General features: G+C 62.8%; 53 protein-coding genes (1 of these 53 running past the window's edge). 33 read left to right on the top strand and 20 right to left on the bottom strand.

Going from position 1 to position 57,257, the window contains the following annotated elements; translation table 11 throughout:
- Positions 1-108: 108 nt before the first annotated feature.
- The 6 genes from pimC (at position 109) to JQ600_RS07155 (ending at position 6,420) form a co-directional block, all read left to right on the top strand.
- Entirely contained in the window at positions 109-1,299 is a 1,191-nt protein-coding gene (pimC, locus tag JQ600_RS07180) for a pimeloyl-CoA dehydrogenase large subunit (RefSeq protein WP_212390134.1), read from the top strand.
- A gap of 204 nt (positions 1,300-1,503) precedes the next feature.
- Positions 1,504-2,646, top strand: a complete 1,143-nt coding sequence (pimD, locus tag JQ600_RS07175; RefSeq protein WP_212390135.1) for a pimeloyl-CoA dehydrogenase small subunit — start codon at positions 1,504-1,506, stop codon at positions 2,644-2,646.
- Positions 2,647-2,875: 229 nt separating this feature from the next.
- Positions 2,876-3,649, top strand: a complete 774-nt coding sequence (locus JQ600_RS07170) for an SDR family NAD(P)-dependent oxidoreductase (RefSeq protein ID WP_212390136.1) — start codon at positions 2,876-2,878, stop codon at positions 3,647-3,649.
- A gap of 220 nt (positions 3,650-3,869) precedes the next feature.
- Complete coding sequence (gene glpK / locus JQ600_RS07165) at positions 3,870-5,372, top strand: glycerol kinase GlpK (RefSeq protein WP_212390137.1); 1,503 nt, start codon at positions 3,870-3,872, stop codon at positions 5,370-5,372.
- Positions 5,372-5,830 carry a lipocalin-like domain-containing protein gene (locus JQ600_RS07160; RefSeq protein WP_212489759.1) on the top strand — a complete coding sequence of 153 codons (459 nt, stop codon included), beginning with the start codon at positions 5,372-5,374 and terminating at the stop codon, positions 5,828-5,830. Before glpK ends, JQ600_RS07160 begins: the two co-directional genes overlap by 1 nt.
- On the top strand, positions 5,827-6,420 hold the full coding sequence (locus JQ600_RS07155) for a GNAT family N-acetyltransferase (protein ID WP_212390139.1): 594 nt from the start codon (positions 5,827-5,829) through the stop codon (positions 6,418-6,420). The genes JQ600_RS07160 and JQ600_RS07155 overlap by 4 nt, the downstream gene beginning before the upstream one ends.
- Before the next feature lie 131 nt (positions 6,421-6,551).
- On the opposite strand, the gene JQ600_RS07150 is transcribed toward JQ600_RS07155, so the two are convergent.
- Positions 6,552-6,965, bottom strand: a complete 414-nt coding sequence (locus JQ600_RS07150; RefSeq protein ID WP_212390140.1) for a DUF6636 domain-containing protein — start codon at positions 6,963-6,965, stop codon at positions 6,552-6,554.
- Positions 6,966-7,140: 175 nt separating this feature from the next.
- Between JQ600_RS07150 and JQ600_RS07145 the strand changes: the two genes are divergently transcribed.
- Positions 7,141-7,767, top strand: a complete 627-nt coding sequence (locus tag JQ600_RS07145) for a glutathione S-transferase family protein (RefSeq protein WP_212390166.1) — start codon at positions 7,141-7,143, stop codon at positions 7,765-7,767.
- A 1,758-nt stretch (positions 7,768-9,525) separates the two neighbouring features.
- On the opposite strand, the gene maiA is transcribed toward JQ600_RS07145, so the two are convergent.
- From maiA to metF, 3 genes are all read right to left on the bottom strand, one after another.
- A complete protein-coding gene (maiA, locus tag JQ600_RS07140; RefSeq protein ID WP_212390141.1) occupies positions 9,526-10,188 on the bottom strand; it encodes a maleylacetoacetate isomerase in 663 nt (220 codons plus the stop codon).
- Between the two features lie 158 nt (positions 10,189-10,346).
- Positions 10,347-14,201, bottom strand: coding sequence for a methionine synthase (metH, locus tag JQ600_RS07135; RefSeq protein WP_212390167.1), 3,855 nt, complete (start codon positions 14,199-14,201; stop codon positions 10,347-10,349).
- A 4-nt stretch (positions 14,202-14,205) separates the two neighbouring features.
- Positions 14,206-15,120, bottom strand: coding sequence for a methylenetetrahydrofolate reductase [NAD(P)H] (gene metF / locus JQ600_RS07130; protein ID WP_212267014.1), 915 nt, complete (start codon positions 15,118-15,120; stop codon positions 14,206-14,208).
- 390 nt (positions 15,121-15,510) lie between these two features.
- Here metF and JQ600_RS07125 point away from each other — a divergent pair, with 390 nt between their 5' ends.
- Positions 15,511-16,530 carry an LLM class flavin-dependent oxidoreductase gene (locus tag JQ600_RS07125; RefSeq protein ID WP_212390142.1) on the top strand — a complete coding sequence of 340 codons (1,020 nt, stop codon included), beginning with the start codon at positions 15,511-15,513 and terminating at the stop codon, positions 16,528-16,530.
- A gap of 140 nt (positions 16,531-16,670) precedes the next feature.
- Here the strand turns inward: JQ600_RS07125 and JQ600_RS07120 are convergent, their stop codons facing one another.
- Both JQ600_RS07120 and JQ600_RS07115 read right to left on the bottom strand, forming a co-directional pair.
- Entirely contained in the window at positions 16,671-17,531 is an 861-nt protein-coding gene (locus tag JQ600_RS07120; RefSeq protein WP_212390143.1) for a prephenate dehydratase, read from the bottom strand.
- Positions 17,532-17,562: 31 nt separating this feature from the next.
- Entirely contained in the window at positions 17,563-18,303 is a 741-nt protein-coding gene (locus JQ600_RS07115; protein ID WP_212267021.1) for a 3-deoxy-manno-octulosonate cytidylyltransferase, read from the bottom strand.
- 210 nt (positions 18,304-18,513) lie between these two features.
- On the opposite strand from JQ600_RS07115, the gene JQ600_RS07110 reads away from it, so the two are divergent.
- The 6 genes from JQ600_RS07110 (at position 18,514) to JQ600_RS07085 (ending at position 26,980) form a co-directional block, all read left to right on the top strand.
- Positions 18,514-19,062, top strand: a complete 549-nt coding sequence (locus JQ600_RS07110; RefSeq protein WP_212390144.1) for a cytochrome c family protein — start codon at positions 18,514-18,516, stop codon at positions 19,060-19,062.
- 212 nt (positions 19,063-19,274) lie between these two features.
- Positions 19,275-21,176 (top strand): extracellular solute-binding protein, encoded by a 1,902-nt coding sequence (locus JQ600_RS07105; RefSeq protein WP_212390145.1) that lies wholly within the window; start codon positions 19,275-19,277, stop codon positions 21,174-21,176.
- A gap of 8 nt (positions 21,177-21,184) precedes the next feature.
- Entirely contained in the window at positions 21,185-23,059 is a 1,875-nt protein-coding gene (locus JQ600_RS07100) for an extracellular solute-binding protein (RefSeq protein WP_212390168.1), read from the top strand.
- Between the two features lie 3 nt (positions 23,060-23,062).
- Positions 23,063-24,169 (top strand): microcin C ABC transporter permease YejB, encoded by a 1,107-nt coding sequence (locus JQ600_RS07095; RefSeq protein WP_212390146.1) that lies wholly within the window; start codon positions 23,063-23,065, stop codon positions 24,167-24,169.
- A complete protein-coding gene (locus tag JQ600_RS07090) occupies positions 24,169-25,347 on the top strand; it encodes an ABC transporter permease (protein ID WP_212267029.1) in 1,179 nt (392 codons plus the stop codon). Before JQ600_RS07095 ends, JQ600_RS07090 begins: the two co-directional genes overlap by 1 nt.
- Positions 25,348-25,354: 7 nt before the next feature.
- On the top strand, positions 25,355-26,980 hold the full coding sequence (locus tag JQ600_RS07085) for an ABC transporter ATP-binding protein (protein ID WP_212267031.1): 1,626 nt from the start codon (positions 25,355-25,357) through the stop codon (positions 26,978-26,980).
- A gap of 56 nt (positions 26,981-27,036) precedes the next feature.
- Here JQ600_RS07085 and JQ600_RS07080 read toward each other — a convergent pair whose 3' ends face one another.
- Together JQ600_RS07080 and JQ600_RS07075 are read right to left on the bottom strand one after the other, a co-directional pair.
- Entirely contained in the window at positions 27,037-27,879 is an 843-nt protein-coding gene (locus JQ600_RS07080; RefSeq protein ID WP_212390148.1) for an NlpC/P60 family protein, read from the bottom strand.
- On the bottom strand, positions 27,872-29,254 hold the full coding sequence (locus JQ600_RS07075) for a M17 family metallopeptidase (protein ID WP_212390149.1): 1,383 nt from the start codon (positions 29,252-29,254) through the stop codon (positions 27,872-27,874). Before JQ600_RS07075 ends, JQ600_RS07080 begins: the two co-directional genes overlap by 8 nt.
- 213 nt (positions 29,255-29,467) lie before the next feature.
- On the opposite strand from JQ600_RS07075, the gene JQ600_RS07070 reads away from it, so the two are divergent.
- Complete coding sequence (locus JQ600_RS07070; protein WP_212415438.1) at positions 29,468-30,295, top strand: tetratricopeptide repeat protein; 828 nt, start codon at positions 29,468-29,470, stop codon at positions 30,293-30,295.
- 230 nt (positions 30,296-30,525) lie between these two features.
- Here the strand turns inward: JQ600_RS07070 and JQ600_RS07065 are convergent, their stop codons facing one another.
- The 9 genes from JQ600_RS07065 to JQ600_RS07025 form a co-directional block, all read right to left on the bottom strand.
- On the bottom strand, positions 30,526-31,506 hold the full coding sequence (locus JQ600_RS07065; protein ID WP_212267038.1) for a type II secretion system F family protein: 981 nt from the start codon (positions 31,504-31,506) through the stop codon (positions 30,526-30,528).
- Between the two features lie 9 nt (positions 31,507-31,515).
- Positions 31,516-32,493 (bottom strand): type II secretion system F family protein, encoded by a 978-nt coding sequence (locus tag JQ600_RS07060; RefSeq protein WP_212267041.1) that lies wholly within the window; start codon positions 32,491-32,493, stop codon positions 31,516-31,518.
- On the bottom strand, positions 32,493-33,962 hold the full coding sequence (locus JQ600_RS07055) for a CpaF family protein (RefSeq protein WP_212267043.1): 1,470 nt from the start codon (positions 33,960-33,962) through the stop codon (positions 32,493-32,495). The genes JQ600_RS07060 and JQ600_RS07055 overlap by 1 nt, the downstream gene beginning before the upstream one ends.
- Positions 33,963-33,984: 22 nt before the next feature.
- Entirely contained in the window at positions 33,985-35,256 is a 1,272-nt protein-coding gene (locus JQ600_RS07050; RefSeq protein ID WP_212267045.1) for an AAA family ATPase, read from the bottom strand.
- Positions 35,253-36,002: a CpaD family pilus assembly protein gene (locus tag JQ600_RS07045; protein ID WP_212267047.1), complete on the bottom strand. Its 750-nt coding sequence runs from the start codon at positions 36,000-36,002 to the stop codon at positions 35,253-35,255. The genes JQ600_RS07050 and JQ600_RS07045 overlap by 4 nt, the downstream gene beginning before the upstream one ends.
- Positions 36,003-36,011: 9 nt before the next feature.
- Positions 36,012-37,496, bottom strand: a complete 1,485-nt coding sequence (locus JQ600_RS07040) for a type II and III secretion system protein family protein (protein ID WP_212267049.1) — start codon at positions 37,494-37,496, stop codon at positions 36,012-36,014.
- 17 nt (positions 37,497-37,513) lie between these two features.
- On the bottom strand, positions 37,514-37,852 hold the full coding sequence (locus JQ600_RS07035; RefSeq protein ID WP_212390151.1) for a hypothetical protein: 339 nt from the start codon (positions 37,850-37,852) through the stop codon (positions 37,514-37,516).
- 127 nt (positions 37,853-37,979) lie between these two features.
- The gene (locus JQ600_RS07030; protein WP_192737153.1) at positions 37,980-38,504 is read right to left on the bottom strand and encodes a prepilin peptidase; all 525 of its coding nucleotides are present in this window, start codon (positions 38,502-38,504) and stop codon (positions 37,980-37,982) included.
- Positions 38,505-38,724: 220 nt separating this feature from the next.
- Complete coding sequence (locus JQ600_RS07025; RefSeq protein ID WP_192737154.1) at positions 38,725-38,889, bottom strand: Flp family type IVb pilin; 165 nt, start codon at positions 38,887-38,889, stop codon at positions 38,725-38,727.
- A 308-nt stretch (positions 38,890-39,197) separates the two neighbouring features.
- On the opposite strand from JQ600_RS07025, the gene JQ600_RS07020 reads away from it, so the two are divergent.
- The 5 genes from JQ600_RS07020 to JQ600_RS07000 all read left to right on the top strand — a co-directional run bounded on the left by JQ600_RS07020 (position 39,198) and on the right by JQ600_RS07000 (position 43,284).
- Positions 39,198-40,025: a sterol desaturase family protein gene (locus JQ600_RS07020; RefSeq protein WP_212390152.1), complete on the top strand. Its 828-nt coding sequence runs from the start codon at positions 39,198-39,200 to the stop codon at positions 40,023-40,025.
- A 206-nt stretch (positions 40,026-40,231) separates the two neighbouring features.
- Positions 40,232-41,059 carry a sterol desaturase family protein gene (locus tag JQ600_RS07015; RefSeq protein WP_212390153.1) on the top strand — a complete coding sequence of 276 codons (828 nt, stop codon included), beginning with the start codon at positions 40,232-40,234 and terminating at the stop codon, positions 41,057-41,059.
- 156 nt (positions 41,060-41,215) lie between these two features.
- Positions 41,216-42,031 carry a Flp pilus assembly protein CpaB gene (gene cpaB, locus JQ600_RS07010; protein ID WP_212390154.1) on the top strand — a complete coding sequence of 272 codons (816 nt, stop codon included), beginning with the start codon at positions 41,216-41,218 and terminating at the stop codon, positions 42,029-42,031.
- A gap of 115 nt (positions 42,032-42,146) precedes the next feature.
- Entirely contained in the window at positions 42,147-42,680 is a 534-nt protein-coding gene (locus JQ600_RS07005) for a TadE/TadG family type IV pilus assembly protein (RefSeq protein ID WP_212390155.1), read from the top strand.
- Between the two features lie 19 nt (positions 42,681-42,699).
- Complete coding sequence (locus JQ600_RS07000; RefSeq protein ID WP_249135728.1) at positions 42,700-43,284, top strand: TadE/TadG family type IV pilus assembly protein; 585 nt, start codon at positions 42,700-42,702, stop codon at positions 43,282-43,284.
- Positions 43,285-43,402: 118 nt separating this feature from the next.
- Here JQ600_RS07000 and JQ600_RS06995 read toward each other — a convergent pair whose 3' ends face one another.
- The 3 genes from JQ600_RS06995 to JQ600_RS06985 all read right to left on the bottom strand — a co-directional run bounded on the left by JQ600_RS06995 (position 43,403) and on the right by JQ600_RS06985 (position 45,633).
- Positions 43,403-43,615: a cold-shock protein gene (locus JQ600_RS06995; RefSeq protein ID WP_002714433.1), complete on the bottom strand. Its 213-nt coding sequence runs from the start codon at positions 43,613-43,615 to the stop codon at positions 43,403-43,405.
- A gap of 267 nt (positions 43,616-43,882) precedes the next feature.
- Positions 43,883-44,167, bottom strand: a complete 285-nt coding sequence (gene infA, locus JQ600_RS06990) for a translation initiation factor IF-1 (protein ID WP_025588295.1) — start codon at positions 44,165-44,167, stop codon at positions 43,883-43,885.
- 23 nt (positions 44,168-44,190) lie between these two features.
- A complete protein-coding gene (locus tag JQ600_RS06985; RefSeq protein WP_212267063.1) occupies positions 44,191-45,633 on the bottom strand; it encodes a DEAD/DEAH box helicase in 1,443 nt (480 codons plus the stop codon).
- Between the two features lie 573 nt (positions 45,634-46,206).
- On the opposite strand from JQ600_RS06985, the gene urtA reads away from it, so the two are divergent.
- The 13 genes from urtA to ureE form a co-directional block, all read left to right on the top strand.
- Positions 46,207-47,526 carry an urea ABC transporter substrate-binding protein gene (gene urtA, locus JQ600_RS06980; protein WP_212489758.1) on the top strand — a complete coding sequence of 440 codons (1,320 nt, stop codon included), beginning with the start codon at positions 46,207-46,209 and terminating at the stop codon, positions 47,524-47,526.
- A gap of 162 nt (positions 47,527-47,688) precedes the next feature.
- Entirely contained in the window at positions 47,689-49,302 is a 1,614-nt protein-coding gene (gene urtB, locus JQ600_RS06975) for an urea ABC transporter permease subunit UrtB (RefSeq protein ID WP_212390158.1), read from the top strand.
- Positions 49,299-50,462: an urea ABC transporter permease subunit UrtC gene (gene urtC, locus JQ600_RS06970; protein WP_212267069.1), complete on the top strand. Its 1,164-nt coding sequence runs from the start codon at positions 49,299-49,301 to the stop codon at positions 50,460-50,462. Before urtB ends, urtC begins: the two co-directional genes overlap by 4 nt.
- Before the next feature lie 4 nt (positions 50,463-50,466).
- Positions 50,467-51,228, top strand: coding sequence for an urea ABC transporter ATP-binding protein UrtD (urtD, locus tag JQ600_RS06965; protein WP_192737164.1), 762 nt, complete (start codon positions 50,467-50,469; stop codon positions 51,226-51,228).
- 3 nt (positions 51,229-51,231) lie between these two features.
- Positions 51,232-51,927, top strand: coding sequence for an urea ABC transporter ATP-binding subunit UrtE (gene urtE / locus JQ600_RS06960; protein ID WP_192737165.1), 696 nt, complete (start codon positions 51,232-51,234; stop codon positions 51,925-51,927).
- Between the two features lie 43 nt (positions 51,928-51,970).
- Positions 51,971-52,807 (top strand): urease accessory protein UreD, encoded by an 837-nt coding sequence (locus JQ600_RS06955; RefSeq protein WP_212390159.1) that lies wholly within the window; start codon positions 51,971-51,973, stop codon positions 52,805-52,807.
- Between the two features lie 37 nt (positions 52,808-52,844).
- Positions 52,845-53,147 (top strand): urease subunit gamma, encoded by a 303-nt coding sequence (locus JQ600_RS06950; RefSeq protein ID WP_192737167.1) that lies wholly within the window; start codon positions 52,845-52,847, stop codon positions 53,145-53,147.
- A gap of 128 nt (positions 53,148-53,275) precedes the next feature.
- On the top strand, positions 53,276-53,581 hold the full coding sequence (locus tag JQ600_RS06945; protein ID WP_212206313.1) for an urease subunit beta: 306 nt from the start codon (positions 53,276-53,278) through the stop codon (positions 53,579-53,581).
- A gap of 11 nt (positions 53,582-53,592) precedes the next feature.
- Positions 53,593-54,720 carry a patatin-like phospholipase family protein gene (locus tag JQ600_RS06940; RefSeq protein WP_212390160.1) on the top strand — a complete coding sequence of 376 codons (1,128 nt, stop codon included), beginning with the start codon at positions 53,593-53,595 and terminating at the stop codon, positions 54,718-54,720.
- A 13-nt stretch (positions 54,721-54,733) separates the two neighbouring features.
- Positions 54,734-56,446: an urease subunit alpha gene (gene ureC / locus JQ600_RS06935; protein WP_212390161.1), complete on the top strand. Its 1,713-nt coding sequence runs from the start codon at positions 54,734-54,736 to the stop codon at positions 56,444-56,446.
- Between the two features lie 50 nt (positions 56,447-56,496).
- Positions 56,497-56,796 carry a putative quinol monooxygenase gene (locus JQ600_RS06930; RefSeq protein WP_192737171.1) on the top strand — a complete coding sequence of 100 codons (300 nt, stop codon included), beginning with the start codon at positions 56,497-56,499 and terminating at the stop codon, positions 56,794-56,796.
- 25 nt (positions 56,797-56,821) lie between these two features.
- Positions 56,822-57,121 (top strand): putative quinol monooxygenase, encoded by a 300-nt coding sequence (locus JQ600_RS06925; RefSeq protein ID WP_212390162.1) that lies wholly within the window; start codon positions 56,822-56,824, stop codon positions 57,119-57,121.
- 4 nt (positions 57,122-57,125) lie between these two features.
- On the top strand, positions 57,126-57,257 hold the 5' end (the start) of the coding sequence (gene ureE / locus JQ600_RS06920) for an urease accessory protein UreE (protein ID WP_212390163.1). The gene runs 453 nt beyond the window's last position; only the first 132 of its 585 coding nucleotides appear in the window; it begins with the start codon at positions 57,126-57,128; its stop codon lies beyond the right edge, outside the window.

Raw genomic sequence — 57,257 nt, 5'->3', positions numbered from 1 at the left:
CAATGGGAGACGGCTTTCGCAATATCAGAGTTCGGTGGTTATGGGTCCCGGCCTTCGCCGGGACGACGATGAGAGATAAGTAAGTCAATTCGCTCACAGGAGGATCCGATGGATCTCGCTTTCAGCAAGGAAGAAATAGCGTTTCGTGAGGAAGTGCGGGTCTTCTTCAAAGACAACGTACCGCCGGATACACGGCGCAAGCTGCAGGAAGGCCGCCACCTGTCCAAGGACGAGATGGTTACCTGGTGGCGCATCCTGAACAAGAAGGGCTGGGGCGTCTCGCACTGGCCGAAGGAATATGGCGGCACCGGCTGGAGCTCCGTGCAGCACTACATCTTCAACGAAGAGCTGCAGATGCACCCGGCGCCGGCGCCGCTCGCCTTCGGCGTCAGCATGGTCGGCCCGGTCATCTACACCTTCGGAAATGAAGCGCAGAAGAAGCAGTATCTGCCGCGCATCGCCAATGTCGACGACTGGTGGTGCCAGGGCTTTTCGGAGCCGGGCTCCGGATCGGACCTCGCCTCGCTGAAGACCAAGGCCGAGCGCCGTGGCGACAAATACATCATCAACGGCCAGAAGACCTGGACCACGCTGGCGCAGCACGCCGACATGATCTTCTGTCTCTGCCGCACCGACAACAACGCCAAGAAGCAGATGGGCATCTCCTTCATCGTGTTCGACATGAAGTCGAAGGGCATCACGGTGCGCCCGATCGAGACCATCGACGGCGGCCACGAGGTCAACGAAGTGTTTTTCGACGACGTCGAGGTGCCCGTCGAGAATCTGATCGGCGAGGAGAACAAGGGCTGGGATTACGCCAAATTCCTGCTCGGCAATGAGCGCACCGGCATCGCCCGGGTCGGCGTTTCCAAGGAGCGGCTGCGCCGCATCAAGGAGCTCGCCTCCAAGGTCGAGTCCAACGGCAAGCCCGTGCTCGAGGACCAGGGTTTCCGCGAGAAGCTGGCCGCCTGCGAGATCGAGCTGAAGGCGCTCGAACTGACGCAGCTCCGCGTCGTCGCCGATGAAGGCAAGCACGGCAAGGGCAAGCCCAATCCGGCGTCCTCGGTCTTGAAGATCAAGGGCTCGGAAATCCAACAGACCACCACCGAACTCCTGATGGAAGTGATCGGCCCGTTCGCCGCGCCCTATGACGAGCATGGCGACGACGGCTCCAACGAGGCGATGGACTGGACCGCGCAGATCGCGCCGAGCTACTTCAACAACCGCAAGGTCTCGATCTACGGCGGCTCCAACGAGATCCAGCGCAACATCATCACCAAGGCGGTGCTGGGGCTGTGATTTCTTCTCCCTCGCCCCGCGCTTGCGGGGTCGAGACGAGCGAAAGCTCGCTCTTAGAGGGTCGGGGTGAGGGGCTCTCACCGCGAGCGCTGAACTAACGGTGAGTGCGGTACCCCCTCACCCGGATCGCAAGGGCGATCCGACCTCTCCCCGCAAGCGGGGAGAGGTTAAGAAACGAGCGATCGGTTAAAGGAACGAAACAACATGGATTTTGATTTGTCCGAGGAGCAGCGGCTTCTCAAGGAAAGCGTCGACGGTCTCCTCAACGATTCCTACGACTTCGAGGCGCGCAAGAAGTACCGCACCGAGAAGGGCGGCTGGAGCAAGACCGTCTGGGGCAAGCTTGCCGAACAGGGGCTGCTCGGCCTTCCGTTCTCGGAAGAAGACGGCGGCTTCGGCGCCGGCGCGGTGGAAACCGCGATCGTGATGGAGGCGATGGGCAAGGCGCTGGTGCTGGAGCCTTATCTGGCCACGGTCGTGATCGCCGGCGGCTTCCTGCGCCATGGCGGCTCGGCCGAGCAGAAGGCCGCGCATATTCCGGGGATTATCGACGGCAGCAAGACCTTTGCGTTCGCGCAGCTCGAGAAGAACTCGCGCTATGATCTCTCCGACGTCGCCACGACCGCGAAGAAAAAGGGTGCGGGCTGGGTGATCGACGGCGAAAAATTCGTCGTGATCAACGGCGAGAACGCCGACACCCTGATCGTCACCGCGCGCACCTCAGGCGCACGGCGGGACAAGTCCGGCATCGGCGTATTCCTGGTGCCGGCCAATGCCAAGGGCATCGGCCGCAAGGGCTATCCGACCCAGGACGGCCTGCACGCCGCCGACATCACGCTGACCGGCGTCGAGGTTGGCGCCGAGGCTGCGATCGGCGACCCCGAGAACGCGCTTGAACTGATCGAGCGCGTGGTCGACGACGCCCGCACCGCGATGTGCGCCGAAGCGGTCGGGGCGATGGATGAATCGCTGAAATCCACGGTCGAGTACCTGAAAACGCGAAAACAGTTCGGCGTCGCGATCGGCACCTTCCAGACCCTGCAGCACCGCGCCGCCGACATGTTCGTCGCCGTCGAACAGGCCCGCAGCATGTCGATGTTCGCGACCATGGCGGCCGATTTCGACAACGCCAAGGAGCGTGCGACAGCTGTGGCTGCCGCGAAAGTGCAAATTGGAAAATCGCTGAAGTTCGTCGGCCAGCAGTCGATCCAGCTCCATGGCGGCATCGGCATGACGCAGGAAGCCAAGATCGGCCACTACTTCAAGCGCCTGACCATGATCGAGAACAGCTTTGGCGACACGGATTATCATCTGCGCCGCGTCACGGATGCGGGCGGGTTGATCTGACTCCGTCATTCCGGGGCACGACGCAGTCGTGAACCCGGAATGACGAGATTCCGGGTCTGGTCCGTCGGACCATCCCGGAATGACGAATATAATTTGTCGTCATGGCCGGGCTTGTCCCGGCCATCCACGTCTTAGCGGCAAAGAAAGTAAGTCGTGGATGCCCGGCACAAGGCCGGGCATGACGGATAGAGAACGGCAACGACAACGAACAAATAAAAGGGAGCGTATCGTGAAGGGAACCCCGTTCGATCTCACCGGCAAGGTCGCCGTGATCACCGGCTCGAGCCGCGGCATCGGTCGCTCCTCGGCGGAACTGCTGGCAAAGCTCGGCGCCAAGGTCGTGATCTCCAGCCGCAAGGCGGATGCCTGCGTGGAGGTCGCCGAAGGCATCAAGAAGGCCGGCGGCGACGCCCATGTCATTCCCTGCAACATCTCGCGCCGCGAGGAAGTCGACGCGCTGATTTCGGGCACCACAAAGCATTACGGCAAGGTCGACATCCTGGTCTGCAATGCGGCCGTGAATCCGTATTACGGTCCGCTGCTCGACATCAAGGACGAGGCCTTCGACAAGATCATGGGCTCCAACGTCAAGAGCAACATCTGGCTGTGCGCGCAGGCGATCCCGCAGATGGCCGAGCGCGGCAACGGCTCGGTGGTCATCATCTCCTCGATCGGCGGGTTTCGCGGCTCCACCGTGATCGGCGCCTACGGCATCTCCAAGGCCGCGGATTTCTCGCTGTGCCGCAGCCTCGCCGGCGAATGGGGCCCGAAAGGCGTCCGCGTCAATTGCGTGGCGCCGGGCCTCGTGAAAACCGATTTCGCCAAGGCGTTGTGGGAAGATCCTGAAAACCTCAAGCGCCGCACGGCCTCCACGCCGCTGCGCCGCATCGGCGAACCCGACGAAATCGCGGGCGCGGTGGCGTATTTGGCGTCGGATGCATCGACGTTCATGACCGGCCAGACGATTGTGGTCGATGGCGGCGTGACCACGGCGGCGACGTAAGTATATCCGTCGTCCCGGCGAACGCCGGGACCCATACCGCGTTGTGCTATCGATCGAAAAAAGGTCGCTGACGCCGTGCCGTAATCGATGGGCCGCGGCGTATGGGTCCCGGCCCCCGTGCGCAATCGCGCACTAGGCCGGGACGACGTTGAGATATTGACCTTCGCCTCTCAATCGGATTGCCTCTCGGCCACCACCAACCTTTCCGGGAAGCACCATCATGTCCTTTGTGCTGGCGATCGATCAGGGCACCACATCCTCGCGCGCCATCGTGTTTCGATCGGACATTTCGATCGCAGCCACGGCGCAGCAGGAATTCCCGCAGCATTTCCCGGCCTCGGGCTGGGTCGAGCACGAGCCGGAGGATATCTGGACCTCGACGGTGATGGTCTGCCGCGACGCGCTGGAGAAGGCGGGCCTGAAGGCGAAAGACATCGCCGCGATCGGCATCACCAACCAGCGCGAGACCACGGTCGTGTGGGACCGCGCCACCGGCCAGGCCGTGCACCGCGCCATCGTCTGGCAGGACCGCCGCACCGCCGACATTTGTGCCAAATTGAAGAGTGAAGGCCATGAGCCTGCGATCTCGGCCAAGACCGGCCTGATCATCGATCCCTATTTCTCGGGCACCAAAGTCGCATGGATCCTCGACCACGTGCCCGGCGCGCGCGAACGCGCCTCGCGCGGCGAGCTGATGTTCGGCACCGTCGATTGCTATCTGCTGTGGCGTCTGTCAGGCGGCAAGGTGCATGCCACCGACGCCACCAACGCCTCGCGCACGCTGCTGTTCAACATCCACACCGGCGAATGGGACGACGAGCTGCTGAAACTGCTGCGCGTGCCGCGCTCGATGCTGCCCGAGGTGAAGGATTCCTCCGCCAGGTTCGGCGAGAGCGAACCAGATTTGTTCGGCGGTGCGATCGCGATATCAGGCATCGCCGGCGACCAGCAGGCTGCCACTATCGGCCAGGCCTGCTTCACGCCCGGGATGATCAAATCGACCTACGGCACCGGCTGTTTTGCCCTGCTCAACACCGGCACCACGCCGGTGGCCTCGAAGAACAAGCTGCTCACCACCATCGCCTATCAATTGAACGGCAAGCGCACCTACGCGCTCGAAGGCTCGATCTTCGTCGCCGGAAGCGCGGTGCAATGGCTGCGCGACGGCCTCGGCATCATCAAGCAGGCGTCGGAGACCGGCCCGCTCGCCGACAAATCCGATTCCATGCAGAGCGTCTATCTGGTGCCGGCCTTTGTCGGCTTGGGGGCGCCCTACTGGAATCCGCGCGTGCGCGGCGCGCTGTTCGGCCTCACCCGCAACACCGGCCCGGCCGAACTGGCGCACGCCGCGCTGGAGAGCGTCTGCTACCAGACCTACGATCTGCGCGAGGCGATGCGCGCCGACTGGCCGGGCGAAAAGGCCGCCAACGTGCTCCGTGTCGACGGCGGCATGACCGCCTCCGACTGGACCATGCAGCGCCTCGCCGACCTGCTCGACGCGCCGGTCGATCGCCCGATGATTCAGGAAACAACGGCGCTCGGCGCCGCCTATCTCGCGGGGTTGCAGGCCGGCGTCTATCCCGAGCCCGCAAAGTTCGCCGACAATTGGCGGCTGGAGCACAGGTTCAAGCCGGCGATGAGTGCGGCGACGCGGGAGCGGAAATTGGCGGGGTGGGGGAGAGCAGTGAAGGGGTTGCTGGCGAGCGACGAGGGGGAAGGCTGATGGCGCAAGGTGCCGCCGGAAGACCGCTCAACGAGCAGCTTGCCGGCGCCTGGACCCTTGTCTCATGGAAGCAGACCAACGGTGATGGAACCAAACTGGAGCAATTCGGCGAGAATCCCCAAGGCCTGGCCTTTTTCGATACGGCCGGCCACTACATGATTTCGGTCATGCGCTCGGATCGCGTCAACTACCAGATCGAGAACTTCGGCCAGATCGCGCAGATATCGGCGGAAGAGGCAAAAAAGACCGCGCTTGGAACCATCACCTATTTCGGCACCTACGTCATCGACGGACCCCGCCGGGTTCTTGCTATCCACGTTGAAGCCAGCTCCTTTCCGAATTGGAACGGGACTGATCAGGAGCGGTTCTTCGAACTTTCTCAGGATCGACTGACATTGACTGTCCGCCTCCCGCGTGGCGGGCAGGTCGATGTCCTCTGGCAGCGAGCGAACGCATGATCCTTCCCGACGGCGACTTCGACGTTCCTCCCGGCAAGATCGCCACCGTCGTCACGCATCTGGAGATGACCGAACTCCCCGCGATCCCGTCCGATCCCAAGGGCGCATGGACGCTGCGCCGCGCGGAGGCCCCTGGCCTCGACTGGTATCGCGAACTGTTCCGCCGTGTCGGCGAGGAGTGGCTGTGGATTTCGCGGACGCGGATGCCGGATGCCAGGCTCGCGGCAAACATCCATTCACCGCTGGTGGAGGTCTATGCGCTGGAGCATGAGGGGCGCGACGAAGGCCTGCTTGAACTGGACTTTCGCGAGGCCGGGCAATGCGAGCTTGGTTTCTTCGGCGTCACCGCAAAACTGATCGGCAGCGGCGCCGGCCGCTGGATGATGAACCGCGCGCTGGAGCTGTCATGGTCGCGGCCGATCGAGCGGTTCTGGGTGCACACCTGCACGCACGATCATCCATCAGCGGTGGCGTTCTATCAGCGCTCCGGCTTTCGCGCCTTCCGGCGGCAGATCGAGATCGAGGACGATCCGCGGCTTGATGGCACTGCGCCGCGTGATGCGGCGAGGCATGTGCCGGTGATTGAGTGATGGTGCGAACGCTCTCGCAACTCGTCATCACCGGGCTTGTCCCGGTGATCCACGTCTTGCTTACCTCTGCGCAACCAAAGACGTGGATGGCCGGGTCAAGCCCGGCCATGACGATGGAGTGATGCTTGGAGTCAAAACAAATCCTGCTTCGCCCGCGAAAGCGAAAACCCGCGCCTGTCCGCGTTGAAACACGTCACGCCCGTCTGCTCCGACGTGCAGGTGAATCCGCCGCGCTGCCAGATCTCGCCATAGGCCAGCATCGGCATCTTGGGGTCCATCACTGTATCGCCGTAGCAGAGGCGCACGGCGCTGCCCCTGGATCGCATCTCGAACGCCTTGCCCCATTCGAGATCGCAATCGGCCGGCCGGTGCGCCGTCACGGTGGCTTCCATGATGTCGCAGCGGAGCGTGTTCTGCTTGTCATAGTCGAAATAGGCGCAGGCGATGTTTTTCGATGGCGACTGGAAGCCGACGGGGCCGCTTTGGGCGTTGGCTGCGCCAGTGAATAGTACTGACAGTGTGAGGACGGCGAGGGATGGTCGCATGTCGTTCCTTCGGTCTCGAATGTCATGCCCGGACTTGATCCGGGCATCCACGTCTTTAAGGTCTGGCAGTAAGAAAGACGTGGATGGCCGGGAGCGCAGACAAGTGTACGCAGTCTGCGCAAGGCAGACTACTATGCCCGGCCATGACGAACAGCGGAAAGGACGCAACGGCAACATGTTCCTGATCGGCCAATACGACTCCCCCTTTGTCCGCCGCGTCGCGATTGCGCTGCGGCTGTATGGCTTGCCGTTCGAGCACCGGCCGTGGTCGACCTTCGGCGATGCCGACAAGATCGCGCCGTATAATCCGTTGCGCCGGGTGCCGACTTTGGTGCTCGCCAGCGGCGAGGCTGTCATCGAGAGCACCGCGATCCTGGATGCGCTCGATGAGCTGGTCGGCCCGGAAGCGGCGATGATGGCCGGGCGCGGCGAGACGCGCCGTCGGCAGTTGCGGATATGCGCGCTCGGCAGTGGCCTCGCCGACAAGGCGGTCAGCCTGATCTATGAGCGGGTGCTGCGCAAGGAACAGCTCGCACTCTGGGTCGAGCGCTGCCAGACGCAGATCGGCGGCGTGCTCGAGATGCTGGAGAAAGAGCGCGAGCCGATACCGACGCCATACTGGTTCGGGGAACGCATCGGCCACGCCGATATCATGGTGGCCTGCGCGTTGCGCTTCATCAGCGAAGCGCATCCCGCGCTGTTCGATGCGCGCTATCCGGCGCTGCAAGCCCATGCCGCGCGCTGCGAAGCGCTGCCGCCGTTCCAGGAAATTCTGCAGCGGCTCGATCCGCCGAAGGGGTGAAGCTCGCTGCCCATCCGGGCGCCATTATTTGCAGTCGCGGCAGATCGTCAGTTTGCGCCTGAGTTGCACATCTTCCGCGGAATCGGCCCACGGTTGACCCGCGATGCTATCGGGCTCTTTCATGGGCTTCGACCGTTTGGCTGCGCGTGGGCTGACGGGTAACGTTGGAGCCGGTTCGTCTTCGATGCTGGTGGTGAAGCCATCGTGATCGGCGGCCGGTTTCGACAGAGGTGTGTCCCTCGCGACCGGCGGCGCCGTGCGCTTGGCGGTCGCCCTCGGTGGAGGAGCGTCCTCGGTTGCCGCTGGCGGTGACGCGTCCCTGGCCACCGGCGGCGGCGCGCGCTTGGCCGTTGGCTTTGGTGGAGGAGCTTCGTCGGTTGCCGCTGGCGGGAACGCGTCGCTGGCGACCGGCGACGCCGCGCGTTTGGCGGTCGCCCTCGGTGGAGGAGCGTCCTCGGCTGCCGCTGGCGGTGACGCGTCCCTGGCCACCGGCGGCGGCGCGCGCTTGGCCGTTGGCTTTGGTGGAGGAGCGTCCTCGGTTGCCGCTGGCGGGAACACGTCCCTGGCCACCGGCGGTGGCGTGCGCTTGGCGGTTGGCTTTGGTGGAGGAGCGTCCTCGGTTGCCGTTGGCGGGAACACGTCCCTGGCGACCGGCGGCGGCGCTCGCTTGGCGGTTGCCCTCGGTAGAGGCGCGTCCTCGGCTGCCGCTGGCGGCGAAGCCAGGATGACAGCCGGAGGCGGCGGCACAGCCTCGTCCGGCGATGGTGCCGGCCGGGCAAGCGAAAGCGGTGGAGCAAGCGAGGTTTGGCATCTCGCGCTGTCTGGCAGCCAAAAACTGACGGACAAAAATCCGATGGCAAACAGTGCCGCGGCGTTTTTTATTCGCATACCGAAAACCGCCGATCTGAAATCAATGATCGCGGGCCTCCGAGGGCACGCTTCGTATAAACTACCGATCCTATCATGGCGGTCAAAAATGACGGAAGTTCGATCCGTACTGCGAGGTCTTACCACCGTTCCCGGAGATCTTGCAGAAGGGATGAGCTTCTTTCTTACCCTCCCCTGGAGGGGTCCTCCCCCTCCAGGGGAGGGTAAGTGATCGCGCTGCGACAAATTAACCCGACGGGCAAAATTCCGCTTCCCTCGTCGGGCAAATCAGCGGTTTGAATCGTCGCGTCCCGCCCGACAAGAGGGGCGTGCGCACGTCACGAACGCGCGGCGGGATGCGGTGGACGCTTGTTCACGTCTGACGACGGCGTGGATTAGGCGTACGGCAAAACCGTGTGGTCCTGGCGCCCGTTGCCGGCGTCAAGCTGTCGGAGAAGCGTGAGCGGAAACGATAGCGACGGAGTCAACCTAGAACTCGTCTCCGGGGAGATCACGGCATAAGCCGTAAAGCCATTGCGCAGGGAAGGCCGGGTGTTCACCGCTGCCCTGTATGCTCGTGTGCACACTTTTCTGTGCTAACCGCACACGAGACCGCGGGTGCAGCGCGCACCCGGTCTTCCCTGCGCCCTCTCATTGGAGGGTAAGGAAGTTTCTGGCAAAGCTCGGGCGTCGCAGGCCGCGAGATCGCGAAGGTGTGTTCAGTGCAGCAACAACAATGCTGTCGTCCCGGCCTTGAGCCGGGACCCATACGCCGCGGCCCATCGATTAGAGCGCTGGCGTTAGAGACCTTCTGCAAACAACAGCCGCTGCGGCGTATGGGTCCCGGCGTTCGCCGGGACGACGAGTGGTGGTGATGAGACAGTGTGCCCGCTACCCCTTCTTCCGCATCGCCTCCGGCGTATCGGGCTGCATCGATGGATGCGCGCTTGCAAATTCCGGCAGTGCCATCGCGGTCTCGAAGATGCGCTTCGCGGCCGGATAGGGCGCAAGGTCGATCTGCTGATTGACCGCGGCGGTGACGTGGGTGACCAGGCAGATGTCGGCCATGCCAGCCGCATCGCCATGACAAAAGCGACCGGTCTCCTTGTGGCCGGCGAGATGGCCTTCCAACGCCGCCAGCGTCTCGACCGTCCAGTGCCGCCGCCATGCGGCCTGCTGGGTGTCGCGCAAGTTCAGTTCGTGATCGAGATAGCGGCGCACCCGCGGCGTCAGCAGCGGATGGCCTTCGCAGGCGACCATTTGCGCGAGCCCGCGCACCCGGGCGCGGCCGCGCGGATCGGATGGCAGCAGTGGCGGGGCGGGGTGCGTCTCCTCGAGATATTCGAGGATCGCGAGCGACTGGAACAGCACGGTGCCGTCATCCAGCACCAGCGACGGCAGCGCCATCTGCGGATTGACGCGGCGATATTCTTCGCCGCGCTGCGCGTTGGCGTCGAGATCGACGAACACGACTTCGGCGGGGAGGTTCTTCAGATTGAGCGCGATGCGAACGCGAAAGCTCGCCAGCGATCGCCAGAAGGAGAAGAATTTCATGGGGCCTCGGCACACTCTGTCATGCCCGGACTTGATCCGGGCATCCATCAACCTTCGCAAGAGTCTCCTGAAGATGGATCACCGGGTCAAGCCCGGTGATGACGACGATGGTGAGGAGCTTTCTTACCCTCCCCCTCCAGGGGAGGGTGAATAAACCGCTACGCCCCCACCGCCTTCTTGCGATACGCCAGATGCACCGCGCAGGTGCAGCCGGGCGGATGCGAGGCGACGTCGTTGGCGGGAACGGCTGCGATCGGCGCCGGCGCCGGTGCCGCCGGCTGGTCCTGCGACGGAATGTAATTCAACACCGGGGCCAGCCAGCGCTCGGTCTCGGCGACGCTCATGCCCTTGCGCGCGGCATAGTCCTCGACCTGGTCGCGCTCGATCTTGCCGACGCCGAAGTAAAAACTCTCGGCGTGGCTGAAATAAAGCCCGGACACCGACGAGCCCGGCCACATCGCATAACTCTCGGTGAGCTTCACGCCCGCGGTATTCTCAGCGTCCAAGAGCCGGAACAGCGTCGCCTTCTCGGTGTGATCGGGCTGCGCGGGATAGCCGGGCGCCGGGCGAATGCCGGCATATTGTTCAAGGATCAGCTGATCCGGCGCCAGCGTCTCGTCCGGCGCATAGCCCCAGAATTCCCGGCGCACGCGCGCATGCATGCGTTCGGCGAAGGCCTCGGCCAGACGATCGGCCAGCGCCTTGCACAGGATCGAGGAGTAGTCGTCATTGGCGTTCTTGAAGCGGTCGGCAACGACGTCCTCGCCGATCCCGGCGGTGACCACGAAGGCGCCGATATAATCAGGCACGCCGGAGGAGACCGGCGCGATGAAATCCGACAGCGCCGAATTGAAGCGGCCTTCGCGCTTCTCCAGCTGCTGGCGCAGCGTGTGGAAGGTCGCGATCTCGGTCTTGCGGGCATCGTCGGCGTACACCTTGATGTCGTCGCCGACAGCGTTGGCCGGCCAGAAGCCGATGGTGGCGCGCGCCGTGAACCATTTCTCCTTGACGATGAGATCGAGCATCTTGCGCGCGTCGTCATAGAGCGAGCGGGCGACTTCGCCGATCTTGGGATCGTCGAGAATAGCCGGAAAACGCCCGGTCAATTCCCAGGTCTGGAAGAACGGCGTCCAGTCGATGTATTCGGCGAGCTCCGCAAGGTCGTAAGCGTCAAAGCTACGGATGCCCAGGAACGCCGGCTTCTTCGGTGGCGTCTTGGCGAAGTCGATATTCACGGCGTTGGCGCGCGCATCCGCCAGCTTCAGCCGCTTCTTGTCGGCCTGGGCGCGGAAATGCGCCGCGGAAATCTTGGCGTATTCGGTCCTGATGTCGGCGGCATAGGCCTCGCGGCGGTCCGGCGACAGCAGCGACGACGCCACGCCGACAGCGCGGCTGGCGTCGTTGACATGTACCACCGGGCCGCCCTTGTAGTTCGGGTCGATCTTGACGGCGGTGTGAACACGGCTGGTGGTGGCGCCGCCGATCAACAGCGGCATGTTCATGCCCTGCCGCTGCATCTCGCCGGCGAGGAAGCTCATCTCGTCCAGCGAGGGCGTGATCAGGCCGGAGAGCCCGATAATGTCGGCGCCCTCGGCCTTGGCGGTCTCGATGATCTTGGATGCGGGCACCATGACGCCGAGGTCGATCACCTCGAAATTGTTACATTGCAGCACGATGCCGACGATGTTCTTGCCGATGTCGTGGACGTCGCCCTTCACGGTTGCGAGCACGATCTTGCCCGCGGCGTTGCGGCCGCCGTTGCTGGTGACGCCATTAGCGAGGTTGCGCGCCTTCTCCTCTTCCATGAATGGCATCAGATAGGCCACCGCCTGCTTCATCACGCGGGCGGACTTCACCACCTGCGGCAGGAACATCTTGCCGTCGCCAAAGAGGTCGCCGACGATGTTCATACCGTCCATCAGCGGGCCTTCGATCACGTTGAGCGGCCGCTCGACGGTCTGCCGCACCGCTTCGGTGTCGGCCTCGATATATTCGGTGATGCCGTGCACCAGGGCGTGGGAAAGCCGCTTCTCGACCGGCCATTCGCGCCACGCCAGATCCTGCTCCTTGGTCTGCTTCTCCTTGCCGCGGAATTTCTCCGCCAGCGCCAGCAGCCGCTCGGAAGAACCGGGGTCGCGGTTGAGGATGACGTCTTCGCAGACCTGGCGCAGCTCGGGGTCGATATCGTCATAGACGATCATCTGCCCGGCATTGACGATGCCCATGTCCATGCCGGCCTTGATGGCGTGATACAGGAACACCGAATGCATCGCCTCGCGCACCGGCTCATTGCCGCGGAACGAGAACGACAGGTTGGAGACGCCGCCGGAAATATGCGCATGCGGCAGGTTCTTGCGGATCCAGCGCGTCGCCTCGATGAAGTCGACGCCGTAATTATTGTGCTCCTCGAGCCCGGTTGCGATCGCGAAGATGTTCGGGTCGAAGATGATGTCCTCGGGCGGGAAGCCGAGCTGATCGACCAGGATGTCATAGGCGCGTTTGCAGATCTCGGTCTTGCGCGCAAACGTATCGGCCTGTCCCACCTCGTCGAACGCCATCACCACGACGGCGGCGCCATGGCGCTGCGCGATGCGGGCCTCGTGGATGAATTTCTCCACGCCCTCCTTCATCGAGATCGAATTCACCACCGGCTTGCCCTGAACGCATTTCAGGCCGGCTTCGATCACGCTGAATTTCGAGGAGTCCACCATCACAGGAACGCGGGCGATATCGGGCTCGGCGGCGACGAGGTTGAGGAACGTCACCATCGCGGCTTCGGAATCCAGCAAGCCTTCGTCCATGTTGACGTCGATGATCTGGGCGCCGTTCTCGACCTGGTCGCGCGCGACCTGAAGCGCGGCGGTGTAGTCACCGGCGGTGATCAGCTTGCGAAATTTCGCCGAACCCGTGACGTTGGTGCGCTCGCCGACGTTTACAAACGGGATCGCGGGCGTGAGCTCAAACGGCTCCAGGCCGGACAACCGCAGACGCGGCTCGATCTCGGGAACGATTCGGGGCTTGTGCGGGGCGACGGCCGCCGCAATCGCCGCGATGTGGGCGGGCGTGGTGCCGCAGCAGCCGCCGACGATATTGACGAGACCGGCAGCTGCGAACTCGCCGATCAGTCCGGCCATGAATTCCGGGCTCTCGTCATACTGGCCGAACTCATTGGGCAGGCCGGCGTTGGGATAGGCGCACACCAGCGTATCTGCGACGCGGCCGATATCGGCGATATGGGCGCGCAGATCCTCGGCGCCGAGCGCGCAGTTGAAGCCGATCGTGATCGGCTTGACGTGCCGCACCGAATTCCAGAACGCTTCCGGCAATTGCCCGGAGAGGAGACGGCCGGATTTGTCGGTGATGGTGCCCGAGATCATCACGGGCACGTCGATGCCGCGTTGCTCGCAGATTTCCGAGATCGCGTAGAGCGCCGCCTTGGCGTTCAGTGTGTCAAAAATGGTTTCGACCAGCAGCAGGTCGGCGCCGCCGTCGAGCAAGCCGTTGATCTGTTCGCCATAGGACTTGCGCAGATCGTCAAAGGTGACGGCGCGGTAGCCGGGGTTGGACACGTCAGGCGAGATCGAGGCGGTGCGGTTGGTCGGCCCCAGCGCGCCGGCGACGAAGCGCGGTTTGCCGTCCTCGGCGGTGACGCGTTCGGCCGCATTGCGGCAGAGCCGCGCGCCATCGCGGTTGAGTTCGTAGGCCAGATCCGACATGTCGTAATCGGCCTGCGCGATCGAGGTCGAGGAGAAGGTGTTGGTCGCGACGATGTCGGCGCCGGCGCGCAAATAATCGGCGTGGATGTCCTCGATCGCCTGCGGCTGGGTCAGGATCAGCAAATCGTTGTTGCCGCGGACGTCGCGGTGGAAATCCTTGAAGCGTTCGCCGCGGAACGCCGCCTCGTCATATTGCAGGCCCTGGATCATGGTGCCCATGGCGCCGTCGAGCACCAGGATGCGTTCGCGGGCAGCCGCGAGCAGGGCGGTTCGCTTCGGGGACACAGCTACGGTCATCGGATCAGGCAGCTTTCTGTGCGCCATGGGGACGGATGCCCAGCAAATGGCTGATCGCGAACACAAGGTCCGCGCGGTTCATGGTGTAGAAGTGAAAGGTGTCGACGCCCTGTTTTGCCAGCTTCTGCACCTGCCCGGCGGCAACGGTGGCCGCGACGAGCTTTCGCGTCTCGGCGTCGTCGTCGAGCCCTTCGAATTTGTCCGCCAGCCAGGACGGCACGGTGGTGCCGGCGCGGGTCACGAAGTTGCGCGCCTGCTTGAAATTGTGCATCGGCATGATGCCGGGCACTACGGGGATGTTGATGCCGCGGGCGCGGACGCGATCGAGGTAACGCAGATAAAGGTCGTTATCGAAGAACACCTGGGTGATGGCGCGCGCCGCACCGGCATCGACCTTGGCCTGAAGCGTATCGATGTCGGCGTCGAGATCAGGGCTCTCCGGATGCTTCTCCGGATAGGCCGAGACCGAGATTTCAAAATCGGGGTAGCGCTTCTTGATGCCGGCGATCAGGTCGGGCGAGCTTTGATAGCCGTCGGGATGCGCGTTGTAGGCGGTGCCGATGCCGGTCGTGGGGTCGCCGCGCAGCGCCACGATGTGGCGAACGCCGATCTCGTGATAGCGCGCGACCACGTCGTCGATCTCGCCCTTCGGCGCGCCGACGCAGGTCAGATGCGCGGCCGGCGTCAAATTGGTCTCTTTCAGGATGCGGGCGATGGTCGCGTGGGTGCGCTCGCGCGTCGACCCGCCGGCGCCATAGGTCACCGAGACGAAATTGGGGGCAAGCGGCGCCAGCCGGTTGATGGTTTCCCAGAGCGAGCGCTCCATCTCCTCGGTTTTCGGCGGGAAGAACTCAAAGGAGATTTTTGGCGATTGCAGCGCGCGGTGACTGTTGGACGCGGCGGACGTAACTTCGGTCATGGCACTCACAGGCTCCACAGGCGGACGGGCATCAGGCCTAGCGGCCATCAGCTAAAATAGGCCAAACGAGGCCGTCCCAATAGCCCATCAGAGATGGGAATTTGCCCAATTATTACATTAATATCGAAATTTAAGGTCGTTACAACAGGGTGATGGGCAGCAGGATTCTCAGAGATGTTGTAAAAAATAGTAGATAATACAATGGCATGCGCCCGTGGAGCTCCTGCCCGTCGCTGAACCAGTTTGTGGGCAGGATGGATAGCGATCCGATGTATTGTATCGTGTCCCACCAAACAACCGTCGAGTCCTGATCTCCGTCCCCGGAAGCGCGGGCCTGATCTGCGCGCGCCGGGCCTTTGTCGCTTCCACCTGCCGCACTAGCTTAGCGCCATGATCCCGCTTTCAGTCCTCGACCTCTCCGTTGTCACCACAGGCACCAAACCCGCAGCGGCCTTGCGCAACAGCATCGATCTGGCACGCCATGTCGACGGGCTCGGCTATGTCAGGTACTGGCTCGCCGAGCATCACAACCTCGCCTCGGTCGCGAGCCCCGCGCCCGATCTGATGATCGGACAGATCGCGGCGGTGACGAAAAACATCCGCGTCGGCTCCGGCGGCGTGATGCTGCCCAATCACGCCCCGCTGGTGGTCGCCGAACGCTTCAAGATGCTGGAGGCGCTGTTCCCCGGCCGCATCGATCTCGGCCTTGGCCGCGCGCCGGGCACCGACGGCGCGACGGCGTATGCGCTGCGCAGCCGGCTCGATAAACGCGAGGGCGACGATTTCCTCGAACGGCTGCAGGAGCTGATCCTGTGGGAGACCCGCGATTTCCCGGCCGGCCATCCCTACAACAACGTGGTGGCGATGCCGGACGACTCGCCGCTGCCGCCGATCTGGCTGCTTGGCTCCAGCGATTACAGTTCGGAACTCGCCGCCCAGGTCGGCATGGGCTTCGCGTTCGCACATCACTTCGCTTCCTATGACGCGATCGAGGCGATGACGCATTACCGCGCGCGCTTCAAGCCATCGGGCTGGCGCCCGGCGCCGCACGGCATTCTGGCGATCGCAGCCGTTGCCGCCGAAACCGACGCGGAGGCCGAAAAGCTCGCCTCCTCGATGGATCTCAATCGCCTGCGCCGCGACCGCGGCCAGTATCTGCCACTGCCGAGCGTCGAGGAGGCGCTCGCCTATCCCTATTCGGACGCGGAGCGGGCCTCGATCACGCGCAACCGCTCGCGGCTGTTCGTCGGCAGCCCGGCGACGCTGATGGCCAAGCTGCAGCCGATGATCACGGCAAGCCAGCCGGACGAACTGATGATCATCACCGCGGTCTACGACCACGGCGCGCGCAAGAAATCGTATAGCCTGCTCGCGGATGCGTTCGGGCTCAGCAGCAAAGAGGCGGCGTAACGCCTGTCGTCCCGGCCTTGAGCCGGGACCCATACGCCGCAGCGGTCGTGTCGAAGAACCGCGGGTAGACATCTACTTCAAACAACCACACCCTGTGGTTATGGGTCCCGGCTCAAGGCCGGGACGACATGGTGAGAACCTCAATCCGCCGCCTCACTAAACGTCAGGCGGAACGGTTGCGCCGGGTAGACGCCGACGATGCGGAATTCGCGCGAGAAGAATTTCAGCTCCTCCAGCGCGAATGCGAGGCCCTTGTCCTCGGGATGGCCGTCGACATCAGCGTAGAATTGCGTGGCGGAGAATTCGCCGTCGACCATGTAGCTTTCCAGCTTGGTCATGTTGACGCCGTTGGTGGCAAAGCCGCCGAGCGCCTTGTAGAGCGCGGCGGGCAAATTGCGCACCCGGAAAACAAAAGTGGTGACCAGCGGCCCCGATCCCGCTTCAGCCCATTTGGCCTCGCGTGCCAGCACCACGAAGCGCGTGGTGTTATGGGTTTCGTCCTCGACGTCCTCGGCGAGGATATCGAGGCCGTAGATCTCGGCGGCGAGCCGGGACGCGATCGACGCGCAGCTCTTGTCGCCGCGTTCGGCGACGATGCGGGCTGAGCCTGCGGTGTCGCCCGAGACGATCGGCTTGATGCCGAGCTTGCGGATGATGCGCCGGCACTGGCCGAGTGCGTGGACGTGGCTCTCGACGGTCTTGATATCCGCGAGCTTGGCGCCGCGCGGCGCCATCATTTGGTGATGGATCGGCAAGAACCATTCGCCGACGATGACCAGTCCGGACTGCGGCAAGAGATGATGGACGTCAGCGACGCGGCCGGCGACCGAATTCTCGATCGGGATCATCCCCAGATCCGCATCCCCCGAGGCGATCGCGGCCAGCGCGTCCTCGAAGGTGGGGCACGGCAACGGCTCGGCGTCCGGATAGGCCTCGACAATGGCGATATGGGAGTTGGCCCCTGGTTCGCCCTGGAACGCGATTTTCAGCTTGCTTGTCATGTCGTCTTTCTGGGGGCCTTGTATCAGCCGTTCAGGTTTTGGCCAGTATCTGGCGGGCGGTTTCGAGGTCGGCCGGGGTATCGACGCCCCGCGGGACCGTGTCCACGATCATGACGTCGATCCGCATGCCGGCTTCCAGCGCCCGGAGCTGCTCGAGTTTCTCCTGCTGTTCGAGCGGCGAGGGCGGCAGCGCCACAAAACGCTCCAGCGCAGCGCGGCGGTAGGCGTAGAGGCCGATATGATGGTAGCGCGGCCCGACGCCGGTGGGCGCCGTTGCCCGTGTAAAATAAAGCGCGCGCAACCTTCGCGGGGCGATCGGCGAGCCGACCGCCTTCACCACATTCGGATTGTTGGCTTCTTCCTCGGTGTGAATCTCGGCCGCCAGCGTTGCGATATCGACCGCGGGGTCGGCAAGCGGCGGCAGCACGTCGCGGATGTTGTCGGTCGAAATGGTTGGAAAATCGCCCTGCAGATTGACCACGATCTCGACCTTGCCCTCGGGATCGAGGGTTCTCAGTGCCTCGTAAATCCGGTCCGATCCCGAAGGGTGTTCGGGGCGGGTCATGACGGCCAGGCCGCCATGGGACGTCACGGCGGCGGCGATTTCCGCCGTGTCGGTGGCGACCGCGACCCGGCCGATGTTGGCGGCTTCCGCCCGCCGCAGCACATGGACGATCATCGGCACCCCGCCGATATCCAATAGCGGCTTGCCGGGCAGCCTTGTGGCGGCCATGCGGGCGGGAATCAGCACCAGGTTGCGGGTTTCGGTCATCGGGCGCGAGGTCACGGGCTAGCGAAAACAGGCCGGAAATAATGGGGATTGGCGGAAAGTCGGGGCGTTTATACGGGTTGCCAGAGCCCGGGCAAACCGATATCTCAACCCTGCTGAGGGTGCGGCGCGAAAGCCTGATTCCTGAGGCTAAACCGCGGCCGTTTTGCCGGCCTTTAAGTCGATCCTTTAAGGCCTGGAGCCTGAGCCACTATGGACTCCTTCGAACTCAACAAGATCATCGGCGCCATTCTCGCCACCTGCATTCTCGTCCTGGTGACGAGCTTTGCCGCCAACGCGATTTTCGCGCCCCATCTGCCGGAAAAGCCGGGCTTCGAGATTGCCGTGAAGGAAGCCGCGTCCGGCGGAGCCAAGGAAGCGGCGGCGCCGTCCGAGCCGATCGAGAAATTGCTGCAGACCGCTTCGGTTGAAAAGGGCCTCGGCGCCGCCAAGAAGTGCGCGGCCTGCCACACCTTCGAAAAGGGTGGCCCCAACCGTGTCGGTCCGAACCTGTTCGGCGTCATCAACGAGAAGAAGGGCGAGGGCAAAGCCGGCTTCAACTTCTCGGCCGCGATGAAGGGCAAGGGTGGCACCTGGACCTTTGACGACCTCAACAAGTTCCTCGCCAATCCGAAGGGCTTTATTCCCGGCACCGCGATGGGCTTTGCCGGTATCACCAAGGACAGCGAGCGCGCCGACGTGATTGCTTATCTGGCCACGCTGGCGGACAAGCCGGTCCCGCTGCCGACGGCGGCGAAATAACGTTTCGACAGTCCTGCACGGACTTCTGCGGCACGACGGCCAGGCATTGCCTGGCCGTTTGCGTATGATGATCGCGTTGTTGTTATCGGGACGTTTCGCCGCACCGGCGTTGTTCCACGGTTGATATCATGAGGAAAAAGCAACGTAATTTGCCGAACCCTTGCCTTATATTGGGTCCTCAGTAGCGCTTCTCAGCAACAGGAATTCTGCCTTTGGCGATCACCCGACGACATCTCCTGCAAGGCGGCGCGGTCGCCGCGATGGCTCCGGCGCTGGGGCTCAACACAAATGTTTCCGCGATCGGAACGGCGCATGCGCAATCCGCGCCGGACGGACTGAAATGGCGGCACGGCGTATCGACCTTTGGCGACATCAAATACCCCGCCGATTTCAAACGTTACGACTACGTCAATCCCGACGCGCCCAAGGGCGGCGTCGTCCGCATGTTCGAACTCGGCACCTTCGACAACTTCAATCTTGTGGTCGATGGGCTGAAGGGATCACTGGCTGACGGGGTCAGGCTGATCTCCGAGACACTGACGACCCGGTCGCTCGATGAACCGTCGACCGCCTACGGATTGCTCGCGGAGGCTGCCGCCTACCCCGACGATTTTTCGTATGTCATCTACCGATTGCGCGCGGCCGCGCGCTGGCACGATGGCAAGCCCGTGACGTCGGATGATGTCATCTACTCGTTCGAGGTGATGAAAAAGAACAGTCCGATGTACAGCACGTACTACCAGCATATCGTCAAGGCCGAGCAGGTCGGCGACCGTGAGATCAAGTTTACCTTCGATGGTCCCGGGAATCGCGAGCTGCCAAGCATTGCCGGCGAACTTCCCGTGCTGCCCAAGCACTGGTGGGAAGGAAATGACCCCCAGGGACGCAAGCGTGACGTGACCGCGACCACGCTGGAGATTCCCCTGGGGTCGGGACCCTATCGCGTCAAGGAATTTGTCGCGAGCCGATCGGTCGTGCTGGAGCGCGTCCCCGACTATTGGGGCAAGGACGTTCCGGTATCGGTCGGAAAGAACAATTTCGAACAGATCCGGTATGAATTCTTTCGCGACGATACCGTCGGACGCGAGGCTTTCAAGGGCGACCAGCTGGACTGGTTTACAGAGCGTAGCGGCAAACAATGGTCGACCGCCTACGATTTTCCCGCGGTGAGCGACAAGCGGGTCATCAAGGAAAAATTCGTCAATTCGAGTTCGGGGGGGATGCAGGGTTACGCGTTCAACCTTCGCCGGCCGCTATTTGCCGATGTCAGGCTGCGCCGTGCTTTCAATTTTGCCTACGATTGGGAGACGTCGGACCGACTGCTCTCGAACGGGGAATACCACCGCGACAACAGCTATTTCGACGGTATCGCCGAATTCATGGCCACTGGTCTCCCGGAAGGCGCGGAACTGAAAATTCTCGAATCGCTGCGCGACAAGGTGCCTGCCGAACTGTTCACGACGCCGTACAAGAATCCGGTTGGCGGTAATGACGACGCGGCTCGCAACAATCTTCGTGAAGCCACGCGCCTCCTCAAGGAAGCAGGGTTTGAAACGCGCGATCGCAAGCTGGTCGATGCGGCAGGTCAGCCCGTCAGCGTCGAGTTCCTGAGCCAGGCCCAGGGTGACGAGCGCAGTATCCTCTTCTACAAGCCCTACCTTGAGCGGCTCGGCATCACCGTGAACATCCGCACGGTCGACAGCGTGCAATACCAGAACCGCTTGCGCAGTTTCGACTTCGACATCGTGACGACCGTTTGGGGACAGTCGCTGTCACCGGGCAACGAGCAGCGCGATTTCTTCGGGTCGGAATCCGCGGACCGGCCCGGTTCGCGCAATATTCCCGGCATCAAGAATCCCGCGGTCGATGCCCTGATCGAGCGCATTATCTTTGCAAAGGACCGCGCCGACCTGGTCGCGAGTTGCAAGGCGCTGGATCGGGTCTTGCTCTGGAACGCCTACGTCGTCCCGCAATTCGCCGGCGGATTTCAACGCGCCGCACGCTGGGACCGTTTCAGTCGTCCGGAGCCTTTGCCCAAATACGGGGTCACGGGCTTTCCTACGCTGTGGTGGTGGGACACAGCCAAGGCGGCCAAGACGGGTGGTCGATCTTGAACCGAATCATGCGCGGGCCGCTGTTGTCTCGCCGCCGGGCGCTCGGCCTCGGCGTTCTAGCCCTGAGTGCAGCACAATTTCGTCCCGTGTCCGCCGACAATGGTGGCACCGAGATGCACGGCATGTCGGTCTTCGGCGACCTGAAATACCCGGCTGACTTCAAGCATTTCGACTACGTCAATCCGGATGCGCCGAAGGGTGGCTTGTTTTCCACGATCCCGTCCACCCGCGCCTACAATCAGTCCTTCCAGACGTTCAATTCGTTCAACGCCTTCGTCCTCAAGGGCGAAGGCGCCAAGGGCATGGAGCTGACCTTTGACGCGCTGATGGCGCGCGCCAATGATGAGCCCGACGCGATGTATGGCCTTGCGGCGAAGTCGGTGTGGATTTCGTCCGACAAGCTCACCTACCGCTTCACCATGCGTCCCGAGGCTCGCTTTCGCGATGGCTCGAAGCTGACGGCGCATGACGTCGCCTTCTCGCTCAACACGCTGAAGGAAAAAGGCCACCCGCTGATTGTGGTCCAACTGCGCGACATGGTGAAGGCCGAGGCGCTCGACGATGCGACGGTGGCCGTGATGTTTGCACCAAACCGCGCGCGCGACGTACCGCTCTATGTCGCGAGCCTGCCGATCTTCTCCAAGGCCTATTACGCGACGCGGTCATTCGAGGAATCGACCACCGATATCCCGCTCGGCTCGGGACCGTACAAGGTCGGCAAATACGAGATCAACCGGTTCGTCGAGTACGAGCGCGTCAAGGATTGGTGGGCGGCCGATCTGGCCGTCAACCGCGGCAGCTACAATTTCGACGCCGTGCGCTATGAATTCTATCGCGACCGCGATGTCGCGTTCGAAGGCTTTACCGGCAAGAATTATCTCTACCGCGAGGAATTCACGGCGCGCATCTGGGCCACCCGTTACGATTTTCCCGCGATCAAGGACGGTCGGGTCAAGCGCGAGACCCTGCCGGATGAACTGCCCTCGGGTGGACAGGGCTGGTTCTTCAACACCCGTCGCGACAAGCTCAGGGATCCCAGGGTACGCGAAGCGGTCATCAACGCATTCGATTTCGAATGGACCAACAAGACCGTGATGTACGGCGCCTATGCGCGCACGGTTTCGCCGTTCCAGAATTCGGACATGGTGGCGACCGGGCTGCCGTCGCCTGAAGAGCTGAAGCTCCTCGAGCCGTTCCGCGGGCAGGTGCCCGACGAAGTGTTCGGTGAGCCGTTCGTGCCGCCGGTGTCGGATGGCTCCGGCCAGGACCGCACCTTGCTGCGCAAGGCCGGGCAGTTGCTGCAGGACGCGGGACTTGTAGTGAAGGACCGCAAGCGCCTGCTGCCGAACGGCGAGGTCTTGAAGATCGAGTTTCTGCTCGACGAGCCCTCGTTCAAGCCGCATCACGCGACCTTCATCAAGAACCTGGAACTGCTCGGGATCGAGGCAGAAATCCGGCTGATCGATGCCGTGCAGTATCGCGCTCGCGTGGAATCGTTCGACTTCGACATGACGACGATGCGCCTGAGCATGTCGCCGACGCCGGGCGACAGCCTGCGGCCTTACTTCACATCGCATGCGGCGGCCACCAAGGGATCGTACAATCTGGCCGGAGTAGCCAATCCTGCAATCGACGCGCTGGTCGACAAGGCCATCGGCGCCGAAACGCGTGCCGATCTGACGATCGCGTGCCGTGCGCTCGATCGGGTGTTTCGGGCCGGCCGCTATTGGGTGCCGCAGTGGTTTCGCACCAACCACCCGATCGCCTATTGGGATCAATTTGACCACCCGCTCAAGCCGGCACGCTACGCGCAAGGCACCGGGGCGCCGGAGAACTGGTGGTACGACCCCAACAAGGCTTTGAAACTCGAGCAGGCGAAATAATACATGGCCGCTTATATCGCCCGCCGCATTTTCCTGATGCTCCCGACGCTGCTCGGCATCCTGTTTGTGTCGTTCATCGTCGTGCAGTTCGCCCCCGGCGGTCCGGTCGAGCGCGTACTGGCGCAGCTCTCCGGAGCCGATACCGGCGGCACCTCCAGAATATCGGGCGGCGGCGGCGATATGGGCCCGCGCGGCCAGGTCGGCGCGTCGGCGGATGCCGTCGGCTCGAAATACCGTGGCGCGCAGGGGCTCGATCCGGAATTCATCAAGAAGCTGGAAGTGCAGTTCGGCTTCGACAAGCCGGCGTATGAGCGCTTCGCTCTGATGGTGTGGAATTTCGCGCGGTTCGATTTCGGCAAGAGCTATTTTCGCGATGTCAGCGTGATCCAGCTGATCAAGGAGAAACTGCCGGTCTCGATGTCGCTCGGTATCTGGATGATGCTGCTCACCTACCTGATCTCGATCCCGCTCGGCATCCGCAAGGCGGTGCAGGACGGTTCACGATTCGACACCTGGACCTCGGCGATCATCATCATAGGCTTTGCGATTCCCGGCTTCCTGTTCGCGATCCTGCTTATCATCCTGTTTGCCGGCGGCTCGTTCTTCAACATCTTCCCGCTGCGCGGCCTGACCTCGGACGGCTGGGCGCAGTTCCCCTGGTACTGGAAGATCATCGATTATTTCTGGCACATCACGCTGCCGTTGATCGCGATGGCACTCGGCGCCTTCGCCACCATGACGCTGCTGACCAAGAACTCGTTCCTCGACGAAATCCGCAAGCAATATGTGATGACGGCGCGCGCCAAGGGCTGCGGTGAACGGCAGGTGCTGTACAATCATATCTTCCGCAACGCCATGCTTATCGTGATCGCGGGTTTTCCGAGCGCGTTCATTCACGCCTTCTTCTCCGGCTCGCTGTTGATCGAGACCATTTTCTCGCTCGACGGGCTCGGCTTGCTCGGTTTCGAGAGCGTGCTGAACCGCGACTATCCCGTTGTGTTCGGTACGCTGTTCATCTTTTCGTTGGTCGGCCTCGTGGTCAACCTGATCTCCGACCTCGCCTATATGTGGGTCGACCCACGGATCGACTTCGAGGCGCGTGAAGTCTGATGACGATCACCGCGCCCCAGCCGGTCGAAGCCACGACGCAATCGCCGCTCGGCGAAGCCGTGCCGATGACGCGCCATGCCTTCACGCCGTCGCCGCTCAACCGCCGCCGCTGGCAGAATTTCAAGGCCAATCGCAGGGGTTACTGGTCGTTCTGGATCTTCATGGTCCTGTTCGTGATCTCGCTGTTTGCGGAGCTGATCGCCAACGACCGGCCGTTCCTGATCAAATATGAAGGCCATCTCTATTGGCCCGCCTTCTTCAGCTATTCGGAGACCACCTTTGGCGGCGATTTCGAGACCGCCGCCGACTACCGCGATCCGTACTTGCAGAAGCAGATCGCCGACAAGGGCGGCACCATCGTCTGGCCACTGATCCGCTACTCCTACACCACGCATAATCTCGACCTGCCGACGCCGGCGCCGTCGAAGCCGACCTGGATGCTTACCGAGGCCCAGTGCGCGGAGGTGGTGAAGAAGAAAGGCCTCAACGGCTGCAGCGACCTCGAATACAACTGGCTCGGCACCGACGACCAGGGCCGCGACGTGGTCGCACGTCTGATCTACGGCTTTCGCATCTCTGTCTTGTTCGGCCTGACCTTGACGATCTTCTCCTCGATCATCGGCATCGCCGCCGGCGGCGTGCAGGGTTATTTCGGCGGCATGACGGATCTGCTGTTTCAGCGCTTCATCGAGATCTGGAATGCGATTCCCTCGCTCTATCTGCTCCTGATCATCTCGGCGGTGCTGCCGCCGGGCTTCTTCATCCTGCTCGGCATTCTCCTGCTGTTCTCCTGGGTGTCGCTGGTGGGGCTGGTGCGCGCGGAGTTTTTGCGCGGCCGCAATTTCGAATACATCCAGGCCGCAAGGGCGCTCGGCGTCTCCAATGCCAGGATCATGTTCCGCCATCTGTTGCCGAATGCGATGGTGGCGACCATGACGTTCCTGCCGTTCATCGTGTCGTCGTCGGTGATGACGCTGACGGCGCTGGACTTTCTGGGCTTCGGCCTGCCGCCGGGCTCGGCGTCGCTGGGTGAAATGCTGTCGCAGGCAAAAGCCAATGTGCAGGCGCCCTGGCTCGGCCTCACCGGATTCTTTTCGGTCGCGATCATGCTGACGCTGTTGATCTTCATCGGCGAGGCCGCACGCGACGCCTTCGATCCGCGCAAGACGTTCAGGTAAGGGCAGCATGGACGCCATCAACCAGCCTCTGCTCGATGTCCGCGATCTCTCGGTGGCGTTCGGCGACACCCTTGCGGTGGATCATGTCTCGTTTTCGATTCGGCGCGGCGAGTGCGTGGCCCTCGTCGGCGAGTCCGGCTCCGGAAAATCCGTCAGTGCATTGTCGATCCTGAGGCTGCTGCCATACCCGACGGCCTCGCATCCTTCCGGCAGCATTCGCTTTCGCGGCCAGGATCTGTTGACGGCGCCCGAGAACGAGATGCGCGGAATCCGGGGCAACGACATCTCGATCATCTTCCAGGAGCCGATGACCTCGCTCAATCCGCTCCATACGATCGAGGCGCAGATCGGCGAGATACTGTCTCTCCACAACGGCGTCCGCGGCGCGATGGCGCGGGCGCGCACGCTCGAACTCCTGACCCAGGTCGGCATTCCCGATCCGGACCGGCGGCTGCAAAGCTATCCGCACCAATTGTCCGGCGGCCAGCGCCAGCGCGTCATGATCGCGATGGCGCTCGCCAACGAGCCGGACCTGTTGATCGCGGACGAACCGACCACGGCGCTGGATGTCACGGTGCAGGCCCAGATCCTGGCGCTGCTGGCCGAAATCCGCACGCGGCTCGGCATGAGCATGCTGTTCATCACCCACGATCTTGGCATCGTCCGCCGCATCGCCGACGTCGTCTGCGTCATGAATGGCGGCAAGATCGTCGAGCAGGGGCCGGTGGAACAGGTTTTTACGGCGCCGAAGCATTCATACACACGAGACTTGCTCGCGGCCGAACCAAAGCCCGACCCGGCGCCGCCGCGGCCCGATTCGCCGGTGGTGATGTCGGCGGATAATTTGAAGGTCTGGTTTCCGGTCAAGCGCGGCCTGCTGCGCCGAACGGTCGACCATATCAAGGCGGTGGATGGCGTCAGCCTTGCGGTGCGCAAGGGCGAGACGCTCGGCGTTGTCGGTGAGTCCGGTTCCGGCAAGACCACGCTCGGCCTCGCGCTGCTGCGGCTGATCTCGTCGGACGGGCCGATCGTGTTCCTCGGCAACAACATCCAGAGCCTGCGTTTCAAGGCGATGCTGCCGTTCCGCCGCGACATGCAGATCGTGTTTCAGGATCCGTTCGGCGCGCTCTCACCGCGCATGTCGGTCGGCGATATCGTCGCCGAGGGTTTGAGCGTGCATCAGCCCAAGCTGACATATGAGGAGCGCGAGGCGCGCGTCATCAAGGCGCTCAGGGATGTCGGCCTCGACCCCAAGACCCGGTTTCGCTACCCGCATGAATTTTCCGGCGGGCAGCGCCAGCGCATTTCCATCGCGCGCGCGGTGGTGCTGGAGCCGGATTTCGTCGTGCTGGACGAGCCGACCAGCGCGCTCGACATGCTGTTCCAGGCCCAGATGGTGGACCTCTTGCGCGAGCTGCAGCGCAAGCGCGACCTCACCTACATGTTCATCTCGCATGATCTGCGCGTGGTCGCCTCACTGGCGAGCCATCTGATCGTGATGCGTCATGGCAAGGTGGTGGAAGAAGGGCCGGCGGCCGAGCTGTTCAAGAATCCGCAGAGCGACTACACCCGCGCGCTGTTCGCCGCCGCGTTCCGGATCGAAGCCGTGCCTGACGGGACGGTGGATATTTAGATAGCGTTTTCGAGCGAAGTGGACACCGGTTCGCGTAAAGAAAACGCGTCAAAGAACTAAAGCCGCTTGATCGCCGTGACTTCGCTGCCTGCCGCCTTGATGCGGGCGATGGCCTCCAGCGTATTTTCGATCGCCGTGGCCATGTGATGTGCATTGGCGTGCACCATGGTGTCGGCGTCGCGCACGATCGCGACATGGCCCTTCCAGAAGATCAGGTCGCCGCGTTGCAGCTTTTTGGTCTCGGAAGGATTCAAGGCGCGGCCGAGGCCGTCTTGCTGCATGTCGCTGTCGCGCGGGCAGCCGGTGCCGGCGGCGGTCAGCGCTATCTGCACCAGGCCGGAGCAATCGATGCCGAGACTGCTCTTGCCGCCCCACAGATAGGGCGTGCCGACGAATTTTTCCGCGACCGCAACGAAATCCTTCTCCATCGTCTCCAGGCCGCCGACGTGGCGGCGCGGCAGGTACCAGCCTTCGCGCGTCACGGCGAACGCGCCGTCTTCGCGCGCCACCGTAAGCAGCGCGCCCATCGACAGCGTATCCACCGGCGGCAGCTTGATCGACGCAGCCGGAAACGCAAAGGTCCGCAACGCCGTGACCTTGTGGGTCGGTGCAGCGGATGGTTTGCCGAGCGCGGCGTCGGGAATCCAGCCGACATAGCCGTCGCTGCCCAGTTGGCCCCAGGCAAAACCTTCGCCATTGCGGTCGTAGATCGTGACGCGTTCGCCTTTCAGCGCCTGCGTCAGCAACGGGGCATCGGCGGCCGGCGCCTCGCGCAGCGGGGCGATTGCATCGACCACACCGAATTCTTCGCCGGTCACAAAACGCGCCGCCTTGACCTTGCCTTCGAGATATTTGGCGGCGAGATCAGGGCGTGCCGGGGTCAGGCGTGGATCATCCATAGCGTTCACTCAGCAATTTGTAGATCGCGCGCGCGGCCTGGCATTCGCCGCCCTCGGGGCGCGCGGGTTTGGCTGAGGGGGTCCAGCCGTAGATATCGACATGCAGCCAGCTTTTGGCGTCGGAGACGAAGCGCTGCAGGAACAGCGCGCATGTGATCGAACCGGCGAAACCGCCCGACGGCGCGTTGTTGATGTCGGCGACTTTCGAATCCAGCCATGAGTCATAAGCCGGCCACAGCGGCATGCGCCACAACGGATCCCGCTCCCCGGTTGCGAAACGCGCAACGTCCTGCGCCAGCGTCTCATCATTGGTGTAAAAGGGCGGTAAATCCGGCCCCAATGCAACACGTGCCGCACCGGTCAGGGTTCCCAGATCGACCAGCAGATCCGGCTTCTCTTCGCAGGCAAAGGCCAGCGCGTCGGCGAGCACCAGCCGGCCCTCGGCGTCGGTGTTGCCGATCTCGACGTTAAGCCCCTTGCGCGACCTGAAGATGTCGAGCGGACGGAAGGCGTTGCCGGCGACCGCGTTTTCGACCGCGGGGATCAGCACCCGCAACCGGACTTTCAGCTTGGCGTCCATCACCATCTGGGCCAGCGCCAGCACGTTGGCCGCACCTCCCATGTCCTTCTTCATGATCAACATGCCGCTGGAAGGCTTCAGGTCGAGCCCGCCGGTGTCGAAGCACACGCCCTTGCCGACCAGCGTCACCTTGGGATGCGCAGGATCGCCCCAGCTCATATCGATCAGCCGCGGCGCGCGCGTCGAGGCCATGCCGACGGCGTGGATCAGCGGGAAATTCTGTTGGATCAGTTCGTCGCCGACGATGGCCTTGAAGCTGGCGCCGAAGCGAGCCGCGAGGTGCTCGGCGGCTGCCGCCAGCTCCTCCGGTCCCATGTCGTTCGATGGCGTATTGATGAGGTCGCGCGCCAGCGAGGCCGCTTCTGCCATCCGCGCGATGTCTGATATGTCGACGCCATCGGGCGGCACCAGCCGAACATCGGGGCGGTCCGCCTTGCGATAGCGGCCGAAGCGATAGCTTCCGAGCGCGAAAGCGAGCGTGGCGAGGCGCGTGTCGTGCGGCGCATTGGCGAAGTGATAGACGCCCGGTGGCAGCAGGCCGGGCAGCGCGCCGGGCCGGAAAAGGTCACGGGATTTGCTTGCCTCCTCTTCGAGACCGAAGATGACCTGCGCAATCTGTCCGTCGGGCGAGGGGAGCGTCAGGCACTTGCCGGGCTTGGCGGAAAAATCGTTGGCGAGAGCAAATTGCTGGGCGTGTGGAGGAAGCTCCTTGCTGACCGTTGCCCATGTCGCCTTGGTGGCAAAATAAATCGGAATGCTGGAGGCGGCGGGCGCGGTCTCGAACGGGGATTGCATGCTTGTCTCGCGGAATGGAGCGGGCTCGGTCAGCTGCCGAGGTTGCAGGATATTCGTGTGACTTCAATGGCGAAGCTGCAAAATTGTGGGGTCAAAAGCCGTCGGGGGCCCAACGCAGAGCCGCAGCTCCCGCCTGCCGATTAACCAGCCGTTAGGGTTAACAGTCTATTGCTGGCGTGTTCGGCTCCACCCGAAATCGTGAGTTGAAGTGCCATGCGTCCATCATCCAGCCTTGTCCGGCCCAATCTTGCCCGGTTTCTCGCTTCTGCGGCCGTGACGGCGATCCTGGCCGCAGGCCTTGGCGGTTGCCAGACCATGTCCGATGTGACGGGCGCGCTGACCCAGAAGTCCAGCAGCGCCGCCGCTCCCGCCATTCCCGACGATCCACGTCGTGCCGTCGAAGTCTATGGCGAGCGCTATCGCGCCAATCCCAAGGATGCCAACGCCGCCCTGGCCTATGGCCAGGCGCTGCGTGCCTCAGGCCAGCGTTCGCAGGCCGCCGCCGTTCTCGAACAGGCAACCATCGCCCATCCCGGCAACAAGGCGCTGCTCGCCGGCTATGGCCGCGCGCTCGCCGACAACGGCAATTCGCAAGCCGCCTTCGACGTTCTCAGCCGCGCCCATTCGCCCGACAATCCCGACTGGCGGATCCTCTCGGTGCAGGGCACCGTGCTCGACAAGCTGGCCAAGCACGACGAAGCCCGCCGCTATTACGCCAGCGCGCTGAAGATCGCGCCGGAAGAACCGTCGGTGCTGTCCAATCTCGGCCTGTCCTACATGCTGACGCGCGAATTGCCCGACGCCGAGGCGACGCTGCGGCGGGCCTATGGCAATCCGCGGGCGGACGCGCGGGTGCGGCAGAATCTGGCGCTGGTGGTCGGCCTGCAGGGTCGCTTCGCCGAGGCCGAGACCATCGCCAAGGGCGATCTGCCGTCCGAGGAGGCCGCGGCGAACGTGGCCTATTTGCGGGAAATGCTGAGCCGCAAGGATCCGCGCGGCGGCAAGACCGTCCCGGTGGCCGCGCTCAATCGGCCCGACTGACAGCCGCACGGCGGACCGATCGGCCCGGACCGCTCAATCCAGAGCCGGACTAATCCCGATTTAGAACGCTTTCGAGCGGAGCATGCTCCCCGGACTTGATCCGGGGGTGGCTGCCGGTTCGCACCGCAATCGAGTTTACGCCGCTTGCGTAGGCTCATCTGCGGTAGAAAGCGCGCCAAAGCAGCCATCGGTTCTGATTCAATCAGAACCGATGATGCTTTAGAGAATCGTCAGAGGATCGTCGTCGTCTGCAGCTTGATGTAGGTCGGCCCGAGAATGACGATGAACAGGCACGGCAGGAAGAACAGGATCATCGGCACGGTCAGCTTCGGCGGCAAGGCGGCCGCCTTCTTCTCGGCCTCGTTCATGCGCATGTCGCGGTTTTCCTGCGCCATCACGCGCAAGCTCTGGCCGAGCGGCGTTCCGTAGCGTTCGGACTGCTGCAAGGCCAGACAGACCGATTTGACGCCGTCGAGGCCGGTACGCTTCGCCAGGTTCTCGTAGGCCACCTTGCGGTCCTGCAGATAGGACAGTTCGGCCGTGGTCAGCGCGAATTCTTCCGACAGCGCCACCGATTGCGAGACGATTTCGGTGGAGACCTTGCGAAAGGCGACTTCGACCGACATGCCGGACTCGATGCAGATCAACAGCAGGTCGAGCGCGTCGGGGAACGCGCGCTTGACGGAAAGCTGGCGCTTGGTGATCGCGTTCTGCAGGAACAGCATCGGCGCCTGCAGTCCGAAATAGGCCGCGCCGACGCAGATGCCGATCTTGACCGGCATCGATTTGTCCATGTGCGTGATCACGAAGACGTAGAGGACCGCGCCGATGAAAAGCACGATCGGCGTCACCGCGCGGGCGAACAGGAACGTGACGTAGGGCGCGTGGCCGCGGTAGCCGGCCATGATCAGCTTGTCGCGCGCGGCTTCCTGTGCCAGCCATTTGGTCAGGTTGAAGTCTTCCACCACCTTGGATACCAGCTGCTTCGGGCTCTGGCGCAGCGATACTTTTTCCGTTTTTGCAAGACGGTCGCGCTCGCGCTGCCGGATCCGTTCGCGCTCGCTGGCGACCGCTTTCATGCGCTTGGCGAGGCCTTCGCCGGCAAACAGCGGCGTGACCAGCGTGTAGGCGGTCAGGGTCGCGGCAATGGCGGCCAGGAACATGGTCATGAACCGGGCGTCGTGCATCTTGTTTATGAGGAACTCAACCATGTTACACCGTCAGAAGTCGAAGTTGATCATTTTCTTCATCACGAGAACGCCGATCGTCATCCAGCCAACGCAGCACACAAGCATGAATTGGCCGAGCCGGTCGGTCCACAGCAGCGAGATGTATTCGGGCGTCGTAATCCAGACCAGCACCATCACGACCGGCGGCAGAGAGCCGATGATGGCGGCGGAGGCCTTGGCTTCCATCGACATCGCCTGAATTTTCTCCGCCATCTTCTTGCGGTCGCGCAGCACCTTCGAGAGGTTGCCGAGCGCTTCCGACAGGTTGCCGCCCGATTTCTGCTGAATCGCGATCACGATGCCGAAGAAGTTGGCTTCCGGCACCGGCATCCTTTCATAAAGGCGCGCGCAGGCTTCGCCGAGCGGCATGCCGATGGTTTGGGTCTCGATGATGGCCAGGAACTCGCTCCTCAGCGGCTCCGGCGAGTCGGCCGCGACCACCTTGATCGATTCGAACAGCGGCAGTCCGGCCTTGATGCCGCGGACGATGACGTCGACGGCGTCCGGCAGCGCTTTCAAAAATGCCTTTTCGCGCTTTTTCTTGAGATAGCCCAGCAGCCAGCGCGGCAGCCCGAAGCCCGCGCCGAAGGCCATGCCGAGGGCGCCCAAAACGCCGCCGCCGACGCTGAACGCGGCGAAGCCGGCGACCGCGGCCAGGGCGCCGGAGATGATCCAGAATTTCTGCGTCGACCAGGAAAGTCCGGCCTGGGTGATGCGCGTGCTCAGGGGAATGGATTTTTCCTTCAGCCGGCGCGACTCGAGATCCTTCAGCGATCCCTCGACCTGTTCGCGGCGTGAGCGCTGGCTCTTGTCGGCCTGACGCGCTGCCGCGGGTTCGGACCGCGCGATCGAGGCGCGGCGCGATTCCGCTTTCTTCTCGCCGGACAGCATCGGGTAGACGAAGACCCAGGCGATGCCGCCGATCGCGGTGAATGCGAGAAAGGCCAGTGCGAGCGCTTGAATGGACATCAGCGTGCTCCGGGTTCAGCTGTGACTTCGGCGGCATCGAGCGCGGCCGCGAGCCGCTTCTCCTCGCCATAGTATCGTGCGCGTTCCCAGAACCGCGGGCGTCCGATGCCGGTCGAGCGATGCTTGCCGATGATCTTGCCGTTGGCGTCTTCGCCGATCATGTCATACAGGAACAGGTCCTGGGTGATGATGGTATCGCCTTCCATCCCCATCACCTCGGTGATGTGGGTGATGCGCCGCGAGCCGTCGCGCAGACGCGCGGCCTGCACGATGACGTCGATCGAGGCGCAGATCATCTCGCGAATGGTGCGGGACGGCAGCGAAAATCCGCCCATCGTGATCATCGATTCGCAGCGCGACAGGGCTTCACGCGGGTTGTTGGCGTGCAGCGTTCCCATCGAGCCGTCGTGGCCGGTGTTCATCGCCTGCAGCAGGTCGAACGCCTCGGGTCCGCGGACTTCGCCGACGATGATGCGTTCGGGCCGCATACGCAGGCAGTTGCGGACCAGTTCGCGCATCGTGACCTGGCCTTCGCCTTCGATGTTGGGTGGCCGGGTTTCCAGCCGCACAACGTGCGGTTGCTGCAGCTGAAGCTCGGCGGCGTCTTCGCAGGTGATGACGCGCTCGTCATGCTCGATGAACTGGGTCAGGCAGTTCAAGAGCGTGGTCTTGCCGGAGCCGGTGCCGCCGGAGATCAGCACGTTGCAGCGGACGCGGCCGATGATCTGGAGGATTTCCGCGCCTTCCGGCGAGATCGCGCCGAACTTGACCAGCTGCTCGAGGGTCAGCTTGTCCTTTTTGAATTTGCGGATGGTGAGCGCGGGCCCGTCGATTGCCAGCGGCGGCACGATGGCGTTGACGCGGGAGCCGTCGGCGAGACGCGCGTCGCAGATCGGCGATGATTCGTCGACGCGCCGGCCGACCTGGCTGACGATGCGCTGGCAGATGTTGAGCAGTTGCTGGTTGTCGCGAAACCGGATGCCGGTCTTCTGGATCTTGCCGGCGACTTCGATGAACACCGTGCCGGCGCCATTGACCATGATGTCGGCGATGTCGTCGCGCGACAATAGCGGCTCCAGCGGACCGTAACCGAGCACGTCGTTGCAGATGTCGTCGAGCAGCTCTTCCTGCTCGGCAATCGACATCACGATGTTCTTGATCGCGATGATCTCGTTGACGATGTCGCGGATTTCCTCGCGCGCCGACTCGCCGTCGAGTTTGGCGAGCTGGGCAAGGTCGATCGCCTCGATCAGGGCGCCGAAGATCGTGGCTTTGACCTGGTAATAATTGTCGGAGCGCCGCGCTTCCATGGCGGGCGCCGGCGGCGGTTTCGAGGGCGCGATCGGCGGGGAAGAGACGGTCGGCGCGGCCATTTCGCGCGAAACGGCCGCCACGCCGGAGGGTTCCGGCGCGTGAATGGCGGGCTTCGGCGCCCGCGTGTCGTTGTCTCCGCTACGCTTACCAAACACGATCGTACTCCACGCGGACGGCTTACTTCTTGGCCCGCAACTTCTCGATCAGGGGCGACAGGAACGACCCCTTCGGCTTCTTGGTCTCGCCGCGGCCTGTCAACCGCTGCGCAATCTGCAGGAACATCTCGGTGGTCCGGTGATTGGCGGAGATTTCCGCAATCATCTGGCCGTTGTTGGCGGCCGAGCCGAACATCTGCGGCTCGAACGGGATCGTGGCGATCGGCTGGCTCTCGATGGCCTTGGCGAATTCGCTGGCGGGGATCTCGGGGCGCTTCGGAATGCCGACCTGGTTGAGGCAGTAGAGCGGCGCGCGGTCGTTCGGCCGCGACGCCTTCAAGAGGTCGTAGATGTTCTTGGTGTTGCGCAGATTGGCCAGATCGGGGGCCGCCACGATCAGAATATCGTCGGCTGCGATCAGCGCGCGTTTGGTCCATCCCGACCATTGATGGGGGACGTCGAGCACGATGCAGGGCATGGTGGTGCGAAGCGTATCGAAGATCGCATCGAAAGCGTCGGCGCCGAAATCATAGACCCGGTCGAGCGTCGCTGGCGCCGCGAGCAGGCTGAGATGGTCGGTGCATTTCGACAGCAGGCGGTCGATGAAGGCGGTATCGACCCGGTCGGGCGAGAACACCGCGTCCGCGATGCCCTGCGGCGGGTCCTGGTTGTAGTCGAGGCCGGCGGTGCCGAAGGCGAGGTCGAGATCGGCGACCACCGAATCCAGCGCCAGATCGCGGGCGATCGCCCAGGCGACGTTATGCGCGACGGTGGACGAGCCGACGCCGCCCTTGGCGCCGACCACGGCAATGATGCGGCCGACTGCCTTGGCTTCGGGCGCCGAGAACAGGTTGCAGACCGCCCGGACGACGTCGATGGCGGTGACCGGGGCGATCACATAGTCGCTGACGCCGCGGCGCACCAGCTCGCGGTACAGCGTGACGTCGTTGATGCGGCCGATCACGATCACGCGCGTTCCGGCGTCGCACACGGTGGCCAACTGATCGAGGCCGAGCAGGATATCGTTGCGGCCTTCGGTTTCCAGGATGATCACGTTCGGTGTCGGCGCGGAGCGATAGGCCTCGATGGCGGCGGCCATGCCGCCCATCTGGATCTTCAAATGAGCCTTGCCGAGGCGGCGGTCTTCGCCGGCCGATTGCACGGCGGCAGCGGTTTCCACCGTCTCGCAGAATGCCTGGACGGACACCCGCGGCGCCGGCGCGATATGATCTTCCGTCGACGGCGGCTGGCCGTCCGGCTGCTGTTCGGGGGTCTGGCGCGAGTAGCTGATCATTTGCCTGTATCGCTGAGTTTGGCCTTGTCGGCTTCGGGATAGGTGGTCGTGGTTGACGTACCCTTGCGATATTTGTCGAAGGCGATGTTGCGCCGCGGCGTATAAGCGGGCGTCTCCTCACGCGGCTGCACGAGATCCGACGGATTATCGACCATCGCGGCAAGATTGCGCTGATTGGAGCAACCGAGATTGTAATAGGGCTTGTTTTCGAAATAGCCCCGGTTGTTGACGGACGGTCCGAGGTCGTCGGGCCACAGGCCGCAGGGCCCGGCGGTGGCCGAGATCTTCGGATAGGTCAGCCGGATCGCCGCCATGTGCCTGGGGTCCTCGGGACGATACTGGCGTATGGCGACCGCGCGCGGCGGGACGCCGGCAGCGGCGAACGTCGCCTGGATCTCGCGCAATGATTCGCTGGCAGCGCGCGCGTTCGGCGTATCGGTGGGCATGTCGATGGTGATGCCGCCGGTACCCTCCTTGAGCCAGGTCTGGGCCATTCCCATCACATCGGAGCGCTGGTTCGCGGAGAGTCCGCCGCGGCCACGGCCGACGAATACGATCACCGTGCGATCGGCTTCCTGAATCGCGATCGGATGGCGCAGGCGATAATCGTCCGGCACGCTTGCCGTCGCCACCGGGTCGGTGTGCTTGCAGGCGCCCAGCACCACGGCCAGACCGATCAGCGCTCCCGCGAGGCGGAGAGCGCGCTTGCGGTCGGCGGTTATTGCGGATGTGCTTTGTCGTGTCATCGTCCCGCCTCAGTCCGTAATAAAGCCGTAGGTGCCGCGATATTTCCGTCCCGGCTCATTGCTGCGGCCCGGAACGCCGTAGACGCGATTGATGCTGCCGAGCAGATCGGTCTGCGGATCGGAGGCGTTGGCGAACCCGTCATCGGGGCGCGAAAGATCCTTCTGCGCCACCGCGCGAACCACGTAGGGCGTCACCAGGACCATCAACTCGGTCTGGCTGTTGACGAAGTCGCGGCTGCGGAACAGCGTGCCGAGCACCGGCAATTGCGCCAGACCCGGAAAGCCATTGATGGCCTGCTTGGTCTGTTCCTGGATCAGGCCGGCCATCGCCATCGCGCCGCCCGAGGGAATTTCAAGCGTTGTCTCCGCGCGGCGGGTCTTGATCGAGGGAATGGTCAGCGAGTTGGTGCTCGTGGAACTCACCGACTGGGTCAGCGTGATCGAGTTCTCGTTCGACAGTTCGGATACCTCAGTCATCACCCGCAGGCTGATACGGCCTTCGGTCAGCACGACCGGCGTGAAATTGAGCGAAATGCCGAACTTCTTGAACTGGATCTGGGTCGTACAGACGCGCGTGACCGGGTCGCAGGAATAGCCTGCGGGAACGGGAAACTCGCCGCCGGCGATGAAGGTGGCGGACTCACCGGAAATAGCGGTCAAATTGGGTTCGGCCAGCGTCCGCACCACGCCGGCGCTTTCCATGGCGCGAAGGGTAGCCGTCACCGACGGGACGTTGCCGCCGCCGAACGTTCCCGATGCGGCGTTAGCTGCGACCAGCGGGCGGCCATAGGCGGTAAACGGGTTGGCGTTGCTGAAGTTCACCACCGCCGTGCCGTAGGTCATGCTGGCCGTAAGGTCGATGCCCATCTGCTTGATGATGTTGCGCGCGACTTCGGCAACCGTCACCTTCAGCATCACCTGGTCGCGGCCGCGGACGGCGATCGAATTGACGACCTTGTCGGTGCCGCCGGCGAGGCGGGAGGCCAGATCGAAGGCCTGCTGCGCGTCGATCGGGCTTGCCGCCGTGCCGGTCAGCACCACGCCGTCGCCGACGCCGTCGATACGGATGTCCGAGTTCGGAAGCGTCTGTTTCAGTGCGGCGCGCACGCCGTTGAGGTCGCGCGTGACCGCAATGTCATAGGCCGCGATCTGCTGGCCCGCCGAATCGAAGAATATGATGTTGGTCTGGCCCACCGCCGCGCCGATGATGTAGGCGCGCTGGGAGGAGCGGACGACGGCGTTGGCGATCTTCGGATCGGCCACCAACACGTCCTTGATGTCGCGCGGCAGGTCGATCACGATCGACTTTCCGATCCCGAGCGAAACCGCGCGCGCGTTCATCTGGCCGTCCATGGCGGCGGGCGCCGCGGCGCGATAGTCGCTTGCCTTGACCGGCGTCAGGGCCGGATTGAGCGTCAGCGCTGCGACCGCCGAAAATGACAGGGCGCGGACGATAAATGTCCGCAGCATCGGCTGATTTCCCCTGCACTTCATAACGTGCGTCCTTTCGGTCACTTCTGCATCGACTGCTGGCTGGCCACGCCGTATCTGACGACGCTGATGCTGCCGCCGCGCCGCATGGGTTGGCCGTCCGTCTTGTTCTCGACCATGTTGATGTCCGCGATGCTGCGCAGCGCCAGCGCCAGCGTGCCACTCTGCCATTGCATATCCTCGGGCTTGAGCGACGGGCCGAGGCCGATGTCGCCCCTGGCGACCAGAATATCGATGGTCTGCAGCTGCGCGACCGACTCGGGCGCGGCTGGCTGGTGGTCGGATCCGCTGGCCGGATTTGCGGCAGTGCCGCCAGCGCCCATGGCGATGGTCAAAACGACATTGCGAGCGGTATTCATACGCTTCACTTTCCACATTACGCCGCGACGCTTCCGCCGCCGTGATGGGAGTTGACCAGCTATTCGTCAAAGCATGGTTAATGAGGCGTGAGTAAATTGCCTTAACGGTGCGTTACCGTTCGAAGGATCAACGCATTGCGAGGTGCGTGACGTCGATCGACTTGATCCACTCGGTCTCCGGATAGACCATCAACGCGCCGATCGCGAGCGCGATGCCGTAGGGGATTCCGGTCTGTTTGTCGTGGAGGCGGAGCAGCCAGGCCTGGCCCGTGAGCGGCCGGGGGAGCGGCCATTGCCTGGCATAGAGCAGCAGCAGCGTCAGGGCGCCGCCGAGCAGCGACGCATAGAGCAGATAGTTGAGCAGGTGATCGAAGCCGAACCAGAGCGCTACCCCAGCCGCGACCTTGGCATCGCCGCCGCCGACCCAGCCCATCGCGAAACAGCCAAAGGCCACGACGAGGACAGTGGCGCCGGCGCCGAGATGCATCAGGAAATCGTGCAGGCCCATTCCGCCCAGCGGCGCCAGAACCAGAAAGCCGGCCACCAGGGCCAGCGATATCCGGTTCGAAATCGTCATGGTGAAAAGGTCGCTCGCGGCCGCGAATGCCATCAGGGCCGGAAACAGCATGAGGCGGGCAATATCGAGGATCATGGATTCACACAGCCCGTGCTGCCAACGCGAAGGCCGGGAAGACCTGAAAGAAGACGTTCCAGCATCCGGCGAACCTATCGGCGAGAAGTGAACAATCGGAAAACGGCCCGCATGAGACGGCCCCCGCAAAAACCCCGAGTCTCGGAAACGACCCTTAAGCCGCGCAAACGACAAAGGCCCCGGGTGACCCGGGGCCTTTGAAGCAGATTGCGACGATCGCTTATTTCAGCGAGGTCGAGATCGTGCCGAAGTTGGTCGACAGCTTGCCGCCGACGCCCTGAACGGCGGTGATGATCGCGATCGCAATACCGGCGGCAATCAGGCCGTATTCGATGGCAGTCGCGCCGGACTCATCCTTGACGAAACGCGAAACGAGATTCTTCATAATAGATAACTCCTGTGTACACGTGGCTGGTCGAACTATCATTTGGTCTCGCCGGCGTTCTCAGCACCGTGACCATGACGTCACCCTAAAAGCCGACCATTGCGGCGCAGTTAATTCGGTTGCGTAAAACCGCGGGGAACTCGCTGTTCTCACTCAGAGTAAACGCGGAATTAAGCCAGTTGATAAAATGCGCGTATTATTGCGGGCCTTGCTGTCGCAGCCGCGTACGGCCTGAATCATTGCCGAATTCACCGCTCCTTAAGCGCGAGGGTGATACCCCTTGGGTCTCCCCATCAAGCGAGGCCGTCATGTCGGGTATGCCGTTGGAAGTCATCGAGATGATGGGCCAGACCATGGCGAAGGTAGTGCCGGTTACGATCGGCCTCGCCCTGGTGTTCACGGTGCTCTCGCATTTCTGGGCCTGCAATCCCGGCAAGCCGTGGTGGCGCAAGCGCGAACTCATCACCGACATCTGCTACTGGTTCTTCGTTCCCGTGTTCGCCCGTGTGTTCCGCATCGGGCTGTTGGTGCTCGGCGCCGGTGTCGTCTTCAACATTCATGATGTCGACGCGCTGGTCGCATTCTACGACAATGGCCACGGGCCGCTGGCCGCGCTTCCGCTCTGGGTGCAGGCGCTGCTGTTCCTGGTTGCCTCCGACTTCATGCTGTATTGGCTGCACCGGATGTTTCACAGCGGCGGCTTCTGGAAGTACCACGCGATCCATCATTCTTCGGAAGATCTCGAGTGGATTTCCGCGGCGCGGTTTCACCCCGTCAACCTGTTCATCGGAACGATCATGGTGGACGTCATCCTGTTGATGGCGGGCATCTCGCCCAACATCATGCTCTGGGTCGGTCCGTTCACGACCTTCCACTCGGCGTTCGTCCACGCCAATCTGAACTGGACGCTCGGCCCGTTCAAATATGTGCTGGCGACGCCGGTGTTCCACCGCTGGCATCACACCTCGCAGGAAGAGGGCGGCAATACCAATTTTGCCGGCACCTTCCCGCTCTGGGATATTCTGTTCGGAACGTTCCGGATGCCGGAAAACAAGCTGCCGGACAATTACGGCGTCGACGATCGGTCGGTGCCGGCCGAAATCGGCGGACAACTGGCCTATCCGTTTCGCCAGTAGCGCATTCGAGGAAAGCATGCCCTCGGACTTGATCCGGGAGTGAGATGCTGGCCGGAAGATCCAGCGCGGTGGCCCGGCAGATTTCTCGGAAGTTCCTCACGACGGAATTGACCGCCCAATCCGATCGCGGCACGCTGCGCGCCTGAGCCCTGCAGAAATCGAGTTCTGCGGGGGCGGCAGATCGCACAAGGTGTTAAGAAGCGGCAATGTTTCTGGGCCTGGAAATCGTCGAGATGCTTGGCCAGACGATGGCCATTGTGGTGCCGGTGACGATCGCCCTGGCGCTGGTGTTCTCGGTGCTGGCGCATTTCTGGGCCTGCAATCCCGGCCGGCCGTGGTGGCGCAAGCGCGAGCTGGTGACCGACCTCGCTTACTGGTTCCTGGTGCCGCTGTTCGCCCGCGTGTTCCGGATCGGGCTATTGGTGCTCGGCGCCGCCATGGTGTTCCAAATTCATGACGCCGACGAACTGATCGCCTTCTATGACAATGGCCATGGGCCGCTGTCGAAGCTGCCGCTGTGGCTGCAGGCGGTGCTGTTCCTGGTGCTCGCCGATTTCATGATGTACTGGCTGCACCGCATGTTCCATGGCGGCGGCTTCTGGAAATACCACGCCATCCATCATTCCTCCGAGGATGTGGACTGGATTTCGGCGGCGCGCTTTCACCCCGTCAACCTGTTGCTCGGGACCATCGGGATCGACGTCGCGCTGCTGATGGCGGGCATTTCGCCGAACGTGATGCTGTGGCTTGGCCCTTTCAACATTTTCCATTCGGCGTTCGTTCACGCCAATCTGAACTGGACGCTCGGCCCGTTCAGATACGTGCTTGCCACCCCGGTATTCCATCGCTGGCATCACACCGCGCAGGAAGAGGGCGGCAAGACCAATTTCGCGGGCACCTTTCCGCTCTGGGACATCCTGTTCGGAACCTTCCGGATGCCCGAAGGCCGTTTGCCGGACAATTACGGTGTCGACGATCAGTCGACCTTCCCGCGCGAGATCGCAGGGCAACTGGCCTATCCATTCCGGAAATAGGCTCGGAACGCGAAGCGTCGGGCGTCAGTCCGGTTCCCGACAGCGGGGTTTGTTAACGCGACTTCGATGCGCTCCCTTAACCTTGCTTTGACCTATATCCGGCTAGACTCGCTTCAGCGCCGGAAGCGTCGCTGCGTCATGTATGAGTAAAAGCGTATGAACACCGCCCGAATTATTGTTCTGGCCATCGCAATCAGTGCTGGCGGTGTTGCCGCATACCTTGCGAGCGGTATCGACAAAGAAGCCCCCGCACCGGTCGCAGCAGTACCACAACTGCCGACGGTGGACGTGCTCGTAGCCAAAGATGACATCGGCCTTGGCCAGACTGTCGCCGCCGAAAACCTGCAGTGGCAGACCTGGACCGAATCGTCTTCAAGCGGCAGCTTCATTCGCAAGAAGGACCGGCCCGAGGCCATCACCCAAATCGTTGGCTCCATCGCCCGCATGCCGTTCATCGCGGGAGAACCGATTCGCGAGCAGAAGCTGGTCAAGGCGAACGGTTCAGGGTTCATGGCGGCGATCCTGCCGACGGGAATGCGGGCCGTCTCGACTGAAATCTCGGCCGAAACCGGGGCAGGCGGCTTTATTCTGCCGAACGACCGCGTCGACGTAATTCTGTCGAAGCGCGAGAAGCAGCAGAGTGTCGATGGCGGGGGGCAGCCGCCCGATATCATCTCCTCCCAGACCGTTCTGACCAATGTCCGGGTTCTCGCCATCGACCAGGCCCCCAAGGAAAAAGACGGGCAGAACGCGGTGCTGGGAAAGACGGCGACGCTGGAAATGACGCCTGATGAAGTCGAGATTCTTGGAAAAGCGCGCCTGAGCGGGAGTTTATCACTGGCGTTGCGCAGCATCACGGACAGCAAAACGGCGGCCGTTGCTCCAACCGGCAACAGCAAACTGGTCACGGTTTACCGCGGAAGCACCAGCGCCGACGTGCTGAGTTGCACGCCGCTTTGCGCCCGGCGGTAGAGAGTTAACGGCGGCTTAACGGCGCGGGTCGTTCTGCTTCTATCCGCCGAAACACTTCGACAATCTGTTTCGGCTACTTATGACGGCAGTTCCGCTCGCGCCTGAGGTCGCTTCGATGCCGTCGCATATCCGCTCCTTCAGCCAGTTGCTGCGCCGTTTTCGCCGCAATCGCGGTGGCTCGGTCGTCGTCGAGTTCGCGTTTGTCGCGCCGATATTCTTTGCGCTGCTGTTTGCGATCATCGAGACGGCGTTGATGTTCTTTGCCAGCCAGGTGCTCGAGACGGTGACGCAGGATTCGGCGCGCATGATCATGACCGGTCAGGCGCAGAACCAGCAGCTCACTCCGGCAGAGTTCAAGACGGTCGTCTGCGGCAAGGTCGCCGCGCTGTTCGAATGCAACAAAATTGAAGTCGACGTACAGAGCTATACGCAGTTCAGCGACGTCGACGTCGGTAACCCGATCACCAAGAAGGCATTCACCAATCCGAACAATTACAAACCCGGCGGCCCCGGCGACATCGTCGTGGTGCGGCTGTTCTATCGATGGCCGATCCTGGTCACCAAGTTCGGTTATGACATTTCGAATCTCTCCGACGGCACGCGGCTGTTGACCGCAACTGCTGCGTTCCAGAACGAACCTTTCAATTAAGGGCAGGGCGATGAGTCTGATGACCAGAGTTTGGCTTCGCATGCGGCGTTCGGCGCGCGCTCTGCCCAGTGACACAAGGGGTATCGCGGCGGTCGAATTCGCCATGGTCGTGCCGGTGATGCTGGTGTTGTTTTTCGGTACGGTCGAGTACTCGACGGCCGTCGCGGTCGACCGCAAGGTGACGTTGATGGCGCGAACGCTGTCCGATCTGACGTCGCAGAACGTCTCGGTGACGACTGGTCAATTGAGTAACATATTCAATGCCAGCACCGGCATCATGACGCCGTATCCGTCCTCGGAGGTGAATGCCAGGATCGTGGAGCTCTACATCGACAAGGATCTTGTCGTGCGTCAGATCTGGACCGCTACGTCGGGATCAACGCCGCCGGCGGGTACCGTGACTGTACCTGCCGCACTCAAGGTCGCCGGCTCGTATCTGATCTATAGCGAGGTCACGTACCAGCATAAACCGATCATCGGCTATCTGATGCCGAAGGCCGGGAAAAATTTGAGCGACGTCACCTATACCCGTCCGCGCCAGTCACTGTGCGTTTTCAATCCGCCGCCTGCGGTTGGCGCCACTGGTAGCTGTCCCACTACTTAGGTCGCGCGGCGCAAGGGTAGCGCCTCTGCGACGCATAAAAAAAGGCCGCGCCATGGGCGCGGCCTTTCGTTATTTCGAAGCAATTTTCAAGGGCGCGCCGGGCGTCCTGAAAAATCACTCATCCAGCGGCGCGCAGATTGTCGGCCGAAGATTTGCCAGAGCGACGATCGGCCACGATTTCGTAGCTGATCTTCTGGCCTTCACGCAGCGTGCCAAGACCGGCACGTTCGACAGCGCTGATGTGCACGAACACGTCATTGCCGCCGTCATCCGGCTGGATGAAGCCATAGCCCTTGGTTGCGTTAAACCACTTCACGGTTCCCATGCTCACGGGGGTAGTCCCTTCTCAGATATACTAGTCGTAGCCCACCTCTCGATGGGCTGGTGAGATCGAATTTTTGGAAGGGTCGTCAGCGTCTAAACCGGCTGTACCGGTGGATAGCTAATGTCGTCCGGCCGAAAATCGATGCTCAATATTATTCGATCAAGGGGTCCAAAACAATCCTGAGGTGCACGATTTTTTGAACAGGGCATGCCCGGTCCATCGCGCACCGACATCAGCTGTCGGGCACGATGGCAATCGGTCGTGGGAAGCCCGTTACCGGCGGCGGAACTGGCCGCCACGCGGCGGTGCACCACGCGGGGCACCGGTCGAGGGACGCTCATCCTTGTGACGGAAAATCAGCCGGCCCTTCTCCAGATCATAGGGCGACATTTCGATCGTGACCCGATCGCCTGCCAGCGTTTTGATCCGGTTCTTCTTCATTTTACCGGCGGTGTAGGCAACAATTTCGTGTCCTGCGTCGAGCTGCACGCGGTAGCGCGCGTCGGGGAGGATTTCGGTCACCAGTCCTTCGAACTGGATCAGCTCTTCTTTAGCCATATTTGTCTCCAGATCGATCGAGGCTAGCGCTGCGGCCGATGGGTACGGTTGGGTTGGGTATTCGGGCGGCTCTCGCGATGCAAGAAGGCGACGCCTTGAATGCCTTCGCTGTTGCCACCCTGCGCCGGACGCGGCGACTCATGCCGGGTCGGCTGCGACGCGGCATTATTACCACCTCCGCGGCGGGGACGGCGAGGGCCTTTTGAGCCCGGCGATTGCTCATGGGAACGGCCGCCATGGCTATGGCCGTTGGCGGCGTGGCCACGCGGTGCGGAGCGTGCGCCCCGGTTCTGGGACGGCTTCTGGGACGGCGCAGGCGCGGTATCGCGCGTGCCGGGCGTGCGGCGGTCTTCGCGGGGCAGCGCCACGCGGATCAGCCGCTCGATGTCGCGCAGATAACCCATTTCCTCGGCGCCTGCGATCAGCGAGATCGCAACGCCTTCGGCGCCGGCGCGCGCGGTGCGGCCGATGCGGTGGACATAGGTTTCCGGCACGTTGGGCAGGTCGAAATTGAACACATGGCTGATGCCGTCGACGTCGATGCCGCGGGCGGCAATGTCGGTGGCGACCAGGGTGCGGATCTCGCCGGAGCGGAACGCTGCCAGCGCTCGCTCGCGGTTGTTCTGCGACTTGTTGCCGTGGATGGCGTCGGCCCGGATGCCGACCTTGGCGAGGCCCTTTACCACCTTGTCGGCGCCATGCTTGGTGCGGGTGAAGATCAGCGCGCGGTCGACCGGCTCCTGCTTCAGGAGCTGGGCCAGGATCCCCGCTTTGGCGGCGAAATCGACCTGGATGATGCGCTGGGTGATGCGTTCCACGGTGGAGGCCACCGGCGTCACCGCCACGCGGGCGGGATCGCGCAGCATCGCTTCGGCGAGCTCGGCGATGTCCTTGGGCATGGTGGCCGAGAAGAACAGCGTCTGCCGCTTGATCGGCAGTTTGCCGACGATTTTGCGGATGTCGTTGATGAAGCCCATGTCGAGCATGCGGTCGGCTTCGTCGAGCACCAGGAACTCGACCTGGCCCAGCTTGAGGCCGTTGCTCTGCACGAGATCGAGCAGGCGGCCGGGGGTCGCGACCAGGACTTCGACGCCCTGCATGAGGGAGCGGACCTGACGGCCCATCGGCACGCCGCCGATCGCCAGCGTCGAGGTCAGGCGGATGTGGCGGCCATAGGCGTTGAAGCTGTCGAGGATCTGTCCCGACAATTCGCGGGTCGGCGAGAGCACCAGCACGCGGCAGCTCTTGGGCTGCACCCGGACGCGGTTCTCCAGAATGCGGTGCAGGATCGGCAGCGCAAAGGCCGCGGTCTTGCCGGTGCCGGTCTGGGCGATGCCGACGACGTCACGGCCGGTCATTGCGAGGGGGACGGTCTGGGCCTGGATGGGTGTGGGGGTGAGGTAATTTTCTTCCTTGAGGGCACGCGAAATGGGATCGGCAAGGCCGAAATCCTGAAAGGAGGTCAAAAGAGGGTTCTTTCCATTAAAAAGGCAGACGCCCGGCCGATACAGCCAGGAGCGCGCGAGGGGGTGTCTGAGACACCCGCGTGTTTGGGGCGTCGGTTTTGCTAGGCTGAAGGGGCAAGCCAGAAACCGTTGAACGGGATCAGAACACGCGGCTCGCAAGGACCTGATGATTCTCTAGGTCACGGGGCTCATATGGAACATGAACGCGGCGCTTTCAAGGTAAATCGCCGGATATGCTTGGCGCGGTTAAGAAACAGCCGGAAATTCGCTCGTCCCACCGGGCCAGGCGCACACTCGTTGGCCCCTGCATCGCCAAATTTTCGTGCCGTAAAATTAGACAAATGGCCTATTTTGCCTAAAATATAGACTGTTTGCCGCAAAAGAATACATTTACTGGGTCCAAAAAATAGGCAGATTTCTTGCCGTTTTCTCCGCAAGCGGAAGATTCTACTGCAGTTCTATAGACTTACCCTGTGCTCAGACCGTGGCATGGTTCTTGCGATTCCGTTAACGCAGGCGGCCGTTGGGGCCGTTTCGCAGCGTTTCACGCCTGCGTCAGGGAGATGACATTTCATGCTTGCACAACTTACCCACGATATAGCGACGCTGAGCCGCCGCCGCTGGCTGGCGGCGACCGCTGGTCTGGTTTTGGGCTTCGCTGCGTTCACCAATGCCAAAGCGGCCGACGACACCATTAAGGTCGGCGTGCTGCATTCGCTTTCCGGCACCATGGCCATCAGCGAAACCACGCTGAAGGATACCGTCCTCTTTCTGATCGACGAGCAGAACAAGAAGGGCGGCATACTCGGCAAGAAGCTCGAGGCCGTCGTGGTCGATCCGGCGTCGAACTGGCCGCTGTTTGCGGAAAAGGCCCGCGAGCTGATCACCAAGAACAAGGTCTCCGTCGTATTCGGCTGCTGGACCTCGGTGTCGCGCAAATCCGTGCTCCCGGTGTTCAAGGAACTGAACTCGATCCTGTTCTACCCCGTGCAATACGAGGGTGAAGAGAGCGAGCGCAACGTGTTCTACACCGGTGCGGCGCCGAACCAGCAGGCGATCCCCGCGGTCGACTACCTGATGAAGGACGAGAAGGTGAAGCGCTGGGTGCTGGCCGGCACCGACTACGTCTATCCGCGCACCACCAACAAGATCCTCGAAGCCTACTTGAAGTCGAAGGGCGTCAAGCAGGAAGACATCATGATCAACTACACGCCGTTCGGTCACAGTGACTGGCAGACGATCGTGGCCGACATCAAGAAGTTCGGCTCGGCCGGCAAGAAGACCGCCGTCGTCTCCACCATCAACGGCGACGCCAACGTTCCCTTCTACAAGGAGCTCGGCAACCAGGGCATCAAGGCGACCGACATTCCGGTTGTCGCGTTCTCGGTCGGTGAAGAAGAGCTCGCCGGCATCGACACCAAGCCGCTGCTCGGCCATCTGGCCGCCTGGAACTACTTCCAGTCGATCAAGGATCCGGCCAACGAGAAGTTCATCAAGGCCTGGCAGGCCTACACCAAGAACCCGAAGCGCGTGACCAACGATCCGATGGAAGCACACGTCATCGGGTTCGAAATGTGGGTCAAGGCGGTCGAGAAGGTAAAGTCGACCGACGCCGACAAGGTGATCGACGCGCTGCCCGGTATCGAAGCCAAGAACCTGACCGGCGGCACCTCGAAGATGCTTCCGAACCATCACATCACCAAGCCGGTGTTCATTGGCGAGATCAAAGCCAACGGCCAGTTCGACGTGGTGTGGAAGACCCCGGGCCTGGTGGCCGGCGATGCATGGTCGAAGGAGCTCGACGGCTCCAAGGACCTGATCGGCGACTGGGTTGGCAAGAAGTGCGGCAACTACAACACCAAGACCAACAAGTGCGGCGGTCAGGGCTCCTGATCTCGATCTGATCCGACAGGATCATGATCCCGGACTAATCCGAAGGATTATGTCCCGATCTGATCCGAAGGATCATGGTCTGACTGCAAGAAGAAACTTCCAAGAGAAGACCGGAAGGCGGCGATGTCGCCGCCTTCCTTTTACTTCCGCCGGGGTCGTACAGTGCCTGCCAATGTCTTTGACCGCCTTCGCGCGCTTGTTCTTTCCGTCTTCCTGATTGCTGCCTTCGCTGTGCCGGCGCTGGCGGGTCCGTTCGAGGACGCGGTCGCCAAATTCGCCAATGACGAATTCTCCGACACCGACGAGGCGATTGGCCTGATCGCTTCATCAGGCAACGCGCTGGCCTTTCCGATCATCAGTGCCCTCCAGGATGGCCGGCTGTCGGCCGATCCGGAATCCAAGAAAGTTTTCGTCACGCAGGCCGACGGCAAGATCATCGATGCCGCGACCGGGGCTGCGGTGGCCAGCCTGCCTGCCGGCGCGTCCGCCGTTCGCCTCAACAACCGCCTGCGCCGCACCGTGGAGGCCGCCCTTGGCAGCCTGACCCTGCTGTCCCCTGATCCCGCCAAGCGGATCGCGGCGGCGCAACAGGTGTTCAAGAGCCATGACGAGGCTGCGCTTCCGGTCATCGACGGCGCGCTGGCGAAAGAGACCAACAAGGCTGCGAAATCGGCTTTTGCCGAGGCCCGCGCCGCCATCCTGCTCTACAAGTCGGATGCGTCAGACGCCGAGAAGCTGGAGTCCATCGCCATCATCAAGGCGCGCGGCGATCAGGAAGCCCTGGCGCTGTTGACGGGCCTTGGCAGCGACGCGCCGCCGCTGGTGGCGCAGGCTGCTAGCAGCGCCATCTCCGCGATCCAGAGCAATCTTGCGCTGTGGTCGATGGTGCAGAACGCCTGGTACGGCCTGTCGCTGGGCTCGGTGCTGCTGCTCGCCGCGATCGGGCTTGCGATCACCTTCGGCGTGATGGGCGTCATCAACATGGCCCATGGCGAAATGGTGATGATCGGCGCCTACACCACCTTCGTGGTGCAGGAGGTCATCCGCACCCGCTATCCCGGATTGTTCGATTATTCGCTGCTGATGGCGGTCCCGCTGGCCTTCCTTGTTGCCGGCGCACTCGGCGTGGTGATCGAGCGCAGCATCATCCGCTTCCTCTACGGCCGCCCGCTGGAAACCCTGCTCGCGACCTGGGGCCTCTCGCTGGTGCTGCAACAGGCGGTGCGAACCGCGTTCGGCCCCACCAACCGCGAAGTCGGCAATCCCAGCTGGATGAGCGGCGCGTTCGAACTCGGCCAGATCACCATCACCTATAACCGGCTCTGGATCCTCTGCTTCACGCTGGCGGTGTTCGCGATCCTGCTCGCGATGCTGCGCTACACGGCGCTCGGGCTCGAGATGCGCGCGGTGACGCAGAACCGCCGGATGGCGGCGTCGATGGGCATCGCCACCTCGCGCGTCGACGCGCTTACCTTCGGCCTCGGCTCCGGCATCGCGGGGATCGCCGGCGTGGCGCTGTCGCAGATCGACAATGTCAGCCCCAATCTCGGCCAGAGCTACATCATCGACAGCTTCATGGTGGTGGTGTTCGGCGGCGTCGGTAATCTCTGGGGCACGCTGGTCGGCGCCTTCACGCTCGGCATCGCCAACAAGTTCCTGGAGCCGGTGGCGGGCGCCGTGCTCGGCAAGATCGCGATTCTGGTGCTGATCATCCTGTTCATCCAGAAGCGGCCGCGCGGCCTGTTCGCGCTCAAGGGACGGGCGATCGAAGCATGACGCCGCATGTCCTCACCCGCTCGCTGGATCGCAGCGCAACCGTCTTCCTGTTGATCGTCGCCGGTCTCGGCGTGCTGATCCCGCTGTCGAACCTGCTGCTGCCATCAGGTTCGATGTTCCAGGTGCCGACCTATCTGGTGGCGCTGTTCGGCAAATATGTCTGCTATGCCATTCTGGCGCTCTCGATCGATCTGATCTGGGGCTATTGCGGCATTCTCTCGCTCGGCCATGGCGCGTTCTTCGCGCTCGGCGGTTACGCGATGGGCATGTACCTGATGCGACAGATCGGCAGCCGCGGCGTTTACGGCAATCCGGTCCTGCCCGACTTCATGGTGTTCCTGAACTATCCGTCGCTGCCCTGGTACTGGTACGGCTTCGACATGTTCTGGTTCGCGGCGCTGATGGTCTTGGTCGTGCCGGGCCTGCTCGCCTTCTGCTTCGGCTGGCTGGCGTTCCGCTCCCGCGTCACCGGCGTTTATCTGTCGATCATCACGCAGGCGATGACCTACGCGCTGCTGCTGGCGTTCTTCCGCAACGATTTCGGTTTTGGGGGCAATAACGGCCTGACCGACTTCAAGGACATTCTGGGCTTCAACGTCCAGGCCGACGGCACCCGCGCCGCCTTGTTCATTCTGAGCTGCCTGGCGCTGATCATTGCCTTCCTGATCTGCCGCGCGGTGGTGACGTCGAAACTCGGCAAGGTGCTGATCGCGATCCGCGACGCCGAGTCGCGCACGCGATTTCTGGGCTACCGCGTCGAATCCTACAAGCTGTTCGTGTTCACGCTGTCGGCCTGCATGGCCGGCGTCGCCGGTGCGCTCTATGTGCCGCAGGTCGGCATCATCAATCCCGGCGAGTTCGCGCCGGGCAATTCGATCGAGGCGGTGATCTGGGTGGCGGTCGGCGGCCGCGGCACGCTGATCGGGGCTGCGCTCGGCGCCATCGTGGTCAATTACGCCAAGACCGTGTTCACCTCGGGTCCCCTGGCGCCGTATTGGCTGTTCATGCTGGGCGCGCTGTTCATCCTGGTGACGCTGCTGCTGCCGAAGGGCATCATCGGCACCTTCAACGCCTGGTATGAGCCGTGGAGCGCGAAACGGCTGATGGCCGAAAGTGCGGCGCGCGAAGACGGCGTCAACGAACCGAACCCGGCGGAGTGAGCGCATGAACGTCATCGGTACAAGGACGACGTCCGCGCTGCTCTATCTCGACGGCGTGCACGTCTCGTTCGACGGCTTCCACGCCATCAACAATCTGTCGCTGACTCTGGAGCCGGGCGAGATGCGCGCCATCATCGGCCCCAACGGCGCCGGCAAGACCACGATGATGGACATCATCACCGGCAAGACCAAGCCGGACGAGGGGGTGGTGCTGTTCGACGGCGTCACCGACCTGACGCGCCTCGATGAAACCCGCATTGCCGAACTCGGCATCGGCCGCAAATTCCAGAAGCCGACGGTGTTCGAGAGCCAGACCATCGAGGACAATCTGCTGCTGGCGCTCAATGTCGATCACAGCGTCAAGGGCACGCTGTTCTGGCGCGGCAGCAAGCCCGACGCCGAGCGCATCGAGCGCGTACTGGAAACCATCCGCTTGAAGGATTCGCGGACCAAGCTCGCCGGAAGCCTGTCGCACGGCCAGAAACAATGGCTCGAGATCGGCATGCTTCTGGCGCAGGATCCGAAACTGCTGCTGGTCGACGAGCCCGTTGCCGGAATGACCGACGTCGAGACCCATCAGACCGCCGAGCTGCTCAAGGAAATCAACAAGGACAAGACCATCATGGTGGTCGAGCACGACATGACCTTCGTGCGCGAACTCGGCGTCAAGGTGACCTGCCTCCACGAAGGCACCGTGCTGGCCGAAGGATCGATCGACCAGGTTTCAACCAATGACCGCGTGGTCGAAGTGTATCTGGGGCGGTGATCCATGCTGAACGTCGATAATATCAGCCTCTATTACGGCGCAGCACAGGCGCTGCGCGGCGTTTCGATCAAGGCCGAGCCCGGCAAGGTGACCTGCGTGCTCGGCCGCAACGGCGTCGGCAAAACCTCGCTGCTGCGCGCCATGGTCGGCCAATACCCGATTGCCTCGGGTTCGATCACGCTCAACGGCGACGATATCACCGGCCTCAAGCCGTATGAGCGAGCGCGAAAAGGCATCGGCTTCGTGCCGCAGGGCCGCGAGATTTTTCCGCTGCTGACGGTGGAGGAAAATCTCAAGACCGGCTTTGGCCCGCTGAAGCGTGACGACCGCAATATTCCCGACGACGTGTTCTCGCTGTTTCCGGTGCTGAATTCGATGCTCGGCCGGCGCGGCGGCGACCTCTCCGGCGGCCAGCAGCAGCAGCTCGCGATCGGCCGGGCGCTGGTGATGCGGCCGAAACTGCTGCTGCTCGACGAGCCGACCGAGGGGATCCAACCCTCGATCATCAAGGATATCGGCCGCGCCATCTCCTATCTGCGCAGCCTCGGCACGATGGCGATCGTGCTGGTCGAACAATATCTCGACTTTGCCTGCGAGCTCGGCGACAATTTCGCCGTCATGGACCGGGGCGCGGTGAAATATGCGTGCGACCGGAGTGCGATGGATCCCGCCGAGATCAGCCGCCAGATGGCGCTGTAACTTTAAAGCGGATTGAGGCGCGGCGGCCGGTTTTGGGGAACGGATGCGGACCGAAACGACGGGCGCAGCTTCATCGACTTTCGCTGACAACCGGGCCCGGGGCGCGGTGAAGTTCGACGTGCGGCTGCAGGATGGAGTCACCCGCCGCGGCGTCTTGCATGAATCCGGCTCGCTCCGCGTCAGGTTTCCCTCACCCGAGGACGACGGCCTGTCCGGCGTGTTCGTCAACACGGCCGGCGGCATCGCCGGCGGCGACCGTTTCGACATCGACATTGTGGCCGGTGAGGGCGCGCGGCTGACTCTGACGACGGCGGCGGCCGAGAAGGTCTATCGCGCTCCCGGGCCGGCAGCAGCGCTCGACATTGCGCTCAAGGCCGAGGCGGGCGCGCACCTTTCCTGGCTGCCGCAGGAGACCATCCTGTTCGACCGCGCGCGGATCTCACGGCGCATCGATATCGACCTGGCTGATGACGCCTCACTTTTGCTGTGCGAGATCGTGGTGTTCGGCCGCGCGGCGATGGGCGAGCGGATGCTGCACGGCGAATTCATCGATCGCTGGCGGCTGCGCCGTGGTGGCCGGCTGGTGTTTGCCGAAACCATCCGGCTCGACGGCGATATCGGCGCAAAGCTCGCGCAACCTGCCATCGCCAAAGGCGGCGTCGCCATCGGCACCGCGCTGATCGTGCCCGGCGACGAAGCCGTGGTGGAGCGGATCCGCGAAGCATCAGACGCGTTCGGCGGCGAGGTCGGAATCTCCGCATGGAATGGATTTGCAATGGCGCGCTTCTGTGCCCAAGATGCAGCGCGGCTCCGCGCCGACATGATGACCGTGCTCGGCCGCGCCTCCGGCGTGCCGCTGCCAAGACTCTGGCTCAACTAACGTCTCTGGCTCAACTATACATCACTCGAGTGCCCGCATGAATCTCTCCCCCCGCGAAAAAGACAAGCTCCTGATCTCGATGGCCGCGATGGTTGCGCGCCGCAGGCTGGAGCGCGGCGTCAAGCTCAACCACCCCGAAGCGATCGCGATCATTTCCGATTTCATCGTCGAGGGCGCGCGTGACGGCCGCACGGTGGCCGACCTGATGCAGGCCGGGGCGCAGGTGATTACGCGGGCGCAGTGCATGGACGGGATTCCCGAGATGATCCACGACATCCAGGTCGAGGCGACGTTTCCGGACGGTACGAAACTCGTCACCGTGCATGAGCCGATACGGTGAAGAGCGTTGTTCATATACGTCATGCCCGGCCTTGTGCCGGGCATCCACGTCTTCCTTGAAGCAAAGTAAGACGTGGATGGCCGGGACAAGCCCGGCCATGACGCGGCAAAGTTGTGAGGTAAACGAAGATGATCCCCGGTGAACGCTTCATCCAGGACGGCGAGATCGAACTCAATGCCGGCCGCAAGACCGTGACGCTGACGGTCGCCAACACCGGCGACCGCCCGATCCAGGTCGGCTCGCACTACCATTTCTTCGAGACCAATCCGGCGCTTAAATTCGACCGCAAGAAAGCCCGCGGCATGCGCCTCGACATCGCGGCCGGCACCGCCGTCCGTTTCGAGCCCGGCCAGACCCGCGACGTGCAGCTGGTGGCGCTCGCCGGCAAGCGTGTTGTTTATGGCTTTCGTGGCGAAGTGCAGGGGAAGCTCTAAGCAAGGCTGCCATGGGACAGGTTGCAAAGGACACGGTCGAAATTGGAGTCGTACTCCAGGGCGGCGGCGCGCTCGGAGCTTACGAGTTTGGCGCGATGATAGCGCTACTCGAATTGATGGATGCCATCGAAGTTCGAGGCAGGACCTTGCGGTTGGTAGCGGTAACCGGAGTATCGATTGGTGCGATCAATGCGGCTTGCGTGGTCGGCGCCAAAGACCGGGCCGACGCGCGCAAGCGCCTGCGTTCGCTGTGGTCCGAGCTGGCGCTGGAGACACCAAAACATTGGTGGGCTGCCGCAGGCCGCAATCTGGCATTGTTCGGTGTACCCGGCTTTTATTCACCTCGCCGGGATATCTGGAATTTCTTCAACTGGACCAACTTCTACGACACCAATCCGATGCTCGGAACGCTGAAGAAGCACGTGGATTTCGATTCGCTGAACAGCAGTCCGACCGCCTTTGTAGTCACCGCGGTCAATTTATCCTCCGGCGAACTGATCCGCTTCCGCAATCATCCACACAAGACGGAAGCAAAGACCGAGATCGGTCCGAGCCATGTACTGGCGAGCGGCAGTCTGCCGCCGGGATTTCCAGCAACCGCGGTCAACGATGCGAGTTTCTGGGACGGCGGTGTTGTCGATAACACGCCGCTCGGCGACGCCATCCATGCGTTTTCCGGATCGGCCGACGTCGATCGTATCCTGATCGTGATGAATCTGTTTCGGAAGAACCGCGCGGCGCCGACAAACATGATCGAGGTCAATGATCGGCTGGCCGAGCTGCGCTACGGCAATCGGCTTCGGCAGGATGGCGTGAACGCGCGCACCATAAACATGCTGCTGCGGATTATCGACGATCTGGCGGCCGCGGTCCCCGAAGGACAGCTCGATCAGAAGCTCAAGGACCGGGTTCTTGATGCGGGACGCTTCAAGGTGCTCGACGAGATCACCGACATCGATCTGACGGACCCCGCACTCATGGCGGAAGCCGGCTTGCCGCTTTCGTCCGAAGAGTCCGGATCCTTCCGCGATTTTTCTGCCGCAGGCATCAAGCGCCGTCATGATATCGGATACAAACTTGCCCAACTGAAGCTGCAAAAATTGTTCGAAGCACACGGCTTGCTGCCGGCTTCCCACTGACCAGGAGTTCTTCATGTCGATCAAGATGCGACGTTCCGTCTATGCCGACATGTTCGGGCCCACCACCGGCGACCGGGTGCGGCTGGCCGATACCGATCTCATCATCGAGGTGGAAAAGGATTTCACCGTCTACGGCGAGGAGGTGAAGTTCGGCGGCGGCAAGGTGATCCGTGACGGCATGGGCCAGTCGCAGGTCACCAACCGGCAGGGCGCGGCGGATACTGTCATCACCAACGCGCTGATTGTCGATCACTGGGGCATCGTCAAAGCCGACGTCGCGATCAAGGAGGGCATGATCGCCGCGATCGGCAAGGCCGGCAATCCCGACATCCAGCCGGGGGTCACCATCGTGATCGGGCCCGGCACCGACATCATCGCGGGCGAGGGCAAGATCCTCACCGCAGGCGGTTTTGACAGCCACATCCATTTCATCTGCCCGCAGCAGATCGAACACGCGCTGATGAGCGGCGTCACCTCGATGCTGGGCGGCGGCACCGGCCCGTCGCACGGCACCTTTGCCACCACCTGCACGCCCGGCCCGTGGCACATGGGGCGGATGATCCAGTCGTTCGACGCCTTCCCGGTCAATCTCGGCATATCCGGCAAGGGCAACGCGGCGCGCCCGGCGGCGCTGGTGGAGATGATCAAGGGCGGCGCTTGTGCGCTCAAGCTGCACGAGGATTGGGGCACCACGCCTGCCGCGATCGACAACTGCCTGTCGGTGGCCGACGATTACGACGTCCAGGTGATGCTGCATTCCGACACGCTGAACGAGTCCGGCTTTGTCGAAGACACGGTGAAGGCCTTCAAGGGCCGCACCATCCACGCCTTCCACACCGAAGGCGCCGGCGGCGGCCACGCGCCGGATATCATAAAAATTGCCGGCCTGAAGAACGTGCTGCCATCCTCGACCAATCCGACGCGGCCGTTCACCCGCAACACCATCGACGAGCATCTCGACATGCTGATGGTGTGCCACCATCTCGACCCGTCGATCGCGGAAGATCTCGCGTTCGCCGAAAGCCGCATCCGGAAAGAAACCATCGCGGCCGAAGACATTCTGCACGATCTCGGCGCGCTCTCGATGATGTCGTCGGACTCGCAGGCCATGGGCCGGCTCGGTGAAGTCATCATCCGCACCTGGCAGACCGCCGACAAGATGAAGAAGCAGCGCGGCTCGCTGCCCGAGGACAAGGGCAACAACGATAATTTCCGCGTCAAGCGCTACATCGCCAAATACACCATCAATCCCGCGATCGCCCATGGCGTGTCGAAGCTGATCGGCTCGGTGGAGAAGGGCAAGATGGCGGATCTGGTGCTGTGGTCGCCGGCGTTCTTCGGCGTCAAGCCGGATTGCATCATCAAGGGCGGCTCGATCGTGGCAGCTCCGATGGGCGATCCCAATGCGTCGATTCCAACGCCGCAGCCCGTGCATTACCGGCCGATGTTCGCGGCCTACGGCAAGGCGCTGACCGCCTCATCCGTCGTGTTCACGTCCAAGGCAGCAATTACAAGCGGGCTTGCGCGCAAGCTCGGCATCGCCAAAAAACTCTATCCGGTCAAGAATACCCGGGATGGTATCTCCAAGAAGAGCATGATCCACAACGGCGCCACCCCCAAGATCGAGGTCGATTCCGAGACCTATGAGGTACGCGCAGACGGCGAGCTTCTGACCTGCGCGCCGGCCGAGGTACTGCCCATGGCGCAGCGCTATTTCATGTACTAGGCTTTCGCCCGGGCGATCAAAGCCAGAACAAAAAGTCCGGGAGAATTCACGTGATTTACGTCGTTGCCACGCTGACCATCAAGCCTGAAACACGCGCCGATTTCATTGCGGCGGCCACCGCCTGCATCATGGAAACTCGGAAGGAGCCGGGCAACATCGCCTATGATCTGCATGAAAGCGTCACCGACCATTCCAAGATGGTGTTCGTGGAGCAGTGGGAGAACATGGAGGCGCTGGGGCCGCACCGGACCGCCGAGCACATGAAAACCTTCGGCCGCGTCGCGGTCAAATGCATGAGCGCGCCACCGAAGATCGAGTACATCACCCCCGAAAAAGTCGAAACCCGCTAATCAAGAAAAACGAGGGAGAAAATCCATGATCTACGTTATCGCCACCACGCCCATGAAGCCGGAAAACAAGGACGACTTCATCAAGGGGCACAAGGCCTGCACCGTTGAAACGCTCAAGGAGAAGGGCTGCCTCTCCTATGACGGCAATGTCAGCGTGAACAATCCCAATCTCTATGTGGTGGTGGAGCGCTGGGAAACCCGCGACGACCTCAATACGCACGGCAAGGCGCCGCATATGAAGGTGTGGCGGGAGTATTCGTCGCAGATGAAGACGGCGCCGACCGTGATCGAGATCATCAGCGACGGCAAGGTGGAGAAGTTTTAACTCCATGATTAGGGCAACACGCGTTCAGGGCCAGCATCGCTGGACGGAAGCCGCCGCCGATACCGTGGTGCTCGATTTCGACGATCGGCACCGGCGGCGGATGGCGATGACGGGCACACGCGGGCTCGAATTCCTG

Source organism: Bradyrhizobium sp. AUGA SZCCT0176, from assembly GCF_018130145.1.
Classification (GTDB): domain Bacteria; phylum Pseudomonadota; class Alphaproteobacteria; order Rhizobiales; family Xanthobacteraceae; genus Bradyrhizobium.
This window is presented reverse-complemented; position numbering and strand designations above follow the sequence as displayed.

Excerpts from the sequence above, each read along its gene's own strand:
- maiA (WP_212390141.1), bottom strand. The coding sequence starts at position 10,188 with ATGAAATTCTTCTCCTTCTGGCGATCGCTGGCGAGCTTTCGCGTTCGC.
- JQ600_RS07035 (WP_212390151.1), bottom strand. The coding sequence starts at position 37,852 with ATGAATACCGCTCGCAATGTCGTTTTGACCATCGCCATGGGCGCTGGC.
- JQ600_RS07095 (WP_212390146.1), top strand. The coding sequence starts at position 23,063 with ATGGCCGCTTATATCGCCCGCCGCATTTTCCTGATGCTCCCGACGCTG.
- JQ600_RS07060 (WP_212267041.1), bottom strand. The coding sequence starts at position 32,493 with ATGTCCATTCAAGCGCTCGCACTGGCCTTTCTCGCATTCACCGCGATC.
- JQ600_RS07065 (WP_212267038.1), bottom strand. The coding sequence starts at position 31,506 with ATGGTTGAGTTCCTCATAAACAAGATGCACGACGCCCGGTTCATGACC.
- urtA (WP_212489758.1), top strand. The coding sequence starts at position 46,207 with ATGCTTGCACAACTTACCCACGATATAGCGACGCTGAGCCGCCGCCGC.
- metH (WP_212390167.1), bottom strand. The coding sequence starts at position 14,201 with ATGACCGTAGCTGTGTCCCCGAAGCGAACCGCCCTGCTCGCGGCTGCC.
- JQ600_RS07020 (WP_212390152.1), top strand. The coding sequence starts at position 39,198 with ATGTCGGGTATGCCGTTGGAAGTCATCGAGATGATGGGCCAGACCATG.
- JQ600_RS07125 (WP_212390142.1), top strand. The coding sequence starts at position 15,511 with ATGATCCCGCTTTCAGTCCTCGACCTCTCCGTTGTCACCACAGGCACC.
- JQ600_RS07005 (WP_212390155.1), top strand. The coding sequence starts at position 42,147 with ATGCCGTCGCATATCCGCTCCTTCAGCCAGTTGCTGCGCCGTTTTCGC.
- JQ600_RS06945 (WP_212206313.1), top strand. The coding sequence starts at position 53,276 with ATGATCCCCGGTGAACGCTTCATCCAGGACGGCGAGATCGAACTCAAT.
- metF (WP_212267014.1), bottom strand. The coding sequence starts at position 15,120 with ATGACCGAAGTTACGTCCGCCGCGTCCAACAGTCACCGCGCGCTGCAA.
- JQ600_RS07070 (WP_212415438.1), top strand. The coding sequence starts at position 29,468 with ATGCGTCCATCATCCAGCCTTGTCCGGCCCAATCTTGCCCGGTTTCTC.
- JQ600_RS07085 (WP_212267031.1), top strand. The coding sequence starts at position 25,355 with ATGGACGCCATCAACCAGCCTCTGCTCGATGTCCGCGATCTCTCGGTG.
- JQ600_RS07090 (WP_212267029.1), top strand. The coding sequence starts at position 24,169 with ATGACGATCACCGCGCCCCAGCCGGTCGAAGCCACGACGCAATCGCCG.
- JQ600_RS06950 (WP_192737167.1), top strand. The coding sequence starts at position 52,845 with ATGAATCTCTCCCCCCGCGAAAAAGACAAGCTCCTGATCTCGATGGCC.
- pimC (WP_212390134.1), top strand. The coding sequence starts at position 109 with ATGGATCTCGCTTTCAGCAAGGAAGAAATAGCGTTTCGTGAGGAAGTG.
- urtC (WP_212267069.1), top strand. The coding sequence starts at position 49,299 with ATGACGCCGCATGTCCTCACCCGCTCGCTGGATCGCAGCGCAACCGTC.
- JQ600_RS07115 (WP_212267021.1), bottom strand. The coding sequence starts at position 18,303 with ATGACCGAAACCCGCAACCTGGTGCTGATTCCCGCCCGCATGGCCGCC.
- JQ600_RS07110 (WP_212390144.1), top strand. The coding sequence starts at position 18,514 with ATGGACTCCTTCGAACTCAACAAGATCATCGGCGCCATTCTCGCCACC.
- JQ600_RS07040 (WP_212267049.1), bottom strand. The coding sequence starts at position 37,496 with ATGAAGTGCAGGGGAAATCAGCCGATGCTGCGGACATTTATCGTCCGC.
- JQ600_RS07045 (WP_212267047.1), bottom strand. The coding sequence starts at position 36,002 with ATGACACGACAAAGCACATCCGCAATAACCGCCGACCGCAAGCGCGCT.
- glpK (WP_212390137.1), top strand. The coding sequence starts at position 3,870 with ATGTCCTTTGTGCTGGCGATCGATCAGGGCACCACATCCTCGCGCGCC.
- urtD (WP_192737164.1), top strand. The coding sequence starts at position 50,467 with ATGAACGTCATCGGTACAAGGACGACGTCCGCGCTGCTCTATCTCGAC.
- infA (WP_025588295.1), bottom strand. The coding sequence starts at position 44,167 with ATGGCTAAAGAAGAGCTGATCCAGTTCGAAGGACTGGTGACCGAAATC.
- JQ600_RS07100 (WP_212390168.1), top strand. The coding sequence starts at position 21,185 with ATGCGCGGGCCGCTGTTGTCTCGCCGCCGGGCGCTCGGCCTCGGCGTT.
- JQ600_RS07050 (WP_212267045.1), bottom strand. The coding sequence starts at position 35,256 with ATGATCAGCTACTCGCGCCAGACCCCCGAACAGCAGCCGGACGGCCAG.
- JQ600_RS07030 (WP_192737153.1), bottom strand. The coding sequence starts at position 38,504 with ATGATCCTCGATATTGCCCGCCTCATGCTGTTTCCGGCCCTGATGGCA.
- JQ600_RS07160 (WP_212489759.1), top strand. The coding sequence starts at position 5,372 with ATGGCGCAAGGTGCCGCCGGAAGACCGCTCAACGAGCAGCTTGCCGGC.
- JQ600_RS06940 (WP_212390160.1), top strand. The coding sequence starts at position 53,593 with ATGGGACAGGTTGCAAAGGACACGGTCGAAATTGGAGTCGTACTCCAG.
- JQ600_RS07015 (WP_212390153.1), top strand. The coding sequence starts at position 40,232 with ATGTTTCTGGGCCTGGAAATCGTCGAGATGCTTGGCCAGACGATGGCC.
- JQ600_RS07025 (WP_192737154.1), bottom strand. The coding sequence starts at position 38,889 with ATGAAGAATCTCGTTTCGCGTTTCGTCAAGGATGAGTCCGGCGCGACT.
- JQ600_RS07080 (WP_212390148.1), bottom strand. The coding sequence starts at position 27,879 with ATGGATGATCCACGCCTGACCCCGGCACGCCCTGATCTCGCCGCCAAA.
- JQ600_RS07155 (WP_212390139.1), top strand. The coding sequence starts at position 5,827 with ATGATCCTTCCCGACGGCGACTTCGACGTTCCTCCCGGCAAGATCGCC.
- JQ600_RS07150 (WP_212390140.1), bottom strand. The coding sequence starts at position 6,965 with ATGCGACCATCCCTCGCCGTCCTCACACTGTCAGTACTATTCACTGGC.
- JQ600_RS07000 (WP_249135728.1), top strand. The coding sequence starts at position 42,700 with ATGACCAGAGTTTGGCTTCGCATGCGGCGTTCGGCGCGCGCTCTGCCC.
- JQ600_RS06925 (WP_212390162.1), top strand. The coding sequence starts at position 56,822 with ATGATCTACGTTATCGCCACCACGCCCATGAAGCCGGAAAACAAGGAC.
- pimD (WP_212390135.1), top strand. The coding sequence starts at position 1,504 with ATGGATTTTGATTTGTCCGAGGAGCAGCGGCTTCTCAAGGAAAGCGTC.
- JQ600_RS07145 (WP_212390166.1), top strand. The coding sequence starts at position 7,141 with ATGTTCCTGATCGGCCAATACGACTCCCCCTTTGTCCGCCGCGTCGCG.
- JQ600_RS06955 (WP_212390159.1), top strand. The coding sequence starts at position 51,971 with ATGCGGACCGAAACGACGGGCGCAGCTTCATCGACTTTCGCTGACAAC.
- urtE (WP_192737165.1), top strand. The coding sequence starts at position 51,232 with ATGCTGAACGTCGATAATATCAGCCTCTATTACGGCGCAGCACAGGCG.
- JQ600_RS07120 (WP_212390143.1), bottom strand. The coding sequence starts at position 17,531 with ATGACAAGCAAGCTGAAAATCGCGTTCCAGGGCGAACCAGGGGCCAAC.
- ureC (WP_212390161.1), top strand. The coding sequence starts at position 54,734 with ATGTCGATCAAGATGCGACGTTCCGTCTATGCCGACATGTTCGGGCCC.
- cpaB (WP_212390154.1), top strand. The coding sequence starts at position 41,216 with ATGAACACCGCCCGAATTATTGTTCTGGCCATCGCAATCAGTGCTGGC.
- JQ600_RS07075 (WP_212390149.1), bottom strand. The coding sequence starts at position 29,254 with ATGCAATCCCCGTTCGAGACCGCGCCCGCCGCCTCCAGCATTCCGATT.